Annotated in this window: 49 protein-coding genes and 1 rRNA gene (1 of these 50 cut by a window edge); 43 read left to right on the top strand and 7 right to left on the bottom strand. The window is 48.3% G+C overall.

Annotated elements, in window-relative coordinates:
- Nucleotides 1–9 precede the first annotated feature (9 nt).
- Together rrf and F6I03_RS04365 are read left to right on the top strand one after the other, a co-directional pair.
- Nucleotides 10–125, top strand: a 5S ribosomal RNA gene (rrf, locus tag F6I03_RS04370).
- 127 nt (nucleotides 126–252) lie between these two features.
- Nucleotides 253–540, top strand: a complete 288-nt coding sequence (locus tag F6I03_RS04365; protein WP_070430109.1) for a YkvA family protein — start codon at nucleotides 253–255, stop codon at nucleotides 538–540.
- Between the two features lie 79 nt (nucleotides 541–619).
- On the opposite strand, the gene F6I03_RS04360 is transcribed toward F6I03_RS04365, so the two are convergent.
- Nucleotides 620–1,444 carry a metallophosphoesterase gene (locus F6I03_RS04360; RefSeq protein ID WP_070430110.1) on the bottom strand — a complete coding sequence of 275 codons (825 nt, stop codon included), beginning with the start codon at nucleotides 1,442–1,444 and terminating at the stop codon, nucleotides 620–622.
- Between the two features lies 1 nt (nucleotide 1,445).
- Nucleotides 1,446–2,405 (bottom strand): glycosyltransferase family 2 protein, encoded by a 960-nt coding sequence (locus F6I03_RS04355; protein WP_070430111.1) that lies wholly within the window; start codon nucleotides 2,403–2,405, stop codon nucleotides 1,446–1,448.
- Nucleotides 2,406–2,542: 137 nt separating this feature from the next.
- Here F6I03_RS04355 and F6I03_RS04350 point away from each other — a divergent pair, with 137 nt between their 5' ends.
- Nucleotides 2,543–2,896 (top strand): hypothetical protein, encoded by a 354-nt coding sequence (locus tag F6I03_RS04350; RefSeq protein WP_070430112.1) that lies wholly within the window; start codon nucleotides 2,543–2,545, stop codon nucleotides 2,894–2,896.
- A 103-nt stretch (nucleotides 2,897–2,999) separates the two neighbouring features.
- Complete coding sequence (locus tag F6I03_RS04345; protein ID WP_070430113.1) at nucleotides 3,000–3,578, top strand: hypothetical protein; 579 nt, start codon at nucleotides 3,000–3,002, stop codon at nucleotides 3,576–3,578.
- Nucleotides 3,579–3,643: 65 nt separating this feature from the next.
- On the opposite strand, the gene F6I03_RS04340 is transcribed toward F6I03_RS04345, so the two are convergent.
- Nucleotides 3,644–4,018, bottom strand: coding sequence for a RidA family protein (locus F6I03_RS04340; RefSeq protein WP_070430114.1), 375 nt, complete (start codon nucleotides 4,016–4,018; stop codon nucleotides 3,644–3,646).
- Nucleotides 4,019–4,171: 153 nt separating this feature from the next.
- Here F6I03_RS04340 and F6I03_RS04335 point away from each other — a divergent pair, with 153 nt between their 5' ends.
- The 4 genes from F6I03_RS04335 (at nucleotide 4,172) to F6I03_RS04320 (ending at nucleotide 7,264) form a co-directional block, all read left to right on the top strand.
- Entirely contained in the window at nucleotides 4,172–4,684 is a 513-nt protein-coding gene (locus F6I03_RS04335) for a ribonuclease domain-containing protein (RefSeq protein ID WP_224788489.1), read from the top strand.
- A 1-nt stretch (nucleotide 4,685) separates the two neighbouring features.
- Nucleotides 4,686–4,997, top strand: coding sequence for a barstar family protein (locus F6I03_RS04330; protein WP_070430116.1), 312 nt, complete (start codon nucleotides 4,686–4,688; stop codon nucleotides 4,995–4,997).
- On the top strand, nucleotides 4,981–5,787 hold the full coding sequence (locus F6I03_RS04325; protein WP_070430117.1) for a hypothetical protein: 807 nt from the start codon (nucleotides 4,981–4,983) through the stop codon (nucleotides 5,785–5,787). The genes F6I03_RS04330 and F6I03_RS04325 overlap by 17 nt, the downstream gene beginning before the upstream one ends.
- A 64-nt stretch (nucleotides 5,788–5,851) precedes the next feature.
- Nucleotides 5,852–7,264, top strand: a complete 1,413-nt coding sequence (locus F6I03_RS04320) for a hypothetical protein (RefSeq protein WP_150983070.1) — start codon at nucleotides 5,852–5,854, stop codon at nucleotides 7,262–7,264.
- 97 nt (nucleotides 7,265–7,361) lie between these two features.
- On the opposite strand, the gene uvrC is transcribed toward F6I03_RS04320, so the two are convergent.
- The gene (uvrC, locus tag F6I03_RS04315) at nucleotides 7,362–9,188 is read right to left on the bottom strand and encodes an excinuclease ABC subunit UvrC (protein WP_070430119.1); all 1,827 of its coding nucleotides are present in this window, start codon (nucleotides 9,186–9,188) and stop codon (nucleotides 7,362–7,364) included.
- A gap of 218 nt (nucleotides 9,189–9,406) precedes the next feature.
- Here uvrC and F6I03_RS04310 point away from each other — a divergent pair, with 218 nt between their 5' ends.
- From F6I03_RS04310 to F6I03_RS04290, 5 genes are all read left to right on the top strand, one after another.
- On the top strand, nucleotides 9,407–10,573 hold the full coding sequence (locus F6I03_RS04310; RefSeq protein ID WP_070430120.1) for a metallophosphoesterase: 1,167 nt from the start codon (nucleotides 9,407–9,409) through the stop codon (nucleotides 10,571–10,573).
- Nucleotides 10,574–10,588: 15 nt separating this feature from the next.
- Complete coding sequence (locus F6I03_RS04305; RefSeq protein ID WP_070430121.1) at nucleotides 10,589–11,830, top strand: DEAD/DEAH box helicase; 1,242 nt, start codon at nucleotides 10,589–10,591, stop codon at nucleotides 11,828–11,830.
- Nucleotides 11,831–11,843: 13 nt separating this feature from the next.
- Entirely contained in the window at nucleotides 11,844–13,226 is a 1,383-nt protein-coding gene (gene glmU / locus F6I03_RS04300) for a bifunctional UDP-N-acetylglucosamine diphosphorylase/glucosamine-1-phosphate N-acetyltransferase GlmU (RefSeq protein ID WP_070430122.1), read from the top strand.
- A 71-nt stretch (nucleotides 13,227–13,297) separates the two neighbouring features.
- The gene (locus F6I03_RS04295; RefSeq protein WP_070430123.1) at nucleotides 13,298–14,293 is read left to right on the top strand and encodes a ribose-phosphate diphosphokinase; all 996 of its coding nucleotides are present in this window, start codon (nucleotides 13,298–13,300) and stop codon (nucleotides 14,291–14,293) included.
- A 144-nt stretch (nucleotides 14,294–14,437) separates the two neighbouring features.
- Complete coding sequence (locus F6I03_RS04290) at nucleotides 14,438–15,376, top strand: AEC family transporter (RefSeq protein WP_070430124.1); 939 nt, start codon at nucleotides 14,438–14,440, stop codon at nucleotides 15,374–15,376.
- A 112-nt stretch (nucleotides 15,377–15,488) separates the two neighbouring features.
- On the opposite strand, the gene F6I03_RS04285 is transcribed toward F6I03_RS04290, so the two are convergent.
- A complete protein-coding gene (locus tag F6I03_RS04285) occupies nucleotides 15,489–16,451 on the bottom strand; it encodes an L-lactate dehydrogenase (protein ID WP_070430125.1) in 963 nt (320 codons plus the stop codon).
- Between the two features lie 399 nt (nucleotides 16,452–16,850).
- Here F6I03_RS04285 and pth point away from each other — a divergent pair, with 399 nt between their 5' ends.
- The 13 genes from pth to lysS all read left to right on the top strand — a co-directional run bounded on the left by pth (nucleotide 16,851) and on the right by lysS (nucleotide 33,305).
- Nucleotides 16,851–17,414 carry an aminoacyl-tRNA hydrolase gene (gene pth, locus F6I03_RS04280; RefSeq protein WP_070430126.1) on the top strand — a complete coding sequence of 188 codons (564 nt, stop codon included), beginning with the start codon at nucleotides 16,851–16,853 and terminating at the stop codon, nucleotides 17,412–17,414.
- Between the two features lie 33 nt (nucleotides 17,415–17,447).
- Complete coding sequence (gene mfd / locus F6I03_RS04275) at nucleotides 17,448–20,969, top strand: transcription-repair coupling factor (protein WP_150983073.1); 3,522 nt, start codon at nucleotides 17,448–17,450, stop codon at nucleotides 20,967–20,969.
- A gap of 9 nt (nucleotides 20,970–20,978) precedes the next feature.
- A complete protein-coding gene (locus F6I03_RS04270) occupies nucleotides 20,979–22,595 on the top strand; it encodes a polysaccharide biosynthesis protein (protein WP_070430127.1) in 1,617 nt (538 codons plus the stop codon).
- 24 nt (nucleotides 22,596–22,619) lie between these two features.
- Complete coding sequence (locus F6I03_RS04265; protein WP_070430128.1) at nucleotides 22,620–22,898, top strand: RNA-binding S4 domain-containing protein; 279 nt, start codon at nucleotides 22,620–22,622, stop codon at nucleotides 22,896–22,898.
- Nucleotides 22,899–23,032: 134 nt separating this feature from the next.
- Complete coding sequence (locus F6I03_RS04260; RefSeq protein WP_070430129.1) at nucleotides 23,033–23,491, top strand: FtsB family cell division protein; 459 nt, start codon at nucleotides 23,033–23,035, stop codon at nucleotides 23,489–23,491.
- Between the two features lie 31 nt (nucleotides 23,492–23,522).
- Nucleotides 23,523–23,966: a S1 domain-containing RNA-binding protein gene (locus F6I03_RS04255; RefSeq protein ID WP_070430130.1), complete on the top strand. Its 444-nt coding sequence runs from the start codon at nucleotides 23,523–23,525 to the stop codon at nucleotides 23,964–23,966.
- Nucleotides 23,967–24,035: 69 nt separating this feature from the next.
- Nucleotides 24,036–25,415 carry a tRNA lysidine(34) synthetase TilS gene (gene tilS / locus F6I03_RS04250; RefSeq protein WP_070430131.1) on the top strand — a complete coding sequence of 460 codons (1,380 nt, stop codon included), beginning with the start codon at nucleotides 24,036–24,038 and terminating at the stop codon, nucleotides 25,413–25,415.
- A 136-nt stretch (nucleotides 25,416–25,551) separates the two neighbouring features.
- Complete coding sequence (gene hpt, locus F6I03_RS04245) at nucleotides 25,552–26,097, top strand: hypoxanthine phosphoribosyltransferase (protein ID WP_070430132.1); 546 nt, start codon at nucleotides 25,552–25,554, stop codon at nucleotides 26,095–26,097.
- A 45-nt stretch (nucleotides 26,098–26,142) separates the two neighbouring features.
- A complete protein-coding gene (ftsH, locus tag F6I03_RS04240; protein ID WP_070430133.1) occupies nucleotides 26,143–28,278 on the top strand; it encodes an ATP-dependent zinc metalloprotease FtsH in 2,136 nt (711 codons plus the stop codon).
- A gap of 567 nt (nucleotides 28,279–28,845) precedes the next feature.
- On the top strand, nucleotides 28,846–29,727 hold the full coding sequence (gene hslO, locus F6I03_RS04235) for an Hsp33 family molecular chaperone HslO (protein WP_070430134.1): 882 nt from the start codon (nucleotides 28,846–28,848) through the stop codon (nucleotides 29,725–29,727).
- A 14-nt stretch (nucleotides 29,728–29,741) separates the two neighbouring features.
- Nucleotides 29,742–30,638, top strand: a complete 897-nt coding sequence (locus tag F6I03_RS04230) for a pyridoxal-phosphate dependent enzyme (protein WP_070430135.1) — start codon at nucleotides 29,742–29,744, stop codon at nucleotides 30,636–30,638.
- Between the two features lie 74 nt (nucleotides 30,639–30,712).
- Entirely contained in the window at nucleotides 30,713–31,708 is a 996-nt protein-coding gene (dusB, locus tag F6I03_RS04225) for a tRNA dihydrouridine synthase DusB (RefSeq protein WP_070430136.1), read from the top strand.
- A gap of 88 nt (nucleotides 31,709–31,796) precedes the next feature.
- Entirely contained in the window at nucleotides 31,797–33,305 is a 1,509-nt protein-coding gene (gene lysS, locus F6I03_RS04220; protein WP_070430137.1) for a lysine--tRNA ligase, read from the top strand.
- Between the two features lie 76 nt (nucleotides 33,306–33,381).
- On the opposite strand, the gene F6I03_RS04215 is transcribed toward lysS, so the two are convergent.
- Both F6I03_RS04215 and F6I03_RS04210 read right to left on the bottom strand, forming a co-directional pair.
- Nucleotides 33,382–33,993 carry an ABC transporter permease gene (locus tag F6I03_RS04215; RefSeq protein ID WP_246815993.1) on the bottom strand — a complete coding sequence of 204 codons (612 nt, stop codon included), beginning with the start codon at nucleotides 33,991–33,993 and terminating at the stop codon, nucleotides 33,382–33,384.
- 52 nt (nucleotides 33,994–34,045) lie between these two features.
- Nucleotides 34,046–34,912, bottom strand: a complete 867-nt coding sequence (locus F6I03_RS04210; RefSeq protein WP_070430139.1) for an ABC transporter ATP-binding protein — start codon at nucleotides 34,910–34,912, stop codon at nucleotides 34,046–34,048.
- 297 nt (nucleotides 34,913–35,209) lie between these two features.
- Here F6I03_RS04210 and F6I03_RS04205 point away from each other — a divergent pair, with 297 nt between their 5' ends.
- The 17 genes from F6I03_RS04205 to rplW form a co-directional block, all read left to right on the top strand.
- Nucleotides 35,210–37,924, top strand: a complete 2,715-nt coding sequence (locus F6I03_RS04205; RefSeq protein WP_070430140.1) for a GW dipeptide domain-containing protein — start codon at nucleotides 35,210–35,212, stop codon at nucleotides 37,922–37,924.
- A gap of 495 nt (nucleotides 37,925–38,419) precedes the next feature.
- Complete coding sequence (gene rpsL / locus F6I03_RS04200) at nucleotides 38,420–38,833, top strand: 30S ribosomal protein S12 (RefSeq protein WP_067973086.1); 414 nt, start codon at nucleotides 38,420–38,422, stop codon at nucleotides 38,831–38,833.
- A gap of 24 nt (nucleotides 38,834–38,857) precedes the next feature.
- Entirely contained in the window at nucleotides 38,858–39,328 is a 471-nt protein-coding gene (rpsG, locus tag F6I03_RS04195; RefSeq protein WP_070430141.1) for a 30S ribosomal protein S7, read from the top strand.
- Nucleotides 39,329–39,538: 210 nt separating this feature from the next.
- Nucleotides 39,539–41,629, top strand: a complete 2,091-nt coding sequence (gene fusA / locus F6I03_RS04190) for an elongation factor G (RefSeq protein WP_070430142.1) — start codon at nucleotides 39,539–39,541, stop codon at nucleotides 41,627–41,629.
- 164 nt (nucleotides 41,630–41,793) lie between these two features.
- Nucleotides 41,794–42,981, top strand: coding sequence for an elongation factor Tu (gene tuf, locus F6I03_RS04185; protein ID WP_067973078.1), 1,188 nt, complete (start codon nucleotides 41,794–41,796; stop codon nucleotides 42,979–42,981).
- Nucleotides 42,982–43,156: 175 nt separating this feature from the next.
- Complete coding sequence (locus F6I03_RS04180) at nucleotides 43,157–43,555, top strand: SseB family protein (RefSeq protein WP_070430143.1); 399 nt, start codon at nucleotides 43,157–43,159, stop codon at nucleotides 43,553–43,555.
- 109 nt (nucleotides 43,556–43,664) lie between these two features.
- Nucleotides 43,665–44,348, top strand: coding sequence for a 2,3-bisphosphoglycerate-dependent phosphoglycerate mutase (locus F6I03_RS04175; protein ID WP_070430144.1), 684 nt, complete (start codon nucleotides 43,665–43,667; stop codon nucleotides 44,346–44,348).
- A 216-nt stretch (nucleotides 44,349–44,564) separates the two neighbouring features.
- A complete protein-coding gene (locus F6I03_RS04170) occupies nucleotides 44,565–45,113 on the top strand; it encodes a carboxymuconolactone decarboxylase family protein (protein ID WP_070430145.1) in 549 nt (182 codons plus the stop codon).
- A gap of 11 nt (nucleotides 45,114–45,124) precedes the next feature.
- Nucleotides 45,125–46,189: an acyl-CoA dehydrogenase family protein gene (locus F6I03_RS04165; protein ID WP_070430146.1), complete on the top strand. Its 1,065-nt coding sequence runs from the start codon at nucleotides 45,125–45,127 to the stop codon at nucleotides 46,187–46,189.
- Nucleotides 46,190–46,306: 117 nt separating this feature from the next.
- Nucleotides 46,307–46,690, top strand: coding sequence for a YbaN family protein (locus tag F6I03_RS04160; RefSeq protein WP_224788487.1), 384 nt, complete (start codon nucleotides 46,307–46,309; stop codon nucleotides 46,688–46,690).
- Between the two features lie 12 nt (nucleotides 46,691–46,702).
- A complete protein-coding gene (locus tag F6I03_RS04155) occupies nucleotides 46,703–47,644 on the top strand; it encodes an FAD:protein FMN transferase (protein WP_070430147.1) in 942 nt (313 codons plus the stop codon).
- Nucleotides 47,645–47,669: 25 nt separating this feature from the next.
- Entirely contained in the window at nucleotides 47,670–48,296 is a 627-nt protein-coding gene (locus F6I03_RS04150; RefSeq protein WP_070430148.1) for an NADPH-dependent FMN reductase, read from the top strand.
- Nucleotides 48,296–49,576 carry an NAD(P)H-dependent oxidoreductase gene (locus F6I03_RS04145; RefSeq protein WP_070626057.1) on the top strand — a complete coding sequence of 427 codons (1,281 nt, stop codon included), beginning with the start codon at nucleotides 48,296–48,298 and terminating at the stop codon, nucleotides 49,574–49,576. Before F6I03_RS04150 ends, F6I03_RS04145 begins: the two co-directional genes overlap by 1 nt.
- Before the next feature lie 410 nt (nucleotides 49,577–49,986).
- Entirely contained in the window at nucleotides 49,987–50,295 is a 309-nt protein-coding gene (gene rpsJ, locus F6I03_RS04140) for a 30S ribosomal protein S10 (protein ID WP_067973054.1), read from the top strand.
- 76 nt (nucleotides 50,296–50,371) lie between these two features.
- On the top strand, nucleotides 50,372–51,007 hold the full coding sequence (gene rplC, locus F6I03_RS04135) for a 50S ribosomal protein L3 (RefSeq protein WP_070430149.1): 636 nt from the start codon (nucleotides 50,372–50,374) through the stop codon (nucleotides 51,005–51,007).
- Nucleotides 51,008–51,033: 26 nt separating this feature from the next.
- Nucleotides 51,034–51,657 carry a 50S ribosomal protein L4 gene (gene rplD, locus F6I03_RS04130; RefSeq protein WP_070430150.1) on the top strand — a complete coding sequence of 208 codons (624 nt, stop codon included), beginning with the start codon at nucleotides 51,034–51,036 and terminating at the stop codon, nucleotides 51,655–51,657.
- On the top strand, nucleotides 51,657–51,805 hold the 5' portion of the coding sequence (gene rplW / locus F6I03_RS04125; RefSeq protein WP_070430151.1) for a 50S ribosomal protein L23. Its footprint extends 145 nt past the window's final position; the window shows 149 of its 294 coding nt (coding positions 1–149); its start codon is at nucleotides 51,657–51,659; its stop codon lies beyond the right edge, outside the window. Before rplD ends, rplW begins: the two co-directional genes overlap by 1 nt.

The raw sequence follows: 51,805 nt of genomic DNA, 5'->3' as shown, positions 1-51,805 counted from the left end.
AAAAAATTGTGCGGTGGTAATGGCAAGAAGGTCACACCTGTTCCCATGCCGAACACAGCAGTTAAGCTTCTTAGCGCCGAATGTAGTTGGGGGTTGCCCCCTGTGAGACTAGGACGCTGCCGTGCAAATAAAAATAGCGATCCTTTAGGGTCGCTTTTTGTATCTCATCTTAACCAGCAAAGAATCCGTCTAAGGTAGGATGTCTTTAGCTAGTTCAGCTTCTATAATAAGATTGTATAGGAGGATGATGGAATGAAAAAGAATGCATTGACTAATTCCAAAACAACCTTGGCGCAATTTGTGCGCGCTCTCTTTAAAAAAGAAACACCGACTCACATCAAGCTAATTATGGGAGTTGCCATCGCATATGCGGTAATTCCAACAGATTTCTTGCCTGATATTTTTGGCCCTATTGGCTTTGCCGATGATGCGGTTATTGTATCTGTCTTAACAACTTTAGCCATGTCTCTACTGTCTAAAAATGATGAAGTGGACCAGGCAAAGGCTGACATAGAGGAAGCTGAGAAGGTTGAAGGCTAAGTGAAGTCTGGCCTAGAAAAAATAAATGATAAAAATCCTCCTCCTACTTGTTAGCAAGTTGGGAGGAGGATTTTTCGATTTAATCTAAATCGAGAATAAAACAAGCTGATTGGAGCTCTTGGTCCAGTTGGTCCGTCCGCCATTCTTTGGGATAGCCAAGGGAGTTGGCGATAAAATGTGTGCCAGCTTTTGATAGCTGGTAACGGATATGGACATGGCCCATTATACTGTAAGGGATATGGAAATCTTGGTAGAGACTATGGAGGTCATCCGTGGCTAGAAAAGCATTGAAGAAATCAAAGGCAGGATGGGGCATAGGCACTGTAAAGTCCGGAATAGTTAGGATATGAGTGACCAGGATATAGTGAGCACTGGGAGCCTCTTGAAAGTCGGAGCGAATTTCTTGGCTAAATATTTGCGACAGTTCGCGATCGGTCATGCCCCAGTCGGTAAATTTCTTATCTTGCCAAGTAGCTAATTTGAAACGCCCTCTTTCGAGTTGCTGGGGGCTAAAGCGTGGGTCGTGGACAGCATGGTTATACCAGGCAGGATGGCCGATAATCCGCCAGTCGTCTGAGACTTGTAGGGGCTTGCCCATCAGGCACTGCGGGTGGGCTTGGAAGATACGGTGGATGCCCCAGCTATCTTTTTGCGACAGCTGGCGCTGCCAGTAGTCATGGTTGCCAGGAATAAAATAAACGGCAGCAAGAGACTGGGCTTGGAGGTCTTCAACAAAGCGAAGCGTTACTTGCCAGTCATTGCTGATATCGCCCCCAATAATGAAGTAATCGATTGCCTCACGGGCTATCAGGTCTTGGCAGGCTCTAAGATAGTCTGGGTAGGTCCAGGACTGGCTGTGGTCGATATGGAGGTCAGAAACAAAGGCTAAACGGCAAGTGGTCATTTTAGCCTTTCCTTGGACCCGACACTAGGTCTTGGTCCGTCTCCTTAATAATGTATTGGGGACGGTGTTTAACTTCAAGGAAGGTTTTACCCACGTACTTGCCGACGACACCTAGGCAGAGCAATTGGAGGCCGCCCATAGCCAGGATAATGACGCTGAGGGAAGTCCAGCCAGATGTGGGATTACCGAAGATGAGGGTCCGGCCTGCAAAGAAGATAGCGAGTAGGATCGCAGCTACAAAAGACAAGAAGCCTAGGATAGATATGATATCCAGGGGGACTTCAGAGAAGGCGATAATCCCATCAATGGAATAAGTGAACAAGCTCCAAAAGCTCCAGCTGGTCTGACCCGCACTTCTTTCGATATTTTCGTATTCCAGGTACTTGGTCTTAAAGCCCACCCAGGCAAAGATGCCCTTGGAGAAGCGGTTATATTCCGTCATTTGAAGGATGGCATCCACCATTTGCCGGCTCATTAGACGGAAGTCCCTAGCCCCGCTGACGATCTCTGTCTTGGAGATGTGCTGCATGATTCGGTAGTAGAGGTTGGCGAAGAAGGACCGGATAGGGGGTTCGCCTGCCCGGCTAACGCGGCGGGTTCCCACACAGTCATAAGCTTCTTCCTGGATAATTGTGTACATTTCAGGGAGGAGTTCTGGCGGATCTTGAAGGTCAACATCCATAATAGCGACATAGTCTCCCTTGGCATGTTGGAGTCCGGCATAGATCCCCGCTTCCTTGCCAAAATTACGTGAAAAAGATAGGTAATGGACGCGATGGTCTTGCCGTGCGAGCTCAGCTAGGATATCGCGCGTCCGGTCGGAAGACCCGTCATCGACGAAGACATATTCGAATGCGATATGACTTGGAAACTGGGGTTGGACCTTCTCAACAGCTTGATAAAAAAGATTAATTGCTTCTTCTTCGTTAAAACAAGGAACAATAAGTGAAATGGTTTCCATAAAATCCTCCTTGTATCGATGGAAATTCATAATATTATTATACTATACTTTCCTTCCCTGACTCTTAAATTCTCCTAAAACAATCTATTTGCTTTAAGGTGCAGCTTTCGCTAAGATAGCTTTGAAAGGGTGATTCGATGACAGAATATACATTCCAGGATTTCACAGACCGGGTGGAGGAATGGCAAGCCGGCCAAGCGCTCGATGCCGTTCACGAGGACCAAAGTTATTATGTGTTTTTAGGACGGCCAACTTGTGGTTACTGCCGACGTTTTGTGCCTAAGCTGACAGCTGCCATGGAAGCCACTGGTCAGACCATATACTATGTAGATTCTTCTAATGGCCTAGACCCAGCCCTCAGACAATTCCGTGAACGGGCAGAAGCTTACACGGTACCTAGCTTGCTCAAAGTCGGCCAGGGCGAGATCCATAACTTCCATGCGGATTCTTCGGATAGCCAAGAAGCGATTGAAGCTTACTTACAAGCCTAAAACTTAAGTTATCTTAAAGTTAGCATGAAATGCCGCCTTAAGCTTGTTATCAGTCGCTATTCTGACTATAATAAAACTAGCAATGAAGGGTGGGAGAAATAAAATGAAAAAGAAAGTATATGCAGGCTTAGCTCTTGTAGCAGCCTTAGGTGTCGGTAGTCTCACATGGAATTATTTACCAACTGAGGCTAAGGAAGCCAGTGTGGGCTTGTTCCAACCAGCCAAGGAAGATAATGGGAAGTCAGCTGAAGCTGAAAGTAAAGCAGCTACAGAAGGCCAAAAGAAAGCCCAAGTCGTTTCTGACAGCCAAGCAGAAGATCAAGCATCCCAAAAGACTGGGGCTAAGAAATCGGCACGCCTTGTCGAAGATAATTCACCCCAAGAAGAAACAGAAAAGGCCCAAGCAAAGTCAGGTTCAGCTAGTCCAGCTGCTGACCAAGCTCAAGACAGCCAAGCCGGTCAAGCTGAGTTCACAACCAAGACACCAGCTTCTAAGACCCCTGTTACAGTGACAGATGCCAACCAAGCGCGTCAAGCCATTATTGACGTTGTTGGCTTAGATGCACATGCCTTAGACGCTTATACAGATGAACAAATTCTTGAATCAGTCGCAGCTGCTGAAGAATTAGGGTCAGACCCAGGTTATTCATACCGTTACCTACAAGAACACTTCGGCAAGTAAGCTTAACAATGAATACAAAAAAGGCGGGAGCAGAACTTGCTCTCGCCTTTTTTCTTACCTTCTTACTATTTAACGGCAATGGCATCGACTTCGATTTGGACACCCTTTGGTAGGGCAGCAACTTGGACGCAGCTTCTTGAAGGGAAGGGCTCTTCGAGGAAGGAGCCATAGATTTCATTAACCGTTTGGAAGTTGGCCAGGTCTGTTAAGAAGATGGTGCAACGCACAATATCACTCACTTGGTAGCCAGCTTCCTCGATGATTGCTTTCAAGTTGGTCATGGATTGTTTCGCTTGGCTCTCGATATCCTCAGCAATTTCGCCCGTGCTAGGGTCTACAGGAATTTGTCCAGAGACAAAGAGGGAATTGTTCACCTCTACGGCTTGGGAATAAGGCCCAATTGCAGCTGGGGCTTGCTTGGTTTCGATGACTTTTTTCATATGAGAAAACTCCTTTCAACATTAAAGCGTTTCAACTAGCTTTATTATAGCAGAAATTTGTGGGATGGCTAGTTTCAAGAGGTAAAATAAGGACCAGCCATGACCCCTTGCTTAAAATCAGTTATAATAAAAGTAAAAGGATGGAGGATGAAGATGAAGGGATTAAAGAATAACAAGATTGTTCAGAGCTTGCTGGCCTTGCTCGTTCTTGGCCTCGCCCTCTGGACGGGTCAGGACCTAGGCCAAGAGCCAGCCCAGACAGGCTCAGATGAGCCAAGAAGCAGTCAGTCAGCGACCACGTCCCAAGGTTCCCAGCAGGTGGTTGAAGGAGAGGCCTATTCAGCTCCAGAAGACGTTGCAGCCTATATTGATCAATTCGGCGACCTGCCCAAGAATTATATCCGTAAGGCTGAGGCGAAAGCAGCTGGTTGGATTCCGGAAGAAGGTAATCTCTGGGAAGTGACCGACCACAAGTCCATCGGGGGCGATCGATTTGGGAATTATGAAGGCCAACTCCCAGAGGATGAGGCTTACCGAGAGGCAGATGTCAACTACCAGGGTGGGCCCCGGGGACCGGAGCGGCTCGTTTATTCAGAAGATGGGGATAAGATCTACTATACCAAGGACCACTATGATAGCTTCCAAACCCTGAAGGAGGTGGACTAGGATGAAGGAACAAGCACAAAAGTCTATCATCCACATCGATGGCCGCCAATTATCTAACTCAGCGGAGGCCTATGCTTACCTTTACCAGGAGATCCTGCAGGGAAGACCAAGCCATGCTGCTTATAATCTGGATGCTTTATATGATGTGCTCAGCCAGCTGCCCCCTGACCAAAAAATTGTGCTCAGCCATTATTCTGACCTACAAGCGCGTGAAAAGCGTTGGGCTAGGCGTTTGCGTCGGGTCTTCTCTGAGGCAGCTCGGGATTGGGGCTTAGACTTAATTTGGGAGGAAATCGATGATGGCAAGCATTAGTGTCTTACGTTTAGCCTGCGGGGACTTAGCAGGGGATGCCCCGCTCTGGCTAACTGCCCAGGCCTTTGTCCGTGAGTGGTTTAAGCCGGGGCTCGTCGCTTCTTTAGCCCAGGAAGACCTAGTATTCAAGCATTCAGCGGCTGCCTTCTTGGCCTATCGGATCTTTAATCAATTGCTCTTCCCAGTTCGAGTCGATGGGGGAATTGGTCTAGCGCCTGTGACAGAGGACGCTTCTCAGGCTGGGGACCAGGCACGGACCTATGCCCAGAGGATCTTGCTTCAAAGCCAGAGCTTTCCGACATCAACTGTTCTCTACAATGCCGATTTCTTTGAGGATGCCCTGGTTAATACCCAACTTTTGCATTGGGCCAGTGTCAAGGCCGATCAGTCGGAAATCCAGGCCTTACTGAGCTTGCTTTATGAAATGCACTATCCCCTCTATCTGGCAGCGGATATGGAAGAAGAAGCCAATCTAGCTTTGGGAATCCAGCGTATCTGGCAAGCTAAGCGCAAGTATTTGGCCCAGGATGAGAAGCTAGCAGCTTACCAGACGCTTGACCTCAGCGCCCCCAAGGCGATTCTCTACCGCGATATCGAGGAGGGGCTCGACCGCTCCCAATATTATGTGACGGGTTTCTTTAAGAAGGGTTACGCCGCTTCTATCGCGCGGATTGCCCAAACGAGTCGCCAGAACATTGACTACCACCTGCAAAATGGTCGCTTTTCCTGGGAGCGGGATACGGCGGCGGCCCTGGTCTTGCAGCTAGCACGTGAAGAAGCTGCCCTTTAATTTTTACAATAGGGCGCGACTTGCGGTATAATTGAAACAAGATGCCGAGTGAATGGAGGAGAAAATGATGAAATACAAATTGAGTGTAGCGAATCGTGACATTCGCGAGCAAGCGGGCTATGCCCAGAGAGGCAATAGCTGGCGAATTATTTTAGCCTATGTCATCGCTGTGATTATTCTCAGTGCAATGGGAGTGGTCGCAACAATGGGTCTGAGCTATTTGAGCCAGGCAGAGGCTGCGGGATGGCTCCTTGGGCTTTTAGGTGTTGTTTTTGTTTTAATTTATTTATATGTCATTATTCAAATGATGGTATTCGGTTTCCCCTGGTCTTTCTTAGAGATGGTGGATACCGGCAACTACCGGATTAAAACCATCTTCCGGCCTTTTAGGCGGCGGCCAGGCCGGAACGTGCTTGCCTATATTTTCTTTGAATTGCTCTTTGCCTTGGTGAGTCTCTTAATGTCTCTGGTCTCGGGGGTTCTCTTTGGGCTCACGACTTATAACCTCCTGCCCAATGAGGCCTGGTCCTTCAATGTCCAAATGCCCGATGCTGCAGCAGGACAAGAACTAGCCCAAGCCTTCCTGGCGGGGGATAGTCGGCTCTTGATCTTAGCTGGTATTTCCTTTGCCGTCTCCCTTGTCTTGACCTTGCTTTATCTAGCCTTCCTCTATGGCTTTGCCTTTACTCCCTTCCTGCCCTATGACAGCGAAACAGCTTCAGCTAGCGCTCTCTTAGGCATCATCCGGCAGATGATGCGGGGGAATAAATTTAAACTCTTCCGTATTCATTTCTTCTACATGGTGGTGCCTTATCTCCTGGCCTTCCTCTTTGGCCTAGTGCTTATCGCAACGGGCTTGGTCTTCAATCTCGATGGGGGCCTCTTTGGACTCCTGGCAGGGGGGATTGCCTTTATCCTCATAATCGTCTATGTCGTCTTTGGTCTACGGGCTTTCACTGCAACCGCCGTCTTCTATCGGAATTATATTAAGCAATACCGCTTGGAATTGAACGAAGCCTTCCCCGAATTGAACCTAACGACTTGGGGGCAAGGCAGTGAGACGGAAATCTACCAGCAAGACCAACGGCCCCAGGTTCCAGAAGAAACTATGGCCTTCGCCGTTCCTGATGAGTTAAAAACAAAAGATTCAACCACCGAAGACTTGAGCCCTAGCGAACGAGCTGGTGCAGCCGCTATCTTTACCGCAGCGGATTCGACTTTAGATGACGCGCCAAGCCGTCCGAGTGAGGAAGCTGAAGATGTGCCGGATACGACCCAAGTCGTTGATCCCCAGCATGATCCAGAACTCTTTGACCATATGGACCAAACTTTCTCGGATGATATCCGCGGGGAAGAAGAACAGGCAGAAGCCATCTTTGATCCCGATGATCAGTTGACCTATGATGAGAAGACGCAATTGCGTGATAATCCAACTCTCTATGTCGACCAGTCAGATGAGTCTTCGCCTAAAGACTAGGTGCAGGCATTTTATCTAGTCGTCGGCCTAAGTAAGAAAGAAAAAGCCTCCGCACAGCTACCAGCTTAATTGCTGGAGCCAGCGAGGCTTTTTTGCTTTACTTGGTCTTCTGGGCTTCTTCTTTTTGGTAGGGGTTATCTGGCAAGCCTTCCCAAGCGGCTTTGTGGATTTCCAAGGCAACCTGGGCAGGGATAGAGAGTTTCTGGATCTCTTCAGGGCTAGCAGCGCGTATATTCTTCAGTGTCTTGAAGTGGCGCATGACCTTGGTCCGTGTTTTCGGCCCGACACCTTTGATGGCATCTAGGCGGGAGGTAAAGGAGTTCTTGCTGTGGACATTGCGGTGGAAACTCTTGGCATAGCGGTCGACCTCTGTTTGGATGCGCTGAATCAGGTGGAAGGCCTGGGACTTGGGGTCGAGGTCGACAATTTCAGGCGGTTGGCCGTAGATTAGGTGGGCCGTCCGGTGCTTGTCGTCTTTGACCATGCCAGCGACGGGAAGGTCCTCGAGGCCAAGTTCATTGTCCAGGACATCTCGGGCGGCATTGACTTCGATAATTCCACCGTCCATAAGAATGATATTGGGGAGGGGCTGGCCTTCCTTGAGCAAGCGGGAATAGCGCCGGCGGATAACCTCCTGGCTGGAAGCATATTCGTCAGCTCCTTGGAAGCTCTTGATGCGGTACTTCCGGTATTTCTTCTTATTGGGCTTGCCGTCTTCATAGCAGACCATCCCCGACACATTGTCTGCCCCTTGGTGGTTGGAGTGGTCGAAGCTTTCAATCACTCGTAAGTAGGGCAAGTTGAGGGCTTGGCTGAGTTCTTCCACCGCTCCTGTTGTTTTCTGCTCATTCATGGCCAGGAGGCGGAATTTTTGCTGGTGGGCGAGTTCGGCATTGGATGCTGCTAAATCTAGCATCTTGCGCTTGTCGCCACGCTGAGGCGTCGCTACGGAAATGCCCAAAGTCTCTTCCAATAGGGCATTGTCCAAGCCCTTGGGGACCAGGATTTCTTTGGGTAAGGTGTGGTTCTTATCTTGGTAGAACTGGACAATATAAGAGGTTAGCTCTTCCTCTGGTTCGGTATAGCAGGGGAAGAGGGCGGAGTCCCGCTTGATAATCGAGAATTGCCGGAGCATAAAGGTTTGGATGCTGATCCAGCCCTTATCCATGTAGAAGGCAAAGACATCCCGGTTATTGTATTGCTTACTCATAACATTTTGGGGTTCAACGGTCTGTTCGATATAGTGGATTTGGTCGCGGTAATCCGCTGCCCGCTCATAGTGCATATTTTCTGCTGCCTTGGCCATCTTCTTTTGCAAGTCATTTTTGATCTTTTTAACATTGCCGTTGAGGAAGCGGGTGATATTGCGGATTTGCTTGTCATAGACTTCCTGGCTGACAGGATGGTCACAGCAGCCGATGCACTGGCCCAGGTGGTAATAGAAGCAGGCCCTTTTCTCATTCTTACCACAGCGGCGAAGGGGATAGGTCTTCTGCAAGAGGTCGCGGGTGGCATTGGCCGCATTGACATTGGGATAGGGACCAAAATAGTGGCCCCCGTCATTTTCGACGACGGAACTGATGATCAATTGGGGATCTTTTTCATTGGTGATCTTGAGATAGGGATACATGGTGCCCTGTTTGAGCTTGATATTATAGTGGGGTTGGTATTTTTGGATAAGGTTGATCTCTAGGAGCAAGCTTTCCTTATCGGTGGTTGTGATAATAATTTCGAAATCATGGATTTCGCTGACTAATTGGGCGGTTTTTCCGGTATGAGAGCTCTTGAAATAGGAGCGAACCCGGTTTTTAAGGTTTTTAGCCTTACCAATATAAATAATATGGTGGTTGCGGTCCCGCATAATATAGCAGCCGGGATCGTTAGGCAGTAATTTTAATTTATTTTCAATTAAGTCGCTCGCCATAAAAAGGCTCCTTTCTAGCATATTGAATTCAATTCTTTATTATAACACGCAGGAGAAGAAAGCGATAAGGAATTGCCCGCTAGTCGCTCATCCTTTAAATTTTCTTTGGACATGGGCAAAATTTCTCAAAGCCAGCTACATTATGATAAAATAGGAGTAAATGACTCGAAAAGCCCCGACAAGACCGACCTGGGGCAGTAGAATGAGGAGGCTTTCATATGACTCAATCCCATCTCAAAAAATTACTCTGGCGAGGGGGCTGTTTAGCAGCCCTCGCCCTCTATGGCTATGTCCAAAATTATCGTTTGAAACGCCAAGACTATCTTTTAGAGAGTCCTCGCTATGCGGGGGCTGTGGATGGCTTTGCGATTGCTGTCCTGTCCGACTTGAACTTTCCTAAGCACCGGGTGGACCTCAAGGACCTCTTGCATAAGACCAGGGCTAGTCAGGTGGATATGATCGCGCTGACGGGGAATATCCTTGACCAAGAGGGGACCCTTGACCTGAACGCACTCGCTCACTTTGCCCAGGAACTGACAGCGATTGCGCCTGTCTTTGCGGTCTATGGGCCCCATGAACTCAAACACCCCCAGGCCCCGCAGATGGAGCGTATCTTCCGCAATTATGGGGTGCAATTCCTACATGACCAAGCGGTGGATTTGACCTATAAGGGCCAAGCCATCACCATTATGGGGCTCATGGAGAAGGGCAACCGCGCCTTCCTCAAGGGCGATGTCCTACGCCATATCGATCTGACACCTAAGCAGACCCAGCAGGTTAAGATCCTACTGGCCAGTCACCCGGAAGCTTTCTTACGCTACCATGAAGACCTCAGCAAGTCAGCTGACCTTGTCCTGTCAGGTTTGGCGACTGGGGGCAGTCTTAATTTAGGGCCGCTAGGGGGGCTCTATGCGCCTGGCCAAGGCTACCTGCCCAAGTATACCGAAGGCGTCTTCCGCCTGCCAGGTAACCCCTATAAATCCTTGTTGATTTCCCGGGGCATTGGCCGGGCCAACCTAGGCCTTCGCATCAATAACCGTCCGGAATTGGTCCGGGTGCAATTAACGGCGTCTGCTGAAGACGCGCTCGAGGACTGGACCCAGGAACTGGCAGAGGCTCCTGAGCACTCAGACAGCGCATCGGCCAATCAACCAGGAAAGTCTGGCCAGGAAGAGTTAGGGGACCAGGTCTTAGTCTATGATGACCGTCCGGGCCGACACTATAGCCAACCTGACCATGTCCTCATCCAGGACCAGGGTGAAGATTACCTCGTGGACGCCCTCCCGGAAGAGGAAGTTAGGGCCGAGGACCTGCCCCTAGCAGCTGAGCCCAAGCAAGCCGCTAGCCCCATCCGGCCCCTTCCCGACTTTGAAGCAGACAATTAGCAAGGAGCAAGACCTGTGTGGAATAATTTATCGAATGAAATCCGTGATTTAGTGGAAGCAGCAGGCTTCGAGGAGCCGACTGAGGTGCAAAAAGCCGCCTGGAAGCCCATGCTTGAGGCTGAGAATTTTTATATGGTTTCGCCCACTGGAACAGGCAAGACCCTAGCTTATCTCCTGCCCCTCTTGGAATCGATTGAAGGCAATGGGAGCTTGCAAGCGGTGGTACTTGCGCCTTCCCAGGACCTAGCGGCGCAGATTGCGGAGGTCGCCAGACACTGGGCCAAGGTTAAAGGGATCAAGATCCAGTCCTTAGCTGGCGGCGCGAATATCAAACGCCAAATTGAAAAACTCAAGCAAAAGCCTGAATTAGTGGTTGGGACAGCGGGACGCTTAAATGAATTAGCCCAGAGCCGCAAGCTCAAACTCCACCAAGTGGACCGGCTTGTTCTAGATGAATGTGACCGCCTCTTTAGTCCGGAACAGCTGGCGACGACCAAGGCTTTCATTGACCGGCTCCAGCATTCGGCTAGTCTAGCTGCTTTTTCGGCGACGGCTAATGCCGAAGCCTGGGCGCATTTTGAAAGTTTGCGTCCAGAGGTCTTCTTCCTTGATTGTAGCCAGGCTTCTCAGGCGCTGACAGCTAAGCGCCAACACCTCTATCTAAAGGTCGCCAGCCGCAAGCGGGACGATGCCTTAAGACGTTTGGCCCAGGTCGAAGGCATGCAGGCCTTGGTCTTTGTACGAAGTATTGCTGAACTGGAACGGCTAGGCGAGAAGTTAAGTTATCGGCAAGTTCCGGTGGCAATCCTTCATAGTGAGATGACTAGCCAAGAGCGGCAGCAGGCGATCCAAGGCTTCCGTCAGGGGAAGTACCGCTATCTCTTGACGACTGATGTGGCTGCCCGGGGGATGGATATTCCCCAACTCCCTTATGTGATCCAGTATGATGAGGCTGAAGACCGAGCGACTTATACCCATCGCAGCGGACGGACAGGCCGGATGGGGGCAGAGGGCAGCGTCCTGACCTTTGTGACCGATCGGAGCTTACGTGAGCTCAATAAACAGGTCCCGGACCAAGCGGTATTAGAAGAGGTCTTCCTCAGTCAGGGACAATTGACCAAGCAGGCGCCAGCCCACCGCGATCAGGGGAGCCATAAAGCCAAGCCATCAAAAAAACAAGACAAGCCATCAAAAAACAAAAATAAAAAGCGCAAGCGCCAGCAAAAGAATAAGGGCGCTCGGCGCCAGAAGAAGTAAAGTGGAGGGAACTATGGGAAAGAAATATGCAATTATCCTAGCAGCAGGTAAGGGAACACGGATGAAGTCCAAGCTCTACAAGGTCTTGCACCCAGTCGCTGGTAAGTCCATGGTGGAACATGTGGTGGATAATATCAGCCAGGCGGGTTTCGATGAGAAAATCACCGTAGTTGGCCATGGGGCGGACCAAGTGAAGGAACAATTAGGGGACCGGTCCCATTACTGCCTACAAGAAGAACAGTTAGGGACGGCCCATGCGGTGATGCAAGCAGAAGCCTTACTGGCAGATAAAGAAGGGCTCACCCTAGTGGTAGCCGGGGATACCCCCTTAATTCGCCCAGAGACCTTTGAAGCCTTGGTCGCTTATCATGAGGCTGAAGGAGCCCAAGCAACCATCCTCACGGCCCATGCAGACAATCCTTACGGCTATGGGCGCATTATCCGCCGGCCAGATGGGTCAGTTGACCGCAGTGTCGAAGAGAAGGATGCGACAGAAGACGAGCGCCAGGTCCAAGAAATCAACACGGGGACCTATGTCTTCGACAACCAATGGCTCTTCAAGATGCTCCATGAGGTCAACAACGACAATGCCCAGGGCGAGTACTACTTACCCGATGTCCTAGAGCTACTCAAGGATAGGGGCCAGCATATTGCGGCCTATCAGATTCCGGATATGTCCGAGGCCCTAGGTGTCAATGACCGCTTAGCCTTGGCTGAAGCCAACCGTCTCTTCTTTAAACGGCAAAATGAGCACTTTATGCGCCAGGGGGTAAGCTTTGTCGATCCTAGCACGGTATATATTGAAGCCGGAGTGACCATAGCCAGTGATACCCTCATCGAGGCTAATGTTCAGATTAAGGGCCAGACTAGCATCGGTCACGATTGTGTGATTGGCAGTCAGACTTGCATCCGTGATAGTCAGATCGCTGATGGGGTTCAGATTCGTTCGTCAGAAATCGAAGAAGCTGAAGTAGGTCCCGGTTCGGATATTGGTCCCTACGCCCACTTGCGTCCTAAGGCCAAGTTGGCTAGTCAGGTGCATATTGGCAACTACGTCGAAGTGAAGAATGCAAGTATTGGTCAAGGCACCAAGGTCGGCCACCTGACCTATATTGGGGATGCCGACTTGGGGACTGATATTAATGTGAGCTGTGGGGTTATCTTCTGTAATTATGATGGAGTTTCTAAGGCCCGGTCGGTCATTGGAGACCATAGCTTTATCGGCTCGAATGTCAATATCGTTGCCCCTGTCCAAGTCGCTGCAAATAGCTTCTTGGCAGCCGGTTCAACGATCACGGAGGATGTGCCTGAGAAGAGCCTGGCCATTGCCCGGGCGCGGCAGACCAATAAAGAAAACTATTGGGATAAACTTGCAATTGGCAAAAAGAATCACTAGTTTGTAAAAAATATGTTAAGATATGTGTGTAGCAAATTTTAAATGACCAATAGTAGGAGGAATATCAGGAAATGTCTCAACATAAGCCGACCAATCTTAAGGTCTTTTCCCTCAATTCAAACCCAGAATTAGCGGAAAAGATTGCTAAAGCGATGGATACTGAACTCGGGGAATGTTCTGTTACCCACTTTAGTGATGGTGAAATCTATATCAGTATTGATGAATCGATTCGGGGGGATGACGTATATATTGTCCAATCCACATCCGAACCAGTTAACGACCACCTCATGGAACTCTTAATTATGATTGATGCCTGCCGCCGGGCGAGTGCATCCACCATTACCGTTGTCATTCCTTACTTCGGCTATGCCCGTCAAGATCGTAAAGCCAAACCACGTGAACCCATCACAGCTAAGTTGGTTTCTAACATGATTGAAAAGACAGGGGCTGACCGAGTGGTTGCTCTCGACCTGCACGCTGCCCAAATTCAAGGTTTCTTCGATATTCCAGTAGACCACTTGCTAGGTGCACCTCTACTTGCTAACTACTTTATCGAAAATCCGGAATACAGCTTGGAAGATGTTGTCGTTGTGTCACCAGACCACGGTGGGGTAACTCGGGCGCGTAAATTGGCTGAATTCTTGAAGGCCCCCATTGCTATTATCGATAAACGTCGGCCTAAAGCCAATGTGGCAGAAGTGATGAATATTGTCGGGAATGTTGAAGGCAAGCATGCTTTGATTATCGATGATATGATTGATACCGCAGGAACAATTACTGCAGCAGCGAAGGCACTGGGCGAAGCAGGGGCTGTTTCTGTAGCCGTATGCTGTACCCACCCTGTTCTTTCTGGCCCAGCGGTTGAACGCTTGGCAAATTCTAATATTTCAGAAGTTGTCGTGACCGACTCTATCTATCTGCCAGAAGAAAAACGTATCGATAAGATTAAGCAAGTGACGGTTTCTGAATTAATTGCAGAAGCTATCCTCCGTATCCATGACAAACGGTCAGTGAGTCCTTTATTTGTTGAAGAATTTAAGGGCATGGATAACGGTCATAATGACTAAAGCAATCAAGCTGAGACTGGGACAAGGGTTCCAGTCTTTTTTTCTTGCTTGAGTCCAGATAAAACGACCAAGCAGGGCAGGTCCAGTTGACGCCGGCCTGGATTTATGCTTGAATACTTCTATTAGAAAGTGAGGAATGGATGAATGACGAATTTTATGATCGGCTTTAATGCGGTAATGCCTGTCCTACTTTATATCTTGATTGGGCAGCTGATCCACCGCTTGGGTTGGATGTCGCGCAAGTCTCTGAGTGAGATGAATAAGGCACTCTTTGCCTTCTTCCTGCCCTTGAATTTGTTTAATAATGTCTACCATATGGACCTGGATAAGAACTTCAACCCGCGCACCCTGGCCTTTGTTATTATTTATGCGATTGCGATTTTTATTGTTTATGCGCTGATTATTCCCATCTTCCAGAAGCGGAATGACCGTCGGGGAGTGATGCTCCAAGGCTCTATCCGGTCCAATGCCATTCTCTTTGGCTTGCCCTTGGGAACCGCCTTACTGGGCCAGGAGAATTTGGGTATGGTGAGTATTGCCCTGGCTATCATTGTTCCCGTCAATAATATCCTGTCCGTCATTGCCCTGTCGATTTACACGGACGACAGCTTCTCTTTTAAGGACTTGTTGCACAAGATTATCAGCAATCCCATGGTGATTGCGACAGCCCTGGGGATTGTGGTGGCTTCAGTCGGTTGGCGGCTGCCCCAATCGGTGGAAGTTGCCTTCGATAATTTGAGCGCGATGACTTCACCTCTGGCCCTAACTGTCATGGGTGGCCTCTTTAAATTCGATAAGATTAAAGAGGCGGATTGGTCACTTTACTTTACAGTCATCAATAAACTCTTGGTGAATCCAGCCATTGCCCTCAGCCTGGCTGTCTTCTTCGGCCTCCGGGATGATAATATTATCAGTGTCCTAATTGCAACGGCTGGGCCTACAGCGGTATCTTCCTATGCCCAAGCTGTTATGGCAGGCGGGGATGAAGACCTGGCTAATCAAATTGTCGTCTTCACCACCTGCTTCGCTATGTTTACCTTGGTCTTTTGGATCTGGCTCTTGAAGAGTCTAGCCCTCTTCTAATAGTTCCGCCAAGTCAATGTAAAAGTTGGAGCAAGTGTTACGCAAGGATTGAATCAAAAAAACCGTCTGCTTTAAGCTGGGGCAGACGGTTTTAGCCTTTCAATTAGACTACTTATTTATTTTCTAATTCCGCAAAGGCTGAGTCAATGACATCTTTCATTTGACCAGCAGACTTGTCCATCAAGTTTTGTTCGTGGTCGCTGAGCGGAAGTTCGATGACGCTACGAACGCCTTCGCTCGTTAGGACAGCGGGAGCACCGATGTAGATATCTTTTTGCTTGTATTCGCCATCGAGGTAAACAGAGATAGGGAGGATAGCCCCTTCGTTGTTAAGGATGGCCTTGACAATCCGAGCGAGGGAAGCTGCGATACCGTAGAAGGTGGCACCTTTGTTTTCGATAATGCGGTAGGCCTTGTCACGAACGTCATAATAGATTTCAGTTAAGCGTTCTTCGTTGATTTCAGGGTGAACCTTAACCCAGTCTTCCATTGGGAGTCCCCCGATATTAGCATGAGACCATACGGCAAATTCACTGTCGCCGTGTTCCCCCATGATTAGGGCGTGGACGCTACGGGCATCCACATTGGTCAAAGCGCCAATTTCTTGACGGAAGCGGGCACTGTCAAGGGCAGTCCCTGAACCAATAACACGAGAAGAAGGGAAACCAGAGAATTTCCAAGTGGCATAGGTTAAGATATCCACGGGGTTAGTAGCTACCAGGAAGATACCATCGAAACCACTAGCTACAACTTGGTCGACCATGTCTTTGAAGATGACTAAGTTCTTGCTAACTAGGTCAAGACGAGTTTCGCCTTCCTTTTGTGCCATGCCAGCACAGAGAACGACGATGTCAGCATCTTTACAATCGCTGTATTCAGCGGCAAAAATCTTTTTAGGGCTAGAATAAACTAGGGCGTCTTTTAAGTCTTCGACGTCACCAATCACACGTTTCTTATTAATATCAATGATACCGAGTTCGTGGCCGATACCTTGCAATACGGTAGAGAATGCGAAGCTAGAACCAACTGCACCATCACCGATTAAAATAATCTTATGTGTTTTATCTTTTGCCATCAATAAGACCTCTCATTTCTATTCTATCAATATGCTTATACTAGTCATTATAGTGGCTAGGTGAAGGGAATTCAATGCTTTCTTAAAAATTGTGAAATGATAAACGAAGTCTCAAAAAAAACCGCAAGCGTTACCATTTATGATTTAATAAAAAAATAGGAGAAAATTCCGCCTAAAAGTAAATACAAAAAATGTATTCAATAGTTTATTGTGATTGTTTTTACAAATATAATAAGCGAAAACTTATAGACCCTTGCTAGCTTACAAGCGGAGAACTTGTTTGCAGCGGGGCTCTAGGGTACAATAAGAATGGTTAGTTGTGGGTTGAATGTTAATTATTCGACGAGAACATGACGCTTAGAAGAGAAGGGCTGTGCCCTTAAATAAAGGAGTATGACAATGAAATTAGTAGCTGGTTTAGGGAATCCAGGCCCTAAATATGAACGATCCCGCCATAATATTGGTTTTATCACTTTGGACGAATGGGCCTATCAGCATCACTTGACCTTCGACCAGGAGAAATTCAAGGCTAAGTACTTGGAATACCGGGTCCAAGGGGAGAAGGTTTTCTTTGTCAAGCCGCAAACTTTTATGAACTTATCGGGTGAAAGCTTGATTGGCTTTGTGAATTATTTCGATATTGAATTAGAGGACCTTCTCGTTGTCTTCGATGATATGGATATGGATGTCGGGCGCTTGCGGATGCGGCGCAAGGGGAGTTCTGGTGGACACAATGGGATAAAGAATATTATCCAGCATCTAGGAACAGACCAAGTCCAACGTTTAAAACTCGGTGTGGGTCGGCCAGCAGCGGGAGTGAGTGTGGTGAATCATGTTTTGGGGGACTTCCCTAAAGAAGACCATACGGCCATGCTTGAGAGCACCCGTCAGGCAGTTGATGCCATTGATTATTGGTTGGCTGGCCATTCTTTTGAAGAGACGATGACGAAATATAACCATTAGAGAGCAGGTGTTTCCTTGCAATTAGATCAATATATGACAGAAGCGCTCGATACGGATGCCCGCCAGGCACTGGCTAAGGGGCAGAGCGTTCTCTTTTTGGGTCTGCAGGGCTTGGCCAAGGCTTATGTTGCCCAACTTGCTTACAAGCAAGCTGTCGACCAAAAGTATTTGATTGTGACGCATAATTTACTAGAAGCTGAGCGCTATTTGGATGATTTGGCTAATTTCATTCCTGAAGACCGGCTCTACCTCTTTAATACAGCGGAGAGTGTAGCAGCTGATCTAGCCATAGCGAGTCCAGAAGCCCTAGCCGATCGGTTGAAGGTCATGAAATTTTTAAGAGAAAGCGAAGAAGGGGGAATTGTGATTGCCCCGCTTTTTGCCTTGAAGAAGCGGCTGATGCCTGCTTCGCTCTGGGATAGTTTGTTCCTCGAATTGAAATTAGGGGATGATCTGGCAGCACCTCAACTCGCCAAAGAACTGTTGGCTAGGGGCTATAAACGCCGGCCAATTGTGGCAGGTCCAGGTGAGATGAGCTTGCGAGGGGATATTGTAGACTGCTTTCCTTTAGACCAGGACTACCCCCTCCGTTTCTCCTTGGCCTTCGATGAATTGGAAAGAATCTCCAGTTTTGACCCAGATACCCAGAAGAGCCAGGACGACTTGGACCGGGTTCAAATTATTCCAGCTGAGGACTTTCTCTTCCAAGCTGAACAAATGAAGGCCCAGGCAGACCGGCTCCAAGAAGCCGTTAAGCAAGCTATTAAGGGGATGGCTGACGCTGACCTGGCCCAGCAAATCGCCGGTGTGATGGCAGAAGAAGTCAACTTATGGCGGACTGGAGAGTCTTCGGAATTCACCCCTTACTTCAACCAATACCTCTATGAGACAGAGGATAACTTGCTGACTTACTTAGGCGAGGAGAGTCTCTTAGTTATCGATGACTACCCCCGCCTCCAGGAAGCAGCGACCAGCATTGATGAGCACGCAGCAGCCTTCCTCCAAGCCAAGACAGAGCAAGGCCAGCTGCCCCCTCAATTGGCCTACTATACGTCCTTTAAGGATAGCTTAGAAGCTTATCCAGGGCGGCGCTTGTATTTTGGGATCTTCCAGAGGGGCTATGGCCAGCTCAAATTTGACTACCTCCATGAATTTCAGACCCGGCCAGTGGTCCAATTCTATGAACAGATGGATGCCCTCAAGATGGAGATCCAAGCCTGGCAGAAGACCAAACGTCAGGTGGTCATTGCCCTATCGCAGGCAGACCGCCGCCGCAAGTTAGAAGAAATCCTCCAAGCTGAGGGGCTGACCGTTGTGTCTTCGGACCTAGGTCAGTTGCAGGAAGATGCGGTAAACCTCGTCCTGGCTAATTTCACGGCTGGCATCGAATTCGTGAATGAACGCTTGGTCCTGGTTTCAGAAACAGATATCTACCAACAGGTCAAGAAGAAGAAACGTCCCAAGGCCAATAAACAACTTTCCAATGCAGAGCGGATTAAGAACTACCAGCAATTAGAAGTCGGCGACTATGTGGTCCATATCAACCACGGAATCGGTCAATTCACAGGGATTGAAACGATTGAAGTGGCAGGCTCACACCGGGACTATCTGACTATTGTCTATGCGGACCAGGCTGCAATCCATGTCCCTGTGGAACAGATTGACCTAGTGCAAAAATATGTTTCCAGTGAAGGGAAGCCGCCTAAATTAAATAAGATGGGCGGTAGCGAGTGGGCGAAGACTAAGCATAAGGTGAGCGGGCAGATTGAAGACATTGCCGATGACCTGATTGAAATATACGCCAACCGGGAAGCCCAGGAAGGCTATGCTTTCGGCCCGGATACGCCGGAACAGGCAGAATTTGAAGCCGCCTTCCCCTATAGTGAGACCGAAGACCAATTGCGTTCCATTGACGAAATTAAAGCGGATATGGAGAAAAGCAAGGCCATGGACCGCCTGCTAGTAGGGGACGTTGGCTTCGGCAAGACGGAAGTTGCGATGCGGGCCATCTTCAAGGCCCTGATGGAGGGGAAGCAGGCGGCCTTCTTAGTCCCCACGACCGTCCTTGCCCAGCAACACTATGAAACCTTGCTGGAACGGTTCCAGGACTGGCCCTTTGAAATTGCCCTCTTGAGCCGCTTTCGGACCAAGGCCCAACAAGACCAGACCATTGCTGGTTTGGCTTCTGGCCAGGTCAACCTCGTTGTGGGCACCCACCGGCTCTTGTCCAAGGATGTGAAGTTCTTGGATTTAGGCCTCCTGGTTGTCGACGAGGAGCAACGCTTTGGCGTCAAGGCCAAGGAACGGCTCAAGCAGCTCAAAGCCAATGTGGATGTACTGACCCTCACGGCGACGCCCATCCCGCGGACCCTCCACTTATCGATCCTAGGAGCCCGCGACTTGAGTGTGATTGAAACCCCACCAGCCAACCGCTATCCTGTTCAGACCTATATTCTGGAGCAGAATCCTGAAGCAATCCGGGAAGCGATTGAGCGGGAGCTCGGCCGGTCGGGTCAAGTCTTCTATCTATTTAATAATGTCCAAAAGATTGAAGAGAAGGCCCTGGCAATTTCGGGGTTAGTGCCCGAAGCCCGGGTCGGGATTGCCCATGGGCAAATGTCAGTTAACCAACTGGAGGAGGTCCTGATGGCCTTTATCGAAGGCGATTATGATGTCCTTGTGACAACGACGATTATTGAAACGGGTGTGGACATTCCTAATGTCAACACGCTCTTAGTGGAATCGGCTGACCGGATGGGCTTGTCAACCCTCTACCAATTGCGTGGTCGGGTCGGCCGGAGCAACCGGATGGCCTATGCCTATTTCATGTACCAACCGGACAAGATGCTTAGCGAAGTGAGCGAGAAGCGCTTGGCTGCCTTACGCGACTTCACCGATTTGGGCAGTGGCTTCAAGATTGCCATGCGCGATTTAGCAATCCGGGGGGCCGGTAATCTTCTAGGCAAACAACAGCATGGCTTTGTCAATTCCGTCGGCTTCGACCTCTATTCCCAAATGCTCAGCGAGGCAGTGGCTAAGAAGCGGGGAGAGGCGCCGAGTCAGCCTGAAGAACCCGTTGAATTAGAAATGAATATCAATGCTTATATTCCTTCTTCTTATATTGCGGATGAGAAGCAGAAACTCGAGATCTACAAGCGGATCAATCTCTTGGAAGATACCGAAGCCATGTGGGACCTGGACGAAGAACTGATGGACCGCTTCGGCGAGCCACCGCTTGAAGTCCAACTCCTCTTAAATGTTGGGGCGCTCAAGGCGAATGCTAAGAAAGTCGGCATCAACCACATCCGTACCCGCAATAATGGGGTGGAATTGCGCTTCCATGCCAGTCTTGACCAGCAGGAAGCTGTTCCTAAGATTTTTGAAGCCTTAGACAAGATTCCGATGCGTTTACAAATGAAGGAAGATAAGGAAGGCCAGCTCACCCTCTTCTTACAGATTGGTCAGTTAGAACCGGCCGAATGGTTGGACTACCTGCTCCAATTTGTCAGTCAGCTGGCTGAGCAAATTGGCAGTCCAGCCAGTGAGGCCAACTAGGAGGCTAGCATGAAAGATCCGAGAAAAAATATCGCCAAGGGGGCCTTCCTGCTGACCCTGGCTGGTATCATTGCCAAAATCCTGAGTGCCGTCTACCGGGTTCCCTTCCAAAATATTGTGGGGGATGAGGGTTTCTATGTCTACCAGCAGGTCTATCCAATCTATGGCATTGGAATGACCTTTAGCTTATCTGGTCTCCCTAACTTTATTGGCCGGCAGATTGCCTTTCAATCGAAGCTCAAGCACCGGCGTGTCTTTATCCGCCGCTATAGCTTGATGATGCTTGTTTTTGCCAGCTTGTGCTTCGCCTTGACTTACTTTGGCGCGGGCGCTTTGGCCCAGGCGATGGGAGATCCTCTTTTGACGCCAGTGATTCGTTCGGTGAGCTTTATGTTTCTTTTCATGCCGGTACTGATGATCTTGCGGGGGACCTTTCAGGCCTATCAAGTGATGCTGCCTGTCGCCCTTTCTCAAATTATTGAACAAGTTGTCCGGGTGGCTGTTATTCTCCTGGCAGCTGTCCACTTCGTCCACCTAAGCACTAGGGCTAGAGATTATTATCAAATGGGCGCCCAGGCCATGCAAGGGGCTTGGCTGGCTGCCTTAGCTGCTAGCTTGGTCTTAGTGTGGGCCCTGGGGCAGAGCCGGAGCTTGCGGCGATTTTTTAACCGGCCAAAGCCCAGGCAGGGAGCTGAGAAAGTGGCCTACCACCTCCGCTGGTCCTACTTGATTAAGGAATTCTTAACAGAAGGGCTCTTGCTCTGCTGCTTTGCTTCGCTCTTGGTCTTCTTTCAATTGGTGGATTCCTTCACCCTCTATGAAGCTTTGGTCAACAGTGGCTGGTCAGATCTAAGCGCCAAGCTGGCCAAGGGGGTCTATGACCGGGGGCAACCCCTCGTGCAATTAGGGATGGTCCTCGCGGTCGCCTTCTCGAGCTCCTACCTACCGGCTCTGACCCAGTCCTATATCCGCCGGCAGGAGGCCGCCTTCGTTCAGAATAGCCGGCTCTACCTCCGCTTGACTAGCTTTGTTAGCTTGTTGGTGACAACGGGCTTAATTAGCATCATGCCCCAGATCAACCACTTGCTCTTTAGCGACCGGTCCGGGTCGGGGGTCCTGGCCCAGTATGTCTTGATGATTGTCCTAGCCAGCCTGGTCACCGGCCTAGCGAATATTTACCAGGCCCAGGCGAGGAGTCTCTACGTAGCCTTCAGTTTTATCTTGGGCCTCAGCATCAAGATGGCGGTCAATACGCCCTTAGTAGCCGGCTTGGGCAGCCAAGGGGCGGTCTGGGCGAGCTTACTGGCTCTGTTAGCCATGTTCGCCTTGCTTTACAGCTTATTAAAGGATTCCCTGAGGTCCCAGCTAGCTTTGGCCGAGCTCTTTTGCAGGACCCTGCCCCTGTGCTTGTTGATGCTTGCGACTAATGGCTTGGTTTTGTCCGCTTTCGGCCAGATCTTCGGATCCAGCCGTTTGATGGATAGTCTAGGCCTTGTCCTGGGCATGGTTCTAGGTGTCGGTCTGACAGCGGTCTATATGCACTATGTAGCGATTCTTACTGAGGCGGAGCTCCTAAGCTTGCCACTGGGTCAGGCTCTGTTAAAATGGATAAAAGTTAAAAAATAGAAAATAAAGAAAAGGAGTGCTGTCATGCGTTTAGATAAGTTTCTCAAAGTTTCCCGGGTCATCAAACGGCGGACGGTAGCTAAGGACATTGCGGATAAGGGACGCATCCAAGTCAATGGCAATCCGGCTAAGTCGGGGACAAAACTCAAGATTGGTGATGAATTGACCATTGAATTTGGTAACAAAACCCTGAAAATACGCGTCGATGACCTCAAAGACTCGACCCGTAAAGCAGATGCTTCCTCTATGTACACCATCTTGGAAGAAGACTTTAAGTCGCGCGACCTGCCTGAATTTTATTAAAAAATAATAAAAATGGCGCTATACTTTCTGACTTAAGATGGGTATACTGTATTAATAAGCTATCGGGCCGAACTTATGTTATAATGGTTGCTGATAGATAAGAGCTGGGAATTTAGGCGGCTTTTAAATCCTAGGTGATAAAGGCAGGTGTCAGTGTGCGGCCTAAGAAAGAAAATAAAAAAGTAACCCCCCTCTATGCTAAGACTTCATCCAAGAAGCGACCAAAGCCCGCTAAGCAGTCTGCCCGCCAGTGGTTAGTGCGGGGGCTCCTAGTGGTTATGGGACTAATTTGCCTATCGAGCCTCTTCCAAATCCGGCGCACCCAGCAAGCGACTGCTTCGGTTAAGGAAGAGATGAAGGCGGCTGAAGCGGCTTTACTTAGCGAGGAGAATAATCTAGCTTATCTGAAGGACCAGGAGACTCTGCTGGAGAATGAGGATTATGTGGCTAAGCTAGCCCGTAGTCGTTTCTATTTGAGTAAGGACGATGAAATTATCTTTAGTCTGCCTGAAGATAATGATTCCAAACAAGCCAAGGCCTTCAACAAAGCTTATCTTAAAGAACAAGAGAATGCGAAAAAACAGAATCAATAACTAGAAGCTGAAGGGAGAAAGAAATTAGTTCATGGCAATTGAAATCGGAAGCAAACTGACGGGTAAGGTTACAGGGATCACCAATTTTGGTGCTTTTGTGGACCTTGGAGAAGGTCAGAGCGGATTAGTACATATTTCTGAAATTTCCAATGAATATGTCAAAAACATTAATGACTTTTTAAGTGTAGGGGATGAGGTTAAAGTCCTCGTCACCAATATTGATAAATCAGGTAAGATTGCCTTGTCCATGCGGAAGGTAGAAGATCCTGCCCCAGCGAAAGCCTCTAAGCCAGCGCGTGAGAACAAAGCACGCCGGTCTAAGGGCGCTCCTAATTTTAAGCGCCAGCAAAGTTCGCGGACTTCGGACTTCGATACCATGATGAGTAATTTCTTGAAGGATAGTGATGACCGCTTAGCATCACTGAAGAAGAATACAGAAGGCAAGCGCGGCGGCCGTGGTGGTCGTCGGAGCTAGCAAGCGAGGGAGAAGAGGCCTAGGAAGTAATTCGAGCCTCTTTTTTCGTCTTTAAAAGAGGAGGGTGCGATGTTATTTACAGAACTTGCTGACCAGGTGGAAGCCTTTTTGCGCAAGGAAGCGCCGGCGGTTTTTAGGTCAGGGGCGGGCCTGCTCATAGCGGTCTCTTATGGGGTGGATTCTATGGTCCTCCTGCGTTTGGTGGAGTACCTCCACCAGAAAGCAGGCCTAGCCTTTGCGGTGGCCCATATTAACCACCGCCTCCGACCCGAAGCAGACGCTGAACAGGAGGCACTTGTGGCCTATTGCCAGGACCGGGAGATTCCTATTGCTGTTAGGGTGTGGTCCCATCCTGACTTTGGCCAAGCCTCCTATGAGGAAGCGGCCCGGCACTTTCGCTATGCGAATTTCGGTCAGATCTTGGAGCAGAAAGGCTGGTCCTATCTGCTAACAGCCCACCATTTGAACGACCAAGCCGAAACGGTTCTTATGCGGCTTATCCAGGGTAGCCAGCTCCAAGCCTTGGCGGGGATGCGGCCGGTTAGCCCCTTGTATAGCTATCCAAAGGCCCAAATCTTGCGCCCCCTATTGGATGTGCCCAAGGCGGACCTCTACGCTATCGCTAAAGATCAAGGGATTCCTTATGCTGAAGATGCTTCCAACCAAGAGCGGACCGCCCTCCGTAACCGCCTGCGTTTGGATTATTTGCCAGCCTTAGAAGCCCTCAATCCCAATGTTCAAAACCAGCTGGCGACCTTTGCCAAGGACCTGGGGGCGGGCTGGCAGCTGATGGCAGAAGCCCTAGAGGCGAAGACGGCTGGCCTGATGACGGGAGAAGGGGATAATTGGCAGTTAGATTTGGGCCAATTGGAGCGATTGCCAGCAGACCAAGCCCCCCTGGCCTTGCACTACTGCTTCCAGCAGACTCACTTAGATGCCCTGGCTGCCTTCCCCCGCCAGGCGCTTAAGCAACTCCTTACTTTCTTATTAGAGGGGAAGCCCCAGGGCCTGTGGAGCCTGCCAGGGGGCTACCAGTTAGCCAAGGTCTACCAGCAAGCCTATATTTATTCAGCTGGCCAGGCTAGGGAAGCCCAGGAGCCAGCGGTCACTTATCCTCTTAAATTGGGACAGCCCTTGAAGCTAGTAGATGGCAGCCAGGTCCACTTAAGGGTAGAGAATTATGGCTATGGCTGCCTGCCCCGGTCACTCAGCCGCCAAAGCCTCTGGGTGCGCCATCGTCAGGCCGGAGACTTTCTTCTTTTGAGCCAGGGCCAGCATAAGAAGGTCCGGCGCTGGTTTATCGACCAGAAAGTGCCCCAAGCGGACCGGGACCGGGCCTGGGTCCTTGCTTTAGCCGACCAACGTATCCTTGCCATCTTCTTAGACGGCAACTTTCTCTACTGCGAGCGCCATGAGGATAGCCCCTTCCATTTGCGGGTTGAAAAATAAGCATTAAATTTTATATAATTAAACGGCAATTGGTTTTAAATTATTAAAGTTATGATAGAATGAAGGAGTTCAGAATATTTGCTGATTCTGTAATCATTTTGTTAGAATAGAAAGCGTGTGGAGGATTAACAAAGCTATGACACATCCTAATGATGATATCCAAGAAGTGCTACTGTCTCAGGAAGAAATTGCCGAGACAGTTAATCGCTTAGGGCAGGAATTAACAGAGGACTACCGGGATAAAAATCCCCTTGTGATTGGTATCCTTAAGGGGTCTGTGGTCTTTATGACAGACCTTGTACGTCGGATGGACTGCCCTTTAGAGATGGACTTTATGTCTGTTTCCAGCTACGGCTCTGGGACAGAATCCTCTGGCCAGGTCAAGATTCTCAAAGACCTGGACCAAAGTGTGGAAGGTCGGCACCTCTTAATTGTTGAAGATATTATCGATACAGGACGAACTCTGAAGAAAGTGTGTGAGCTGATGGCCCACCGCAAGGCAGCCTCGGTGAAGGTCTGCGCCTTGTTGAATAAACCTGAGCGGCGGACTGTCGCCATGACCTGTGACTATATCGGCCGCGAAGTTCCCGATGAGTTTGTTGTCGGCTATGGCCTCGATTATAATGAGAAATATCGGGCTTTACCTTATATAGGAATCCTTAAGGCTGAGGTTTACAGTTAATCAGCATAACTATCAGATCAAAATTTAGCAGATAGGAGAAACTACATGCAGAGAAAAGGACCAAATAAGAATTTTCTTACCAGTGGTCTTCTTTGGATTATTATCTTCTTCGCCCTAATTGGCTTGGTCAATTATGTTGCAGGTGGTGGAGATGATGGAACAACCGAAGAAATCACCCAAACGGAATTTATGCAGGAATTATCGGATGAAAATCTGCAAAATATCGCCATTCAACCGCAAGCCGGAGCCTATCAGATTACTGGGGACTACCGGTCGTCGCGGGACAAGCAAGAGAGCCAGAGTGAGAATAACCTCCCTATCTTTAATAATGCCAAAGAAGGGCAGGCTAAGAAGTTCTATACCCGTGTTCTCCCTAATAACGATACGCTAGCGAAGATTAGTCAGACCGCTGAAGAAACGGATACCTCACTCAAGGCCCTCAAGGAAGATAGTTCAGGGGTTTGGGTCAACCTCCTCTTTAGTGCCCTGCCATTGGTTATCTTCATTGGCTTTATGTACTTTATGACCCAGCGTGCCCAGGGTGGCGGACGTGGCAACCCTATGTCTATGGGTAAGTCCAATGCTAAGGACCAGTCCCAACAGTCTAAGGTACGCTTTGCTGATGTGGCTGGGGCCGATGAGGAGAAACAAGAACTGGTTGAAGTTGTTGAGTTCCTCAAAGACCCGCGTAAGTATCACCAGCTAGGGGCGCGAATTCCTAAAGGCGTCCTCCTCGAAGGCCCTCCAGGAACCGGGAAGACCTTACTGGCTAAGGCAGTAGCTGGGGAAGCCCAAGTTCCCTTCTACTCCATCTCGGGTTCTGAGTTCGTTGAGATGTTCGTTGGGGTCGGTGCCAGCCGGGTCCGCGATCTCTTCGATACAGCCAAGAAGAATTCACCCGCCATTATCTTTATTGATGAAATTGATGCGGTAGGTCGTAAGCGTGGTTCGGGTATGGGCGGTGGCCACGACGAGCGTGAGCAAACCCTCAACCAATTGCTGGTTGAACTCGATGGCTTTACCGAGCAGGATAATGTGATCGTGATTGCAGCTACTAACCGTTCGGATGTCCTCGACCCAGCCCTGCTCCGCCCGGGACGTTTTGACCGTCAAATCTTAGTTGGCCGACCAGATGTCAAAGGACGGGAAGCCATCCTTAAAGTCCATGCCCGCAACAAGAAGTTGGGTTCTGATGTGGATCTTAAGGTATTGGCCCGTCAGACACCAGGCTTTACCGGGGCGGAACTCGAGAATGTCTTGAATGAAGCTGCCCTCTTAGCTGCCCGTCTCGATAAGTCGGCGATCGACATGGTAGATGTTGATGAAGCCCAGGACCGCGTCATTGCGGGTCCGGCTAAGCCAGACCGTCAAGTGAGCGAGAAGGAAAGACGGGTTACCGCCTTCCACGAGGCAGGACATACGGTCTGCGGCCTAGTCCTCAATGAGGCCCGGATCGTCCACAAGGTGACCATTGTTCCCCGGGGTAAGGCTGGGGGCTATGCCATTATGTTACCGCGTGAAGACCAAAACATGTACAATGCCAAGGACCTGCGCGAACAGATTGTTGGTCTGCTCGGTGGTCGGGCGGCTGAAGAAGTTTTCTTCAATACCCAGACTTCCGGTGCTTCCAATGACTTTGAGCAGGCAACCTCTCTTGGCCGCAGCATGATTACCGAATATGGGATGAGCCAATCCTTAGGCCCAATCTCTTATGAAGGGAACCACAGCATGCGGGGAGCTGCTTCTTATGGTGAGAAGACTTATTCTGCCCAAACCGCAGCCAAGATTGACCAAGAGCTCCTCCAATTAATGGAAGACTGCCTAGCAGAAGCTAAACAAATCCTTAGCGACCACCGTGAGCAAGTGACGATTATCGCGGAAAAACTCTTGGAACTTGAGACTCTGGATGCACGTACGATTAAGAGCCTCTTTGAAACAGGTGAAATGCCAGCTGAAACCGTAACGGAAGTTGAAGAAGAAGCCCGGCCTAAGACCTATGATGAAGTCAAAGAGAAGATGCAACGTGAAGGCCAGAAGAAACAAGAAGAATCCAAAGAACAGTTAGAAGAACGCCAAGGTCAGGCGCCTTCTGAATCAGACGACCAAGAACCTGGTCGGCGGAATGAGCATATCCAAGAAGAGATTGCCCAACGCCGTCAGGAAGAAAAGGATGAAGACTAGGTCTCATCACGGATTGGGAGATTAAGCAGGGAGCTCTCCGGCGCCCTGCTTTTCTGCTTTTTAATTTACTTATATAATTAAATCGTATTGGTGAGCATCCGTTGCACTTTTGAATTTGGGCCTTAAAAAGTCACGGCACCGGTTCGGGCCAAGGTCCCTCACCTAGCGAGCTTCAAAGGGCTAGTACGGCTAGCGCCTACTATCCCTAATTCACATCTTAGTCGGGTTCGGCCTGGCAGCTTTCCTGTCACTTCACAAGTCTCCGTCGCAGTCTTGCAGACTGCTTTGGTGACTTGCTCCAGTGAAGGAAAGCTAAGCGCCAGCCCTCTCACCCTGAATCTTGCTTTTTCGTGACTAAGGTCCAAATTCAAAGCTCCACTCCTGCTCAAAACAAGCTGATATATGATTAATTCTTTAATTAATAACTAGTCTTCATAATATGTAGAAAATATTTAGTCGAAAACTCGGCCGAGGATAGGAGCTTGGGATAGATTTTGAAGCAAATTATTTGGCAAGGACAAGAAAACAACGTAATCTGTAAGAAAAGATAAAAAAGGACGTGAAGAAGTGACAGATCAATTAGTTAAAGCAACCGCCTTCGATGGGCAAATCCGCCTACGGGCAGTTGATGCTAGCCAAGTGGTGGCTACAGCCCAAAGCAAGCACGACTCTTGGAGCGCTTCAAGTGCTGCCCTAGGACGGACCTTAGCGGGGACCCTTCTCTTAGCGGCTGATATTAAAGATGATGCCAAGATGACCGTACAAATTGCAGGGAATGGCCCAGCAGGTAAGATTGTGGTTTCTGCAGATGGCCAAGGCCATGTCAAGGGCTATATCGACCAGCCCCATGTCAGCCTCGATTCCAATGCCCAAGGAAAGATTGATGTTCGCGGCGCAGTAGGGACAGAGGGAAGCTTCTCTGTGATTAAAGACTTAGGGCTTAAGGAACCCTTCCAAGGTCAAGTGCCTCTGGTTTCAGGTGAGATTGCAGAAGACTTCACCTATTATTTAACGGTTTCTGAACAAGTTCCTTCTGCTGTTGCCCTGGGAGTTTTAGTGAATCCCGATGAATCGATTGCTTGTGCTGGAGGCTGGATGATCCAAGTGATGCCGGGCTGTTCTGATGAGGTGATCAGCCAGCTAGAAGCCAGTATCGCCGATATGCCCCAAGTGACGGATTTACTCAGCCAGGGCTTGACGCCTGAAGACATGATCTACCGTTTAGTAGGTCAAGACCAGGCCAAGATTTTGAGCCAGGAAGCGGTCAGCTTTAGATGTGATTGCTCAAAAGAGCGCTTCGCCCAAGGGCTAGCCGCTATCGGCAGTCAAGAATTAGAGACTATTATTGAAGAAGATGGGGGCGCAGAAACGGTCTGCCACTTCTGCAATTCGACCTATCACTTTACGGCAGATGAATTGAGAGAGATCGCGGCACAGGCAGGTGCCTAGAAGTGGAGGAGAGCATGCCAGCTGTAGCTAAAGATTTGAGTCAATTGATTACGGGAACGCCCTTAGTTAAATTGCAACGATCAACCCCCTATCGTGCAGCCGATGTCTATCTTAAACTGGAGAACCGTAACTTGACTGGTAGTGGCCGTGACCGGGCAGCCTTAAACATGCTGGAGGTCAAGGAAGCAGAGGGAGCCTTTAATGAGAAGCGGGCCTTTGTGGGAATCGATGATGGGTATTTTGGCCTTAGTCTAGCGAGTTTGGCAGCAGTCCGTGGCTTCGATGCCGTGATCTTTCGCAGCCAGGCTTGGTGCTCAGAGCTTGCAGATAAAATGCGGGCGCTGGGGGCTCAGGTTGAAGACCTGGATGACCAGCTGAGCTTCACAGACCAGATCGAAGCGGCTAAGACTTACGCCTTGTCCCACGACCTGCCTTTCTTGGACCCCTTCTCTGACTTAGCCAATCCGAGTATCCATGCGGTGACGACTGGTCCTGAGATTATCGAAGCTCTGGGTCGAGTGCCCGATGCCTTTGTGGCAGGGGTTGGTACGGGTGGGACCCTAACTGGAGTGGCCCAGGCCCTCCGTGACCAGGAAGAAGGCGTTGGCATCTATGCCGTCGAACCGGCTCAAGCTGCTGTCCTATCCGGTGAAAGTGCCGGCCAACACCACTTATCGGGTATCGGTTATGGCTTTATTCCCGCCAGCCTGGACCGGGCTTGTTTCGACCAAGTCATTGTGGTGGATGAGCTCAAGGCCCTGCATTGCCAGCGGGCACTCGCCATCAACGAAGGCCTCTTGGTTGATTCTGGGAGCGGCGCAGCGGTTGCTGGAGCTATTGCTTTAGCTGAACGTTTAGGCCAGGACCGGCAAGTGGTTGTTTCTGTAACAGCTCGTTTCGATGCCCGATAAATAAAAAATGAAGCAGAAGCTGGGATACTCCCGGCTTCTTTGCACGCAGGAATCAAACAAGAAAAGGTGACGCTATGATAAAAATAGGAAATATTGACATTGCCAACCCCATCGCCGTTGCCCCCATGGCGGGTATCTCCAATGCTGCCTTCCGGGTGATGGTTAAGGAGATGGGGGCAGGCTTAGTGGTCTGCGAGATGATCTCCGACCAGGGGATTCATTACCGCAATAAGAAGACCTTGTCCATGCTCCATATCGAAGAGAGTGAGTGGCCCCTCTCCGTCCAAATCTTCGGCGGGTCAGAAGAGTCTTTGGCTGAAGCCGCCCGCTTCGTTCAAGACCATACCAAGGCTGCCATTATTGACATTAATATGGGCTGCCCCGTTAATAAGGTCGTTAAGACCGATGCTGGGGCCCGCTGTCTCTTAGACCCTGAAGAAGTCCACCGCCGGATTAAAGCTGTCGTTAATGCTGTGGACCTGCCTGTTTCCGTGAAGATGCGGACAGGCTGGGATGGAGACCATATCCTGGCTAAAGAGAATGCCCAGGCTGCCCAGGAAGCGGGCGTCTCAATGATCGCCATGCACGGACGGACCCGCGAACAGATGTACCGGGGCCATGCCGACTGGGATATTATCGGCGAAGTGGCCCAGGTCTTAAGCGTGCCTTTCTATGGGAATGGCGATATCCGGACTCCTGAAGAAGCCAAGGCGGCCCTGGATAACTATGGGGTCGATGGGGTTATGGTCGGCCGGGCTTGCTTGGGTGATCCTTTTATCATCCAGCGCATGGTCCACTACTTGGAAACAGGTGAACTCTTGCCAGAGAAGAAGGGGTCTGAACGGATTGATGAGGCCCTGGACCACTTGCGGCGCTTGGTTGACCTCAAGGGTGAAGTCATTGGGGTCAAAGAATTCCGGGGCCTGGTGAGCTACTACCTCAAAGGCATCTCGCGGGCGTCCAAGGTCAAGTTGGCCTGTACCCAGGCGGATAGCTATGATGAAGTGGTTGGCTTACTTAGCCAGTTCCAAGACCAGGTCCTAGCACGCCAAGCAAAAGAAGGGCGTTAAAGCTAAATAGACCTTGCAATTTCGACTAGAAATTGGCAAGATAGTAGAAGATAATAGAAATAGCGATAAAAGTATGGGAGTGAGAAGTTTGACCAAGGAAAATGTCAACCAAACAGCAGAATCAAGCAATGACCAATTGCAGGTTCGCCGTGATAAAGTTGATGAATTAAGAGAGCATGGGATTAATCCCTTCGCTTCTGGCTATCAACGGGAAAATACAGCAGGTGAATTGCACGACGGCTATGAAAGCTTCGACAAGGAAGAACTTGCTGAGAAGGATTTAGATGTTGCTATTGCCGGCCGTTTGATGACCAAGCGCGGTAAGGGGAAAGTTGGCTTCGGCCATGTCCAAGACATGAGTGGCCAAATCCAAATCTATGTTCGTAAAGACGAAATTGGCGAAGAAGCCTACAATACGATTTGGAAGAAATCAGACTTGGGAGATATTCTCGGTATCCGCGGGAAGCTAATGCGGACCAATACCGGTGAATTATCTGTTCAAGCCAAGGAACTGATCCATCTGACCAAGGCGCTCCGTCCCTTGCCCGACAAATACCATGGCCTACAAGATAAGGAGCAGATCTACCGCCAACGCCACCTGGACTTAATTACCAATCCAGAAAGCATGGACCGTTTTGTAAAACGGTCTAAGATTGTGCGTGAAGTTCGTCGCTTCTTAGATGACCAAGGCTATCTGGAAGTGGAAACACCTACTCTCCATAATTTAGCTGGGGGAGCGAGTGCCCGTCCCTTCATCACCCACCACAATGCCTTAGACATTGACCTCTACCTCCGTATTGCGCTAGAACTTCACCTCAAACGCTTGGTCGTAGGGGGCTTTGAGAAGGTCTATGAAGTCGGCCGGGTCTTCCGGAATGAAGGGATCGACCACACCCACAACCCAGAATTCACCCTCTTAGAAGTCTATACCGCCTTCAGCGATATGGCTGGCGTGATGGATCTCGTCGAAGGTCTCTACCAACACGTCGCCCAAGAAGTTCTGGGGACAAGCCGAGTGACCTATGGCGACTATGAATTAGAATTCGGAGGCAAATGGGCCCGAATCCATATGGTCGATGCCATTAAGGAGGCTTGCGGTGTCGACTTCTGGCAAGAAATGTCCGATGAAGAGGCCCGTGCCTTGGCCAAGGAACATGGCGTTCCCGTAGAAGACAACCATACTGTCGGACATGTCATCAATGAATTCTTCGAACACTTTGTGGAAGATAGCTTGATCCAACCGACCTTTGTCTACGGCCACCCTAAAGCCATCTCACCATTGGCTCGGACCAATGAAGAAGACCCACGCTTTACCGACCGCTTCGAAGCCTTTATTGCAGGGGCAGAAGCCGGTAATGCCTTCACCGAATTGACCGATCCTATCGACCAGCGCGAACGCTTTGCGGCCCAAGCGGCTGAGAAGGAAGCGGGGAACGACGAAGCCCATCCTTATGACGAAGACTTCATCGAAGCCCTTGAGAGCGGGATGCCACCAACAGGGGGGCTGGGTATCGGGATCGACCGGATGGTTATGATCATGACCAATGCCTCATCCATTCGTGATGTCCTCCTCTTCCCAACTATGCGGAATAAATAATTGATGTGCGATAAAAAAGATCAGCCACCCAAAAATGGGGCTGATCTTTTTTAATGCTCTAAATCTGGCACATGTATTAAGCTTTTCTCCTGTAAAAGAGAATATTGGCGACGAAAAGGACAATAATCCAAAGACTTAAGATAATGAAAGGCTGGTCGGTGATTTCAACTTGATTTTGATCGGACAAGAGCTGGGTCAAAGCATCCATGAAGGAATATTTATTGATGCTTTGGAAAGTCTCATTCATCTGGGCGAACATGGGGACTAAGGTAATCAAAACCATGGCTAAGATACTGTTAATCTGCCCTTGGGACTGGGTTGATGATAGCCAAGCAATCAGGAAATAGAACAAGATACAGGCTAGGCCCGTTAGAGTACTGATGATGAAGTAATTGGAAGACATATCAGTTAAGGCACAGCCGTCAACTAAAATGGGGTAGAAGATAATTGCTAAAAGAGTGATTACAATGGGATAGAAAACAGTAGCTAATATGTATTCCATACTCTTGACACCAATTAACCGCAGCGAGCGCAAACTATTCTTCTCTTTTTCTTCACCGATTGTAGAGGTGATCAAGGTCCCGATAGAGAAACCAAAAGTAAAAGCTAGGCTTATAAAAAGGATTTGACTGCTATTTTCTCCATTATTTAACATTTCATTATAGAGGAGGGAAAAGCCGAGGGGCATTAGAAGAAGGACAAGTGTATTTGGGGTTTTAACAATTAATTTTGATCTGAGTTTAATGAGAGATGAAATAGTATTGATCATATAAAGAGTCTCCTGTCACTTGAATAAAGATGTCTTCGAGAGTTGGTTCACATGAATGAATAGCGACGACGTCCTGCTTGGTCAAATCCGGATCATAGTCATCGAAAGCCAATTGTTGACTGGACTTATCGGCATAAGTTAATCGCACTTGGCGGTCCGTGGTATGTGCCAGAATGATATCTTCTGGGGCTCCCTCTTCAACAATCTGCCCCTTGTTTAATAAGACTAAGTTGTCACATAACTTTTCCGCTTCATCCATGTCATGGGTGGTAAAGAAGATGCTGGTACCTTGGTCTTTTAGGCGAGCAAGCAAACGGTGGACTTTTCGTGAGGTGCTAGGGTCTAGGCCGCTGGTGGGCTCATCTAAGAAAAGTAAGTCAGGCTTATTGAGTATGGCTCGAATCAGCAACATCCTCTTCTTCATCCCTGTTGATAATTTTTCAGCCGGCTTATTACGGTCCTTGTAAAGGTCCAGTTCTTTTAACAGGGCATCAACATAGTCGTAGTCGGCCTTTAAGATATCCGCATAAGTTCTGAGATTATCCAATAAAGAAAGTTTCTCATAGTAGCCACTGGTATCACTCATAATGCCGATATGTTTGAAATCTTCTGAATTTAAATCCTTGACTGACTTACCTAAGATATAGATATCCCCTTGGTCAGGCGCTAGTTGCTTGGTCAGGATATTAATCGTGGTTGTCTTACCAGATCCAGAAGGCCCAAGAAAGCCTAAAATTTCACCTTTTTTGATTGAAAAACTAATCTCATCAAGAGCGACTGTATCTTTAAAATGCTTGGACAAGTTTTCAATGCTGATTATCTTTTCTTCAAATACCATAACTTTCCCTTCTAGAGCCCTCAATGCACAAAGCTCTTTGATTTAAATTTTTATTAAGTCATGTAAACATGCTATCATAAATACTTTTCATTTGTCTACATTATTAATGTTATATATATATATACTATTTAAAAAGAAGGAGTTTGAGCCTTTCAGGTAAGAATTTTAACCCTTTTTTACATTGTCAAGAAAAGATTACAATTTGATAACAAATCGCCAGATTATCTGCATCTTCCTACGAATTCGATATAATAAATATACGTGAAAATAATAATAAGTGATGAGGAGCGTTAAGGTATGAAGAAAAGATCCTATTTATTTCTAGCCTCACACCTGGCCCTGGCCAGCTTTGTTGTGACGGCGCAAAATGTTCAAGCGGAGGAAGTGCCGACGGAAGAAGAGGGTAAGGTCCTTGAAGTCCAAGCACCTGCCTCAGAAGAGACTCCGTCAGTAGAAGCAAGTCAAGCGACTGACCAAGCTGATGGACAAGTGAACGCTGGTCAAGATCAAGTCCAAGCGACCTACTTCGCAGGGGACACGGACCAAGGGGATGAACTGGTGATTGGCAAGTCAAGCCAAACTTCAGAAGTTTCTAAAGAAGACAGCCAGCCTCAAAAAGAAGAGGCAAATAAAGGGGAGGCTTATACAACCGAACCGCATAAGGTGTCTTATGATGGGACCATCGTTCGTACCCAACACACCCTAGATACTAAGCCCTGGGGCGTTCAAGGCTTTGAAACCATCCTCAACAACCTCAAGTCCTACGACGGACAAGCGGCTAAGGTAGATGCGGAAGCAGCGACCAAGCGGGCTGACTGGATCCGGGTTTCCTTTGCGGATGGCCAAGAAGGTTGGACCGACCGCCGTGTCTTGCGTAAGGGAGAACGTTACACGAGCCCAGTCAAAGAAGTGAATGAGCAAATGACCCTGGCTAATGGCAACCATACTTTAGACAGCCTGCCTTGGGGGACAGCTGGCTTCAAAACCTTGAAGACCAATTTAAACGACCGCCAAGGGGAAGTGGTGACGGTCAGCAAGTTAGTCTCTACCGAACGGGCTAACTGGGCTTATGTCACCTTCCAAGATAGCCTAGCAGGCTGGGTGGACCGCAATGCCCTCTCTAAGAAATTGCCTGGGGACAAGTATCTGACTGAACCGGAAGCTCTTAAGGCATACGGCCGGATTACGGGTAAGAGCCATACCATCGATTCTAAACCATGGGGGATTTACGGCTACCAGACCCTAGTGACCCGCCAACAGTATCCAAATTACCGCAATAAAGCGGTCAAGATTGACCAAGCGGTATCGACTACTCGCGGGGACTGGCTCCATATTGAAGCGGTTGATGGTTCTGTTTCCGGCTGGATCGACCGTAAGGGGATTACTTTCTCTGGCGATGCCTACACTAGCCCTGTTAAGGAAGTCAACTACACCGCTCATATTAAGAACGGCAACCATACCCTCGATTCCCAACCTTGGGGGGCACCAGGCTACGAAACCCTGCGCAGCCGTGCTCAGATGAAGGCTTACCAAGGCCAAGATGTTAAAGTGACCAAGGAAGTTTCAACTACACGAGCTGACTGGGTCTATATCAACTTTGCTGACGGTTTAGCTGGTTGGTTCGACAAGGCTGGCATCCAGTCAGGAGCTAATCCAGAACCTAAGCAAAAGGGAGACCGCTATACAACAGCTGAAAAAGACGTCAACTATATGGCAACGATCGTCCAAGGTAACCACACCCTCGACTCTAAACCATGGGGGATCGATGGGTTCACTACTCTGAGAAGCCGCCAACAAATGAAGGGCCACCAAGGCGAATACGTCAAAGTGACGAAAGAAGTGTCAACGAACCGCGCCAACTGGGCCTACATTACCCTAGCTGATGGCACGAGCGGCTGGTTCGACCGGGCAGGACTTGTTCGCGGCAAGGAAGATACCTATACTAGTCCTATGAAGGATGTCAACTACACTGCCTATATCAAGAACGGCAACCACACCGTTGACTCCAAGCCATGGGGGATTCCAGGTTATCAAACCATCAAGACTCGCCAACAAACCAAGGCTTACCAAGGCCAAGCGGTTCATGTAGACAGGGAAGTATCGACGAACCGGGCGGACTGGGCTCAGGTGCGCTTCAATGATGGTACTAAGGGCTGGATCGACGCTGCCGCCTTGACCCGTCAAGCACCGCAAGCTAAGCAAAGCCCAAGTCGCTCCAAAGGGGTTAAGGTCCGTGATGTGGCCTATGCGGTCCAACATGGAGACACCCTAAATTCCATTGCCCGAGACTTCGGTATTAGTGTGGAAGCCCTGCAAAACTATAATAAGGTGTCAGCCACTAACCTATACTCTGGCCAACGCCTCTGGATTCCAGAAGCTGTTGCTAAGCCAATGGACCTGGCACGTTCACGTGATGGCCGCAAAGTGATCTATCTAGATGCCGGCCACGGTGGAGCAGAAACAGGAGCAGCTGCTTACGGCTACTTAGAGAAGAACTTGAACCTTAACTTTACCAATCAATTGGCTACGGACTTGCGTCAGCGGGGTTATGAACTGATTCTGAGCCGGACTGGGGATCAATTTGTCTCCTTGACTGGCCGTTCAGCTGATGCCAACCAATCCAACGCGGACCTCTTCCTATCGATCCACCACAACGCGTCAGCCAATGGGGCCCAAAGTGGGATTGAAACCTTCTATTATGAGTACACGACAGGTTATCCATCAACCATTAATGGAAACTACCATAATGATGCCCAACGGCTAACCAATAGCCGCTATATTGCAGGTCTCGTCCAAGACAACCTGATTAATGCGACAGGTGCGATTAACCGTGGCGTTAAACGGAATACCTTCGCTGTGGTCCGTGAAACCATGGTTCCAGCGATCTTAATCGAACTGGGCTTCATCGATAACTACAATGAACTCCAGAAAGTGGCAACACCTTCCTACCAACAAAAGATGGTCAAGGCTATTGGACAAGCCGTAGACACCTACTTCAAGAACCTTTATTAATACAGAGTGCGACAAAAGTCGTTTAGACCTGGATCACTGGAGTAAACGATAGGAGAGCCTTGCTAGAGGCTCGGATATCGTTTATGAAGTGGATGCCAGGTCTGACTTTTGGAGCAGGTTTCCGATAGCGTGCGACAAAAGTCGTTTAGGGTAAGCTATTGAAAAAGATGGCAAGAAGCCTTTGATTTGAATAGTGAGACCGGGACTTTGATCCTGGTCTCATTTTTTATATGAAAATTTTCCTATCCAGAAGAAATCTTGCGAAAAAGTTTGACAAGGCTAGAGCAACGTGGTATCCTATCAAAGGTGCTTTTTGTATACAGATTCCTGTTAATTAGTGATACAGTCGTGCTGACTGCCATACATTAATGCACAGAAGTAGGAAAGTTAATCGATCATGGATCGGTTATTTCTTTTTTACAGTAAAATGACACACCAGGGTGTGTGGACTTGAAAAGAATCTCCCAATTATTGGGAAAGGAGGAGCAGTAGTAAATGCCTACTATTAATCAGCTAGTACGTAAACCACGTAAATCAAGCACAGAAAAATCAAAATCTCCTGCTTTAGGACGTGGTTATAACTCAATGAAGAAGAAACCAACTCATAACAACTCTCCACAAAAACGTGGGGTTTGTACTCGTGTTGGGACAATGACACCTAAGAAACCTAACTCCGCTTTACGTAAGTATGCGCGTGTTCGTCTTTCTAACCTTATCGAAGTAACTGCCTACATCCCAGGTATCGGCCACAACCTACAAGAACACAGTGTTGTGCTTATCCGTGGGGGCCGGGTAAAAGACTTACCAGGGGTTCGTTACCACATCGTTCGTGGCGCACTCGACACAGCTGGTGTTGACGGTCGTCGTCAAAGCCGTTCTAAATACGGTACGAAGAAACCTAAGGAATAAGAAAAGGCGAAAGGAGGAGTTTAAATGGCACGTAAAGGACATATCGCAAAACGTGATGTATTACCAGATCCAATTTACAATTCAAAAGTAGTAACTCGCTTGATCAACCGTTTGATGATCGATGGTAAACGGGGTAAAGCAGCTTCTATCTTATACAAATCATTCGACAGCATTAAAGAACAAACAGGCCGCGAAGCAATGGAAGTCTTCGAAGAAGCACTTGAAAACATTAAACCATTGCTTGAAGTTAAAGCTCGCCGTATTGGTGGGGCTAACTACCAAGTTCCAGTTGAAGTTCGCCCAGAACGTGGACAAACTTTAGCTTTACGTTGGTTAGTTGGTGCCGCTCGTGACCGTGGGGAAGGCACCATGGAAGTTCGTTTAGCACGTGAAATCATGGACGCTGCGAACAACACAGGTGCTGCTGTGCGTAAGCGCGAAACAGCCCACAACATGGCAGAAGCCAACAAGGCCTTCGCACACTTCCGCTGGTAAGAAACAAGCAAGTGGGGCCTGGCCTCCACTTTGCCTCTTACTTTATCGGCGCAAGCATCAGCATATCCTCAATGCTCCGTAACTTTTATACGGAAAATGCAAAAAGTGGTAGATTTTCAAGTCTGATGCTATCACTTTAGTATAATTAACGTTATAATATAAGTAGCAGAGCCGGCCTCTGTTGACTAAATTGAAAAGGAGTTAGAATAAATGGCTAAAAGAGAATTCCCTCTTGAGAAAACAAGAAATATCGGAATCATGGCCCATATCGATGCTGGTAAGACCACAACGACTGAACGTATCTTGTACTATACCGGTAAGATCCACAAAATCGGTGAAACTCACGAAGGGGCTTCACAAATGGACTGGATGGAACAAGAACAAGAACGTGGGATTACCATCACTTCAGCGGCTACAACCGCTCAATGGCAGGGTTACCGTGTAAACATTATCGATACGCCAGGGCACGTGGACTTCACGGTTGAAGTTGAACGTTCACTCCGTGTCTTAGACGGTGCGGTAACCGTTCTTGACGCTCAATCTGGGGTAGAACCTCAAACTGAAACCGTATGGCGTCAAGCAGACACCTACCATGTTCCACGTATTGTTTTCGCTAACAAGATGGATAAGCTAGGCGCAGACTTCCTCTATGCTGTAAGCACGATTAGAGACCGCCTAGGTGCAAACGCACACCCTATCCAATTACCAATTGGTGCCGAAGATAACTTCACAGGTATCATTGACTTGGTAACCATGAAGGCTGAAATCTACAAAGATGACCTTGGTACTGAAATTGAAGAAACTGATATTCCAGAAGAATACCAAGAACAAGCTGAAGAATGGCGGACAGACCTGGTAGAAGCTATCGCTGATACCGATGAAGAACTTATGATGGCTTACCTTGAAGGTGAAGAAATCTCTGAAGACCAATTAAAGGCTGCTATCCGTAAAGCTACCCTAGCTTTAGATTTCTTCCCTGTAATGTGCGGGTCTGCCTTCAAGAACAAGGGTGTTCAAATGATGCTGGATGCCGTTATCGACTATCTACCAGCACCAACTGACGTACCACCAATCGAAGCAGAAATGGCTAATGACCCAGAACATACCTTCGAAGTACGCGCAAACGATGACGCCCCATTCTCAGCTTTAGCCTTCAAGGTCATGACTGACCCTTATGTTGGTCGTCTAACTTTCTTCCGTGTGTACTCAGGTACGCTTGAAGCTGGTTCTTACGTATTGAATGCGACTTCTGACACACGTGAACGTGTCGGTCGTATCCTCTTCATGCACGCTAACTCACGTTCTGAAGTGGAAGAAGTCTTCTCAGGTGATATCGCAGCAGCTGTTGGTTTGAAGAATACCACAACTGGGGATACATTGTGTGATACCAAGACACCAATTATCCTTGAACGGATGGAATTCCCTGAACCCGTTATCGAAGTTGCGATTGAACCAAACACCAAGGCTGACCAAGATAAGATGCAATTAGCTCTTGCTAAGTTGGCTGAAGAAGACCCTACCTTCCGTGCGACAACTGACCAAGAAACAGGTCAAACCATCATCGCAGGGATGGGTGAATTGCACTTGGACATCATCGTTGACCGTTTGAAACGTGAATTCAACGTTGAAGCTTCTGTTGGTGCACCTCAAGTTTCATACCGTGAAACCTTCACCAAGGCAACCCAAGCTCAAGGTAAATTCGTTCGTCAGTCTGGTGGTAAAGGTCAATACGGTGACGTATGGATCGAATTCACACCGAATGAAGAAGGCGCAGGCTTCGAATTCGAAGACGCCATCGTCGGTGGGGTTGTTCCTCGTGAATACATCCCTTCAGTTGAAGCCGGCTTGAAAGATGCTATGGAAAATGGTGTTCTCGCAGGCTTCCCATTAGTAGACGTGAAGGCCAAACTTTACGATGGATCTTACCACGATGTCGACTCTAGTGAGTCTGCCTTCAAGGTTGCAGCTTCTCTTGCATTACGTAATGCAGCTAAAGACGCTGGGGCTGTTATCCTTGAACCAATGATGAAGGTTGACGTGGTTGTTCCAGATGAATACCTCGGGGATGTTATGGGACACGTTTCTGCTCGTCGTGGCCGGATTGAAGGTCAAGAACCACGCGGTAACGCAATCCAAATCCACTCCATGGTACCACTTTCAGAAATGTTCGGTTATGCAACAACCTTACGTTCTGCAACCCAAGGTCGCGGTACCTTCACCATGGCTTTCGACCACTATGAACCCGTACCTAAATCTGTAGGTGACGAAATCGTTGCTAAATATGGCAAGGGTGGCGAATAAGCCTAAAACTTTAAGGCTTAAGTCTTGACAAAGTAAGAGTTGACGGGGCAAAATAAGCAAGTTTTCTTGACTTTAGCCCCTGTCCCTCTTATAATATAATCATTCAATCTATAGTAGATTATTATGGATAATATTGCTTAAAATCTGAGGAGGAAATTTAAAAAATGGCAAAAGAACATTTTGATCGTTCAAAACCACACGTTAATATCGGCACAATTGGTCACGTTGACCACGGTAAAACAACTTTATCAGCAGCTATCGCTACTGTATTAGCTAAAAAAGGCTTTGGTGAAGCTAAAGACTACGCTGCAATCGATAACGCTCCAGAAGAGCAAGAACGTGGTATTACAATCAATACTTCACACATCGAATACGAAACAGCTAACCGTCACTATGCTCACGTTGACTGCCCAGGGCACGCGGACTACGTTAAGAACATGATCACTGGTGCTGCTCAAATGGACGGCGCTATCTTAGTAGTTGCTGCAACTGACGGCCCAATGGCTCAAACTCGTGAACACATCCTCTTAGCTCGTCAAGTAGGTGTTCCTTACATCGTTGTATTCTTAAACAAATGCGACATGGTTGACGACGAAGAATTACTTGAATTAGTAGAACTTGAAGTTCGTGACCTCTTATCAGAATACGACTTCCCAGGTGACGATACACCAATCATCGCTGGTTCTGCTCTTAAAGCTCTTGAAGGCGACGAAAAATACGAAGATAAGATCATGGAATTAATGGATGCTGTTGATGAATACATCCCAACTCCAGAACGTGATACTGACAAACCATTCATGATGCCAGTTGAAGACGTGTTCTCAATCACTGGTCGTGGTACAGTTGCTACTGGCCGTGTTGAACGTGGTAAAGTTGAAGTTGGTAACGAAGTTGAAATCGTTGGTATCAACCCAGATATCACTAAGACAACTGTTACTGGTCTTGAAATGTTCCGTAAGACTCTTGACTATGCAGAAGCTGGTGACAACGTAGGTGCCCTTTTACGTGGGGTTACTCGCGAAAACATCGAACGTGGTCAAGTATTAGCTGCACCTGGCACAATCACACCACACACTAAGTTCGAAGCAGAAGTTTACGTGTTGACTAAAGAAGAAGGTGGCCGTCATACGCCATTCCTATCTAACTACCGTCCACAATTCTACTTCCGTACAACAGACATCACTGGTGTCATCACTCTTCCAGAAGATACACCAATGGTTATGCCTGGTGACAACGTAACAATGTCAGTTGAATTGATCAACCCAGTTGCGATTGAAGAAGGTACAAACTTCTCTATCCGTGAAGGTGGCCACACTGTTGGTGCCGGCGTTGTATCAAAAATTGACGCTTAATTAAAGATTAAGTAGACTGACACTCAAGCTAAATATGTTCAGACGAAAAAGGGGGCCTCGGCCCTCTTTTTATTTGTCTTTTTGCAAGGGCCCTATTTAAATGATAGAGCCTTTAAATATTTGTCCTCTAGCTGAAATCATGCTATATTTTATGGAGAGAAAAGGGGGCCTATTCATGACAAAGGATGTAGAAGCTGCAATCGATCGCTATCAGGAAGACCGGTCAGGGGCAAATACCCTGGCCTTGCTCCAGGCTGTACAAGCTGGGCACTTTCTAGTCCTACTTGCTCAAGACCAAGACGGCTCTGTATCCGGAGAGCAGGAGCGTTTGATTACGGTGAAGAGTCCCGATGCCTTGACCTACTTGGCAGTCTTTACTCCTAGGGGAAAGAAAGCCGTCTTGGCTGACCTGGGCCCTTTGAAGACTAAGCGGCTTTCCTATGGCGACTTAGCCGCGATGTTCTTGAGAGAAGAAGATAATCCGCATTTAGCAGGCTTCATGATTAATAATAATACCGACCATATCAAATTTACCCGAGCCTTAATTCAGAAAATGGCTCGGACTAAAGCTTGACTTTTCAGTCGCTTTTCAGCCCTGGCGGATGGGTGTAAAATAAAGATAGGAAGGGTGGCCTCAGGGGACGACTTGGGCCGCTAGAAATGAAATAAGATGAGGGATTACTATGAAACTAATCTTAATACGACACGGGCAGAGTGAGGCTAACCTCGCAAATCTTTTTACAGGCTGGTTTGATTCCCCCTTAACGGATAAGGGTAAGGCAGACGCCTACCAAGCGGGCTGTCGGCTAAAAGCAGAGGGCATCAGACTAGATGCCGCCTATAGCTCATTACTCAGCCGAGCCATTCAAACCACTTACTTTGTCCTGTCAGCCATGGACCAACTCTACCTTCCTTATCAGAAGGATTGGCGCTTGAATGGGCGTCATTATGGGGCTTTAGAAGGTCACAATAAGCAAGCCATGAAAGACAAGTATGGGGCTGACCAGGTCCATGCTTGGCGGCGGACTTTCGACGTCCGTCCACCTCTTGATCCAGCAGGCATTCAGGATCCCCGCTATAAGGACTTGGACCAGGGAGTCTTGCGGGCAGGGGAGTCTCTTAAGGATACCTTAGACCGTGTGGCGCCCTATTGGCAAGATGAGCTGGCGCCTGCCCTTAAAGCAGGACAAAATATCCTGATGGTTGGCCATGGTAACGGCCTCAGAGCCCTAGTGAAATATATCGAAAATATTTCGGATGACGCCATTGAATCTGTCGAAATTCCTAATGCCCAACCGATTGTTTATGATTTTGACTCTGATTTGACAATTCAATCACGCCAGATTCTAAAGTCCGATCAGCCATAAAATGAACACCATAATCTAGGTAAAAGCAGCCTTTAGGGGCTGCTTTTTTGCTAGATTCAAGCTTTCAAACTAACAAAAAGTAAGAAAGTCATCAGCGCTGATCGTTAAAGCCTGTAATTTAAATCTTCGATCAAAGCTGAGCTATAGCCAGTATTATCCAAGAGTCATTCACTATGATAAAGTAAGTGCAATCCCAAAAGAAAGAGTGTGAGTTGCATGTCAGAATTTACTATTCATACGATTGAAACTGCCCCCGAAAAGTCTAAGAAAGTTTTAGAAAGTGTTTATAAGGAAAACCAAGGCTATATCCCGAATCTCATCGGTTTGCTGGCCAATGCTCCTGCAAGTCTAGAAGCTTATCGCAAAGTAGGGGCTATCAATCGAAAGACTAGCCTATCCCCCTTGGAACGTGAAGTGGTTCAAATTACCGCTGCCCGCCGGAATGGTTGTGATTTCTGTGTCGCGGGGCACTCTGCCTTTTCGGTAAAGCAATTAGATATTGATCCCGAACTCTTGCAAGCTTTAAAAGACCAAAGCCCTATCGTTAGTGATAAGAAACTGGATGCCCTAGCCAACTTTACCCGGGCTTTGATCCAAGAGCGGGGCAAGGCTAGCGACCAGGACTTGGCCGACTTCTTTGCAGCTGGCTATGACCAACAGGCAGCTTTAGAAGTGGTTCTGGGGGTTAGCCTGGCGACCCTGTGTAATTATGCCAATAATTTGGCCCATACCCCGATCAACCCCGAACTTCAGGAATATGCTTAGGAGGACTTACCATGTCATTTTTCTCAGATGAATTTATTCGATATTTAGACCAACATGCTGACATTATCGACCAAGAGTCTGGCCGTTATGGTGATGCTTTACTGGAACGGATCGGCGCAGAGGGAGCCTTCCGGGTGGGTGTCCCGGAATCCCTAGGGGGGAGCGGGGGAGACCTCCAAGATGTGGTTGAAGTCCTCTCAGAATTAGCCCAACACTCCTTAACTGCAGCCTTTATCTCCTGGGGCCACCGGACCTTTATTGATAATATTCTCCATAGTGCGAATCCTTACTACCGCGACCACTATTTGGATCGTCTGCTGACAGGAAGTTATGCAGGAGCAACCGCCCTGTCCAATGCCGTCAAGTACTTGTCGGAATTAGAAGAGCTCAATGTGACGATTCGCAAAGAAGAAGGAGGCTATAAGCTATATGGCCGCTTACCCTGGGTTACCAATGCGCGGGCCCGTCACTTTATTACAATTTTTGTGGCTGGCTTTGAAGGGGAGGACCGTCCACCGCTTGTCCTTGCTGTCCCCTCTCATGCCGCTAACTTCCACCGGTCCCGGGACTTAGAATTTGTTTCCCTCCAAGGCTCCAATACGGCAGCCCTCACTTTCGATGGCGTCGACTTGGATCCCAACTGGTTAATTGCAGAAGATGCTGGGACTTTCCTTAAAGAAAACCGTCCAGCCTTCCTGGGCTTCCAATTTGGTCTAGCTTTTGGCTTGGCTGAGAAGTCGCTTTCTCAAGTCGCCGAGCACTTAGACCGGCGCCAAGTCCTAGAGAGGGAATATGAGGATAACCAAACTGAACTCCAACGTATTAAAACTGAGCTCTATCAAGGTTTAGAGCAAGCCCACTACTTTGTGGACCGTCCGCGTGAGCTCTTCCAATTGCGGATTGATATCGTAGATGTCGTTGCACAGAGCCTCTTGCTCGAACTCCAGGCAGGTGGGGGGAGCGCTTATTTCAAGGCAGCCGAGTCGGGCTTCATCCGCCGCTGGAACGAAGGGGCCTTCCTCCCCATTGTGTCACCCAGTGCGGTGCAATTACGACATATCCTCCAAACAACTTAGTAAATGTTGACGATTTCTTTACCAGGGCGGGAGCATGGGCTTCCGCCTTTTTTTGCTGGCTTTTTCCTAGTTTAAAAGTTTATCTTATGTTACACTGGGGAAAAAGCTTGTATTAAATTGAGAGGAGAGGATCGTATCAAACGAAAACTTTATATTGTCTTGGGTTTTCTTTCCTTCCTAATTGGAGCCATCGGAGTTGTTTTGCCCGTTTTGCCGACAACGCCTCTACTCTTACTCTCCGCCTGGTTCTTTGCCCGCAGTTCCAAACGCTTTCGTCATTGGTTGGAAAATACCCGACTCTATCAAATCTATGTCGGAGAATATGAGCGTACGGGTGGTATTCGTTGGCGGAAGAAGTGGCAGATTCTGATCTTTACCTACTTGGTGATGGGAATTTCCATTTACTTTGTCCCCTTGTGGCCAGTGCGCCTCTTCATCATAATTTGTGGGCTCTGCTTTGGTTATTTCCTCTTCTTTCGGATTAAGACCATTCATGACTAGGAGGGATCGCTAATGACAGAGGCTAAGCGTAGAATACGTTTGATGGGGACTTGGATAGACCTCTATGTCTGCCATGAAGAGGCTAAGACTTTACTGGCCCATGCTGTCCAGAAGCTCTATGACTATAATGAACGCTTCAGTGCCAATGACGCGTCGTCGCAATTGATGCAGGTCAACCAAAGAGCTGGCCAGGCCCCCATGGCGGTGGATCCAGACCTCTTCGAGCTTATTCAATTAGGCAAAGACCAGAGCATCGCTTCCAAGGGCCGCTTAAATATTGCCATTGGGCCCCTAGTTAAGCTATGGGGGATCGGCTTTGAAGGCGCCCATAAACCATCGCGTCAAGCCATTGCAGCTTGCCTGGAGAAGATAGATCCCCGGCAAATTAAGCTGAAAGAAGCTAGCCAGGAGGTTTATTTGGCCCAGGAGGGAATGGAGATTGACTTGGGCGCCCTGGCTAAGGGCTATTTCGCTGATCAGATTATGGACGACTTTGTTCGAGCAGGCGCCCAGTCTGCTATGATCAACCTGGGAGGAAATGTGAAAGTTTATGGACCGCCTCCCAAGCGACCCACTGAGTCGGATTGGCGGATTGGAATCCAAGACCCTCGTAAGCCAAGAGGGCAGAATTGCGCAGTGCTCCAGGTCCACAATCAGTCCGTGGTCACCTCAGGAGGCTATGAGCGAAATTTGGAAGTAGATGGCCATTTCTACCAGCATATATTTGACAGTCGGACGGGTTATCCGGTTGAGAATGAAGTCGCTAGCGTGAGCGTCTTAAGCGACCAGTCAGTAATGGCCGAAGTTTGGACCACCCGCCTCTACCCGATGAGCCTGGTTGAGATCCAAGCTGAATTGGCCCAGGCTAGAGACTACCAAGCCCTAGTTATCGACAAGCAAGGCCGTCTCTTAGCCAGTCGTGGCCTCTTAGATCGTTTACAAGTATTGAAATAATGCATGAATAGAAAGGAAGGCAATGATGAAAAAAATTGCAGCTATTGTTGGAACGAATTCCAAGAATTCGACCAACCGCGACCTCTTAAAGTATATGAAGGAACACTTCAAAGACCAGGCAGCATTCGATATTATTGAAATCGATGGCCTGCCCCTCTTCGCTAAGAATGAGGAAGGCAAGGTGCCAGACTTGGCCCTAAAATTAGGAGAACGTATTGACCAAGCAGATGGTGTGGTCATTAGTACACCGGAATATAACCATACCATTACTTCAGCCTTAACTAACGCCCTGCACTGGTTGTCCTACCACCAGTACCCACTAGCTGACAAGCCAGTGATGATCACGGGGGCTTCATATGGACGCCTAGGCTCTTCCCGGGCCCAAATGCACTTGCGCCAGATCCTGGATTCACCAGACATCCGGTCGCGGGTTATGCCGAACGAAGAATTCCTGCTCGGCTTCTCCCTGCAAGCTTTCGATGAAGATGGGGCTTTGAAGGATCCTGAAGAAGTTAAGCAACTGGAAAACATGTTCGATTCCTTCCTTAACTACATTGATTACACCAATGAATTTGTAGCGAATAATGAAGATGTTAAGGCAGAAGTGAAGAGCTTCTCTTGGCAAGATGAAGCAGAGAAAGGAGACGCCTAATGAGAATCGTAGGAATTGTTGGATCAGCAGGTGATAAGTCATATAATCGCCAATTGCTTCATTATATCCAATCGGAATTTACGGATCTGTTCGACCTAGAGATTGTAGAGATTAAACACCTCCCCCTCTTCAACCAAGATCATCCCGAATTAATGGTTGAGGGTCCCCTCCATACCATTAATCGGAAGATCCTCCAAGCAGATGGGGTGATTATTGCTGTACCCGAACACAACCATACTATCCCTGGCCCCTTGAAGAGTTTATTAGAATGGTTGTCCTTCACGGTTCATCCGCTGAAGAATAAGCCGGTTAAGATTGTCGGGGCTTCTTATCTAGACCAAGGAACTTCCCGGTCACAGCTCCACCTCCGTCAAATCTTAGAAGCACCAGGTATCGATGCCTTGGTCATGCCAGGTCAAGAGTTCTTGCTGGGCAACTGCCAGACCGCCTTTGATGCTGAAGGTCGCTTGAAAGACCAAGAGACCGTTCACTTCCTGCGCGAATCCTTGAAGAAATTTATCAAGTATGTGGAAGCCCTCAAACCGCTTGAATATACCCATAAATTCCCAGATGAAGACTTAACCGCTCAGAAAGGCACGGATACGACCATTGAAGGCGTTGATATGACCGACCCTGAATGGGTAGAAAAAGCTGCTGAAAAAGTTGGTGCGGTATCAGGTGATACTTATGTTAAGTTAGACCGTGGCTTGCTCACTGTGGACCAATTGAATTGGTTCCTTAAGACCATCCCCTTAGAGCTGACTTATGCGGATGAGAATAACCAATACCTCTATTATAACCGGGTAAAACCTGGCGAAGAGATGTTTGCTTCCCGCTTTGAGCCGGATGTGGGTAAGCCATTAGGGAATGTCCACCCACCACGGGCCTATAAGAATGTTTCATGGGTCATCTCGCAATTGCGCTCAGGCAACCTCGACGGCGTTCACGTCCATGTGCCGATCCACAAAGATCACTATGTCGTCCATAATTATGTGGCTATGCATGATGAAGAGGGCAAATATCGTGGGATTAATGAACACGTTCTCGACCTCCAGCCTGTCATTGACTGGTACCTAGAACAAACGGGTCAAGAACTTGTCGGCTCAACCGATGCTGATTCAGGTGCCTCCATGGGCGGTGCCTGGGGAACGGATGACTCCGACAGTTCAGACGCTGACAGCGGGGCTAGTGATAGTGACTCCACTGACCTTTCTTCTAGTGCCAGTGAAGCCGAAGCAACAGGCGAAACCGATATTGACTCTGGAGCTTCAGAAGCCTAAGGAAGCAGTCGTTTTAGAATAAGAAGGCTTAAGATCAGTAACTGCAAAAGCTTCTTTTGAATTAGTAGCTAATACTAGCTTTGACCTCCCTAGCCTGACTAGGGAGGTTTTTGCTTGCTGACCTCTTGGTATCAAATAAGGACTCACTAGGTCGCGTTGTCTTCAAAAACTTGTTTTTTAATCTATAGAAAGAAATATAAAAAAATCGCGAAAAAGCTTGAAATATCCATTAACTATCTGTATAATATTACGAGTGCCCACCAGAAAGGGTGCAAACCCATATAAATCAATGGGTTGAGGAGCTTTGATGCGTAAGGTTGCGACACGCCCGGACGCTTTGCCATAGAGGGCGGGCCGGTCATTTACGCGGAGCAAGTCAATTTATAAAAACTGACGAGGAGGAAACAAACATGGCAAAACAAAAAATTCGTATCCGCTTAAAAGCTTACGAACACCGTGCGCTTGATCAATCCGCACAAAAAATCGTAGAAACTGCAAAACGTACAGGGGCAGAGGTTGCTGGACCTGTTCCACTTCCAACTGAACGTTCATTATTTACCGTAATCCGTGCGACACACAAGTACAAAGATTCACGGGAACAATTCGAACTACGTACCCACAAACGTTTAGTGGATATCGTAAATCCAACACCTAAGACGGTTGATGCACTAATGAAATTAGACTTACCGTCAGGCGTTAACATTGAAATCAAACTTTAATTCCATTATCCTAGAGAAGTTGTAGAACTTCGCATTAATTTAGTTATCAAATTTAAAAAATTACGGAGGTGTAATCATGACTAAAGGAATCTTAGGTAAAAAAGTAGGGATGACGCAATACTTTACTGAGTCAGGCGAATTAGTTCCTGTAACTGTTGTCGAAGTGACTCCTAACGTTGTGTTGCAAGTAAAATCTAATGAAACAGATGGTTACGAAGCAGTGCAATTAGGTTTCGACGATAAACGTGAAGTATTAGCTAACAAACCTGAAAAAGGTCATGTAGCAAAAGCAGAAACTACTCCTAAGCGCTTCATTCGCGAATTTCGTAATGTAGAGCTTGGAGAGTACGAAGTAGGTAAAGAAGTAACGGTAGATATCTTCCAAGCAGGCGACATTGTCGATGTAACGGGAACTTCTAAAGGTAAAGGTTTCCAAGGCGCGATCAAACGTCATGGTCAACAACGTGGTCCAATGTCACACGGTTCACATTACCACCGTGCAGCTGGTTCAATGGGTATGGCTTCTGATGCTTCTAAAGTATTCAAGGGCAAAGCTCTTCCAGGCCGCATGGGTGGCAACACAGTGACAATCCAAAACCTAGAAATCGTTAAAGTCTTAGCTGACCAAAACGCTATCCTGATTAAAGGGAATGTACCTGGTGCTAAGAAATCATTAGTAGAAATTAAAAGTGCTAACAGCGCACAAGCCTAATAATTGAGGAAGGGAGGAATTTCAGAATGGCTAATGTAACAGTATTTAAACAAGATGGTTCACAAGCAGGCGAAATCAACTTAAACGATAACGTATTCGCAATTGAACCAAACGAAAACGCAATCTATGATGTTGTAATTATGCAACAAGCTTCTTTACGCCAAGGGACCCACGATGTGAAATCACGTGGCGAAGTAAGCGGCGGTGGCCGTAAACCATGGCGTCAAAAAGGGACTGGCCGTGCACGTCAAGGCTCAATCCGTTCTCCTCAATGGGTAGGCGGTGGCCGCGCATTCGGACCAACTCCACGCTCTTACCAATACAAATTACCTCGCAAGGTACGTCGTTTAGCGCTTAAATCTGTGCTATCACAAAAAGTTGCTGAAGGTAATTTAATCGTAGTGGACGCTTTAAACTTCGACCAAGCTAAAACTAAAGAATTCAAAGCTGTATTAAACAACTTAAATGTTGACAGCAAAGTGCTTGCCGTAATCGATGCTGACAACCAAGAAGCAGCCCGCGCTGCCCGTAACTTGGCTAAGGTAACCGTTGTTGACGAAAAGAACGTAAATGTTTATGACCTCGTAAACAATGAAAAAGTTATCATTACGCAATCTGCACTTTCTGATCTAGAGGAGGTACTTGCATAATGACAGCACATGACATTATCAAACGTCCAGTCATTACTGAAGCATCAATGGATGCCATGGACGACAACAAATATACCTTCGAAGTTGATGTAAACGCCAATAAAGCAGCAGTTAAACATGCCATTGAAGAAATCTTCGACGTAACTGT

The sequence above is a fragment of the Aerococcus sanguinicola genome (assembly GCF_008726925.1).
GTDB lineage: Bacteria > Bacillota > Bacilli > Lactobacillales > Aerococcaceae > Aerococcus.
The sequence above is the reverse complement of the archived record's forward strand: the minus strand, read 5'-3'. Positions and strand labels throughout refer to the sequence as shown.

Excerpts from the sequence above, each read along its gene's own strand:
- dusB (WP_070430136.1), top strand. The coding sequence starts at position 30,713 with ATGATAAAAATAGGAAATATTGACATTGCCAACCCCATCGCCGTTGCC.
- tilS (WP_070430131.1), top strand. The coding sequence starts at position 24,036 with ATGTTATTTACAGAACTTGCTGACCAGGTGGAAGCCTTTTTGCGCAAG.
- F6I03_RS04320 (WP_150983070.1), top strand. The coding sequence starts at position 5,852 with ATGATGAAATACAAATTGAGTGTAGCGAATCGTGACATTCGCGAGCAA.
- F6I03_RS04150 (WP_070430148.1), top strand. The coding sequence starts at position 47,670 with ATGAAAAAAATTGCAGCTATTGTTGGAACGAATTCCAAGAATTCGACC.
- F6I03_RS04310 (WP_070430120.1), top strand. The coding sequence starts at position 9,407 with ATGACTCAATCCCATCTCAAAAAATTACTCTGGCGAGGGGGCTGTTTA.
- rpsJ (WP_067973054.1), top strand. The coding sequence starts at position 49,987 with ATGGCAAAACAAAAAATTCGTATCCGCTTAAAAGCTTACGAACACCGT.
- F6I03_RS04180 (WP_070430143.1), top strand. The coding sequence starts at position 43,157 with ATGACAAAGGATGTAGAAGCTGCAATCGATCGCTATCAGGAAGACCGG.
- F6I03_RS04285 (WP_070430125.1), bottom strand. The coding sequence starts at position 16,451 with ATGGCAAAAGATAAAACACATAAGATTATTTTAATCGGTGATGGTGCA.
- F6I03_RS04365 (WP_070430109.1), top strand. The coding sequence starts at position 253 with ATGAAAAAGAATGCATTGACTAATTCCAAAACAACCTTGGCGCAATTT.
- F6I03_RS04210 (WP_070430139.1), bottom strand. The coding sequence starts at position 34,912 with ATGGTATTTGAAGAAAAGATAATCAGCATTGAAAACTTGTCCAAGCAT.
- F6I03_RS04340 (WP_070430114.1), bottom strand. The coding sequence starts at position 4,018 with ATGAAAAAAGTCATCGAAACCAAGCAAGCCCCAGCTGCAATTGGGCCT.
- mfd (WP_150983073.1), top strand. The coding sequence starts at position 17,448 with ATGACAGAAGCGCTCGATACGGATGCCCGCCAGGCACTGGCTAAGGGG.
- fusA (WP_070430142.1), top strand. The coding sequence starts at position 39,539 with ATGGCTAAAAGAGAATTCCCTCTTGAGAAAACAAGAAATATCGGAATC.
- F6I03_RS04175 (WP_070430144.1), top strand. The coding sequence starts at position 43,665 with ATGAAACTAATCTTAATACGACACGGGCAGAGTGAGGCTAACCTCGCA.
- F6I03_RS04165 (WP_070430146.1), top strand. The coding sequence starts at position 45,125 with ATGTCATTTTTCTCAGATGAATTTATTCGATATTTAGACCAACATGCT.
- F6I03_RS04205 (WP_070430140.1), top strand. The coding sequence starts at position 35,210 with ATGAAGAAAAGATCCTATTTATTTCTAGCCTCACACCTGGCCCTGGCC.
- F6I03_RS04355 (WP_070430111.1), bottom strand. The coding sequence starts at position 2,405 with ATGGAAACCATTTCACTTATTGTTCCTTGTTTTAACGAAGAAGAAGCA.
- F6I03_RS04345 (WP_070430113.1), top strand. The coding sequence starts at position 3,000 with ATGAAAAAGAAAGTATATGCAGGCTTAGCTCTTGTAGCAGCCTTAGGT.
- F6I03_RS04265 (WP_070430128.1), top strand. The coding sequence starts at position 22,620 with ATGCGTTTAGATAAGTTTCTCAAAGTTTCCCGGGTCATCAAACGGCGG.
- F6I03_RS04145 (WP_070626057.1), top strand. The coding sequence starts at position 48,296 with ATGAGAATCGTAGGAATTGTTGGATCAGCAGGTGATAAGTCATATAAT.
- F6I03_RS04325 (WP_070430117.1), top strand. The coding sequence starts at position 4,981 with ATGATGGCAAGCATTAGTGTCTTACGTTTAGCCTGCGGGGACTTAGCA.
- F6I03_RS04170 (WP_070430145.1), top strand. The coding sequence starts at position 44,565 with ATGTCAGAATTTACTATTCATACGATTGAAACTGCCCCCGAAAAGTCT.
- F6I03_RS04295 (WP_070430123.1), top strand. The coding sequence starts at position 13,298 with ATGTCTCAACATAAGCCGACCAATCTTAAGGTCTTTTCCCTCAATTCA.
- pth (WP_070430126.1), top strand. The coding sequence starts at position 16,851 with ATGAAATTAGTAGCTGGTTTAGGGAATCCAGGCCCTAAATATGAACGA.
- tuf (WP_067973078.1), top strand. The coding sequence starts at position 41,794 with ATGGCAAAAGAACATTTTGATCGTTCAAAACCACACGTTAATATCGGC.
- F6I03_RS04215 (WP_246815993.1), bottom strand. The coding sequence starts at position 33,993 with ATGCCCCTCGGCTTTTCCCTCCTCTATAATGAAATGTTAAATAATGGA.
- hpt (WP_070430132.1), top strand. The coding sequence starts at position 25,552 with ATGACACATCCTAATGATGATATCCAAGAAGTGCTACTGTCTCAGGAA.
- rplD (WP_070430150.1), top strand. The coding sequence starts at position 51,034 with ATGGCTAATGTAACAGTATTTAAACAAGATGGTTCACAAGCAGGCGAA.
- rpsG (WP_070430141.1), top strand. The coding sequence starts at position 38,858 with ATGGCACGTAAAGGACATATCGCAAAACGTGATGTATTACCAGATCCA.
- F6I03_RS04335 (WP_224788489.1), top strand. The coding sequence starts at position 4,172 with ATGAAGGGATTAAAGAATAACAAGATTGTTCAGAGCTTGCTGGCCTTG.
- glmU (WP_070430122.1), top strand. The coding sequence starts at position 11,844 with ATGGGAAAGAAATATGCAATTATCCTAGCAGCAGGTAAGGGAACACGG.
- F6I03_RS04290 (WP_070430124.1), top strand. The coding sequence starts at position 14,438 with ATGACGAATTTTATGATCGGCTTTAATGCGGTAATGCCTGTCCTACTT.
- F6I03_RS04330 (WP_070430116.1), top strand. The coding sequence starts at position 4,686 with ATGAAGGAACAAGCACAAAAGTCTATCATCCACATCGATGGCCGCCAA.
- rpsL (WP_067973086.1), top strand. The coding sequence starts at position 38,420 with ATGCCTACTATTAATCAGCTAGTACGTAAACCACGTAAATCAAGCACA.
- F6I03_RS04255 (WP_070430130.1), top strand. The coding sequence starts at position 23,523 with ATGGCAATTGAAATCGGAAGCAAACTGACGGGTAAGGTTACAGGGATC.
- F6I03_RS04360 (WP_070430110.1), bottom strand. The coding sequence starts at position 1,444 with ATGACCACTTGCCGTTTAGCCTTTGTTTCTGACCTCCATATCGACCAC.
- rplC (WP_070430149.1), top strand. The coding sequence starts at position 50,372 with ATGACTAAAGGAATCTTAGGTAAAAAAGTAGGGATGACGCAATACTTT.
- uvrC (WP_070430119.1), bottom strand. The coding sequence starts at position 9,188 with ATGGCGAGCGACTTAATTGAAAATAAATTAAAATTACTGCCTAACGAT.
- F6I03_RS04230 (WP_070430135.1), top strand. The coding sequence starts at position 29,742 with ATGCCAGCTGTAGCTAAAGATTTGAGTCAATTGATTACGGGAACGCCC.
- ftsH (WP_070430133.1), top strand. The coding sequence starts at position 26,143 with ATGCAGAGAAAAGGACCAAATAAGAATTTTCTTACCAGTGGTCTTCTT.
- F6I03_RS04270 (WP_070430127.1), top strand. The coding sequence starts at position 20,979 with ATGAAAGATCCGAGAAAAAATATCGCCAAGGGGGCCTTCCTGCTGACC.
- F6I03_RS04350 (WP_070430112.1), top strand. The coding sequence starts at position 2,543 with ATGACAGAATATACATTCCAGGATTTCACAGACCGGGTGGAGGAATGG.
- F6I03_RS04155 (WP_070430147.1), top strand. The coding sequence starts at position 46,703 with ATGACAGAGGCTAAGCGTAGAATACGTTTGATGGGGACTTGGATAGAC.